Source organism: Campylobacter sp., assembly GCF_052169515.1.
In the GTDB taxonomy this organism is placed as follows: Bacteria; Campylobacterota; Campylobacteria; order Campylobacterales; family Campylobacteraceae; genus Campylobacter_A.
In genome coordinates, this window is record NZ_JBQNCH010000019.1 from 1 (window position 1) to 43,361 (window position 43,361).

Sequence of the window (43,361 nt, forward strand, 5' to 3'; positions counted from 1 at the left end):
ATGAAGCTAATTCTTATAGAGATAGGATTTTACGCAGATTAGATATATTAGAGGAGATTATTGAATTATATGAGGCTAATAAATTTAATGATTTTTTACGAATAACAAAGTTTTCTATTCATAATAGGAATGATAAGATTTGCCTTAAGCAAGCCATTGATTATCTTGTAAGTGAAGATAATAAAACGATAGAAGATGTTTTAAAATTTGCGGAAGTAAAAGGGTTGCTCAAAGAAGATGAATTATTCAGTGATTATATTTTAAATAAAGGGTTTTATTTATGGGAGAGAATAAAAAAGATAACATTTAATCAATATAGAAAAAGTGTTTTATATTTAAAAGAATTTTCACCAATTTGTACTCAACATAGTGTTAAGGGTAGTGAATATGACAATGTACTTCTTGTATTAGAATCTGATTGGAATAAATATGATTTTAATACATTATTTGGAAAGGGATCTTCAAATTCCAATGTTCAGCTAAGAACTAAAAAATTATTTTATGTATGTATAACGAGAGCAAAAAAGGATTTAATAATATATATGTCTACTAATGATTCTGACATATTAGGGAAAGCAAAAGAGTTTTTTGGAGAAGAAAATGTTATGGATATTTCTTCCGTTGATTAAGAGGAGCCTCATTATGCTAAACCCAAAACAAAAGGATATAAGAAATTCGAAGACATTAAGTATATTATAGAAGATGGAATCGAATATTGAAAGGTAAAACTCGTTGCACCATTTGATTATTCTCAGTGGAGCAAAATTTTCAAAAGATAATTGATGGAGCGATGATTGCTTGTGAGAATAATGGTTGTGAAATAACATACGATTTTGCCGTGGTTAGAAAAATGGTTGAATAAAAATTGATATAAGTGTCTGTTAAAGCAAACTGTTTTATTGATAGAAGATTATAAACTTGAAGTAGTTTGAAGTATTTTACTTAAAAAGTACCTATAAAACGATGGAAATATATAATGGATACAAATAAAAGCCTTGGAAATACTCATTCTGCAATAAGTAAATTTATATGAAGAGTGGAAATAAACACAAAATCCTTTTATAGAGTTTTTTATAAAGGGGACTTCTCTTATGCTCTTAATTTTTAATTGGGATATTTTTTCTCTTTTATTAACATTGGTCAATGAAATTTAGCTCTTAATCTTTTATAATTTTGCAAAAAAGGATATCAAATGAGTCAAATTTATAATCTAGACAAAGATACAAAGATAGTAGAAAAAAGCGTCGTTAGCAAAAGGCTCTTTCAAAATAAAAATGCAAGCGTTGATATATACGCATTTGACGAGGGTGAGGAGCTAGATCACGAGATGCTTTTTATAGACAGCCTTGCCTGGGTGATAGATGGTGAAGCGCAGCTTGAATACGGCGAAAAGCAGATGAAGCTTGGGCGCGACGAAGCCTGCCTTATCGAGGCAAAAACCTGGAGAAAACTCACATTTACAAAGAAAACAAAATATTTACTAATAGATTTTAAGGAGAATGTTATGATAGACCATTTAGACAAAGCGAGTATTTTTTGCCTCGCAGATGCTGTTAGCTACGAGAGTGGCAAGATAGTTAGCAAGACGCTAGTTAAAAATGAGAATGGCTCGATGTCACTGCTTAGTTTTGACAAAGACCAAGAGCTCTCGACCCACGCAGCACCAGGCGATGCGCTACTTATCGCGCTTGATGGTGAGCTTGATTTGAAAATAGCTGATGAGAGCTTTCATCTAGTAAAGGGCGATAGTATTGTGCTTCCAGGCAAGATCCCACACGGTCTAAAAGTGAAAGATAAATTTAAAATGCTTCTTATCGTCACAAAAGACAAAATGTAAAAATAAGCCCTATTTTAGGGCTTTTTATCTATCAAAAACTACAAATTTAACTTTAAATTTACCTTTAATAATCAAAAAAGCAAAGCCATAATATAATCGTTTTTAAAAAAGAAGAGCGATGAGAAAAGAAAATTCGAAGATATTTTTGCTGTTATTTTTGGGTGCGCTTTCAGCTTTTGGCCCATTTGTGACGGACCTTTATCTACCGGCACTCCCAGCTATAACTGAGTGGTTTAGCACAAGTGTTTCAGCCACACAGTTAACGATAACTACTTCGATGGCAGGACTTGCGATCGGACAGCTCATCATTGGACCAATAAGTGATAAATTTGGCCGAAAACTGCCACTTACCATCTCGCTCATCGTCTATACGATAAGCACAGTTTTTATATTTTTTGCACAAAATATCCAGTTTTTTATCTTTATGCGTATCATACAAGGGTTAGCAAGTGCGGGTAGTCTTGTCATCTCAAGAGCCGTCGTGAGCGACCTTTATAAGGGCCATGAGATGACTAAATTTTTTAGTCTGATGATGGTTATAAACGGCCTTGCTCCGATACTTTCGCCAATAGGCGGTAGTTTGCTGCTTAAATTTACCGACTGGCGTGGCATTTTCTTGGCGCTAACTCTCATTGGCATTGTGCTATTTATCGCAAATTTCTACTTCAAAGAGAGTCTAAGCCAGCGAGATCGCCTAAAAGTGCCTTTGCTTCAGACTTACAGCGTCTTTGGCAAAATTTTAAGAAAAAAGAAATTTATGCTTTTTATCGCAATCCAGACATTTACTATGGGCGCGATGTTTGCCTATATTGCGGCATCGTCATTTATATTTCAGGATTTTTACTCGCTAAGCCCAGTAAGTTATAGTTTCTGTTTTGCGGCAAATGGTCTAGGCATAGTCATAGGAGCTAGGCTTGCGAGCCTTCTAAACGAGCGAAAAGCCTTAAAAACAGGCGTATTTGGTATTTTGTTTGCAAGTATTTTTATAGCATTCATGCTTTGCTTTAAATTTGAAGTGGTCGGCGTTATCATTGCATTTTTCTTGCTGCTGCTTTTTATGGGATTTATCCTGCCAACAGCCTCCTCACTAGCGATGAATGAGGGAAGAGAATACGCGGGCTCGGCTTCGGCGGTGCTTGGATTTTGCCCATTTTTCTTAGGCGGCGTCGTCTCGCCACTGGTTGGGCTTGGAGATATATTTTACTCGACATCTATTGTCATTTTGGCCTGCACGTTGCTTGCTTTTACATCATTTATGAGGTTAAAAAGAGTTGCGTAAAATTTATCTTGTCTCAAACACAAAAACGGCTGATGAGAGCGTTGTAAATTTAAGTGTTAGTAGGATTGAGTTTTTAAAATTTGATGTAAATTTAGATGATTTTGACCTGCTTGTAGCAACCTCTAAAAATGCCTTTAACGCTTTAGAATTTAATGGGATCAGCGCTCTAAAAATTTTACCAGTTTTTGCCATAGCAAGTGGCTGTGCGGCAGCTGCAAAAGGGCTTGGCTTTACTCAAATTTACACTGGGCAAAATGCTCACGGTGATGACTTTGCAAGAGAAATTTTGCCGCTTTTAAAAGGCAAAAAGGTGCTTTATCTAAAAGGTAAAGACAGTGCTTCAAATTTCTTAGAAATTTTGCAAGATGGCGGAGTAAATATAAAGGCTATCATCGCTTATGAAAATGTCTTAAACCCTTGCAAAATGGAGCTAAAACCACCAAAGGGCAGTATTTTAATATTTGCATCTCCTATAAACGTGAGAAATTTTCTTAGTAATTTTGGCTGGGATGAGAGCTATCAGACGATAAGCATCGGAAAGGTAACTGCAAAAGCTCTAAATTTTACTAAGCCGATAGTAAGCCAAAACCAAGATATAAACGCTTGTATCGCACTTGCCAAAACGTTACTTTAAGCAAAAAATTTATATAATTTCTAAGCCTGAGTGAAGCGAGTCAGCATTTTACGGGGTCCAACACTTTTTTGTTAGCGAAAAGGTATGGGTGCCTTGTGATGTGGCTTCGTTTGAGCCTTAACCAGCGAGAAGTTGCAACCTTTTGGCATCCATCTATTTGCAAGATTGGCTTTGTTTATGGGCCACTCTTCTATGCGACGCCCACTCGGGTTTTTAAAATTCTGGAGATAATATGAATATTCTCATAATAGGAAGTGGCGGCCGCGAATACGCCATTGCTCTTAAGCTAAAAAGTGAAAAAAATGATATAAATTTATACTTTGCACCTGGAAATGGTGCTACTTCACGTCTTGGCGAAAATTTAGATATAAAAGATTTTCGTGAGCTAGCTATATTTGCCAAGAAAAACGATATTGCACTAACGATCGTGGGACCTGAAGCGCCGCTTAGCGAGGGAGTGGTGGATATCTTTAAAGAAGAGGGCTTGCTCATCTTTGGACCAAGCAAAGCAGCAGCCAGGCTAGAGGCTAGTAAGGCTTATATGAAGGACTTTTTAGCTAGAAATAATATAAAAACTGCAAAATATTTAAACACAGATGACAAAGAAAAAGCATTTAAATTTATCGATACTCTAAGCGTGCCAATGGTTGTAAAAGCTGATGGACTCTGCGCTGGAAAAGGCGTGATCATCGCAAATTCTAAAGAAGAGGCCAAAGAGGCAGTTAGTGACATGCTAAGTGGGGCTAGCTTTGGTGATGCTGGTAAATTTTTGGTGGTTGAAGAGTTTTTAGATGGCTTTGAGCTTAGCTTTTTCGCTATTTGCGATGGCGAAAATTTCGTAAGCTTACCAGTGGCACAAGACCACAAACGCTTGCTTGATAACGACGAGGGCCCAAATACTGGCGGCATGGGTGCGTATGCTCCAAGTCCATTAGCTTCAAAAGAACTGATAAAAAGGGTCGAAGAAGAGGTGGTAAAACCTACACTAAAAGGGATGAAAAACGAGGGAAATCCGTTTTGTGGAGTGCTTTTTGTGGGGCTGATGATCGTGAAAAATGAGCCTTATGTGCTTGAGTTTAACGTGAGATTTGGCGATCCTGAGTGCGAGGTCTTGATGCCGTTAATAGACGGGGATCTGAGTGAAATTTTACTAAATGCTGCAAAAGGTGAGCTAAAGCCCATAAGATTAAAAGATGAATTTGCAGTTGGAGTGGTGATGTCTAGCAAAGACTATCCGTATAAAAGCAGTCCAAAGGCTAGAATTTCAGTTTTAAATGATGTAAAAGATGCTCATATAGCTTACGCAGGAGTTAGCAAAGAGAGCGGAGAAATTTACGCAGATGGTGGTAGAATACTGGTCTGCGTAGCGACTGCAAAGAGTATAAAAGAGGCGCGTGATAAGGCCTATGAGCTTTGCGAAAATGTAAAATTTGATGGAGCACACTATAGAAAAGATATCGCGTGGCAGGCTTTAAAATGAGCATGCAGATATTTGAAAAGCTTGAAAAAGAAGAAATTTCACTAGCACCGTTTACAAAAAGAGTGCTAGCCTATTCAATTGATGAAATTATCGTTACTTTTTTGTTTTTGATCATTTACTGGAATGCTTTCCTGTCAATTACAACCTATGATGAGGCTAGAAATTTAACTTTAAATTTCTTTTGGCAAATAATTACACTAAAGGTTGTTTATCATACATTTTTTGTTTGGTATTATGGTGCGAGTCCTGGACAGATGATAACAAAAATAACATGTATTAATATAGATATTTTAGATAAGCCAAATTTAGTTTCAAGTCTAGTAAGGGCGGTTTTTAGATCGGCTAGTGAAGCTTGCATGTATCTTGGCTTTGCATGGGCTTTAGCAAATCCAGCAAGGCAAACTTGGCAAGACAAAATAGCAAGAACAGTGGTGGTAAATGCGTAAAATTTTATTTTTAATTCCAATTTTTGTTTTGAGCTTAAGTGCAGGTGTGCAAGATGTGCAGCTTTTGGCTGATGATGTGAAGCAAGATAAAGGCATCGTTACAGCTAATAAAAATGTTGTTGTCTACTCTCAAGATTATCTTGTGACAGCTGATTGTGCTGTGTATGATCAAAATAACTCAGTTATAGAGCTTTTTGGAAATGTCAATATGATGAAGGGTAAGAGTGAAGTCTCTCGCTCGAACTATGCAAAGCTAAATTTAAAAAATAACGACAGCACCTTTGAATCGCTTTTTATGATGAACAAGGATATGGAAGTGTGGATGAGAAGCGATGAGAGCAGCTCTGATAGTGAGTATTATAGAGTTAAAAAAGCGATGGTTTCAAGCTGCAATGTTCAAGATCCAGATTGGAGCATTACTTCAAGTACTGCCATGTTAAACAAAGAGAGCAAATTTTTACATCTTTTTAACCCAGTCTTTTACATAGCAAATGTGCCGGTTTTTTACTTACCATATTTTGGTTTTTCTACCGATACTACAAGAAGAACAGGTCTTTTACCACCTGATCTAGGATATAGTAAATCAGAGGGCTTTTATTATAGACAGCCAGTGTATTTTGCTCCTTATAATGAGTGGGACTTTGAGCTTGATCCGCAGATCAGAACGAGTAGGGGAGCTGGAATTTACGGATCGTTTAGATTTACTGAGTCACCAGATTCTAGAGGCCAGATCAGTTTTGGTACTTTTAGTGATAAGCAAAGATATCGTGACAAGCAGACAAGCAAGACTTCAAATAGTGCTGAGCTAAAAAATAAAGCTCATAAAGGTGTTGAACTAAAATACGAAAGAGATAAACTTATCAAATATCTAAGTGAGGCTGATTTGCAGGAGGGTCTGTGGATCGATGCTACAAAGCTAAATGATATAGATTATTTAAATTTAAAAGGCAGGGATGATGATTATGATTCGCTTGTCACTTCTAAATTTAACTACTTTATCGCAAATGACGATCACTACTTTGGTGCTTATGCAAAATATTACATAGACACCGAAAAGATTGGTTCAAAAAACGAGAACAAAGATACGCTTCAAGAGCTTCCATCGCTTCAGTATCATAAATTTACAAACGATCTATTTTTGCCAAATATTTTGTATTCGCTTGACCTTCAGTCACATAGATATGATAGAAAGATCGGCGTAAGAGCGACGCAGTACGAGTTTATATTACCAGCTTCGGTGCATGTGCCACTTTTTGATGATAGTTTGACATTTTCATTTTATGAGTATCTTTATGCATCAAGGATAAATTACGAAAATAAGATCAATGCCTTTGATGATAAAAGAGAAGATAAACATGCAAATTTTATAAATAACTATCACAGATTTACTCTTCACACTGATCTTGCAAAAGCTTATGAGAGTTTTTATCACACTCTAAATTTTGGTGCTGAATACTTGCTACCAGGATATAGAAAAGGGAATTTAGATGATGAGTTTATCTATGATAAAGATCTAAATGAGTATGAAAATTTCTTAGCTCAAGAGCAAAGCAAAGAGGAAGTTTCTGGTTATTTGACTCAGTATTTCTTCAATGCCAGTGGAAGAAAGATTATAAAACATACCATCTCTCAGGGTTACTATACAAAAGACGATACATATTCAAATTTAAAGAATGCAATCTATCTTTACCCGTTTGAAAATTTAACTTTTTATAATAAGCTCGAGTATTCGCACGAAAGCAAGGAACTTAAAAAGATACAAAGCGGACTTTCATACACAAATGATCTATTTTGGTTAAATATGCTTCACACGATGAAAAAAAGTGATAGCAAAGCAAAAAATAGTGGAACAAAAGATAGTTACTTTACAAGTAGTACCGGCATTAAACTACCACGCCAATATAGTTTGATTGGCGGTTGGCAATATGATATCGAACGAAGCTATACAAAAAGCTGGAGAGTGGGCTTGCTTCATCAAAGAAAATGCTGGAATTATGGGGTAATTTATCAACAAGATGTTGAGCCAACAACAACGACAAATGGATCGGCTTCAACTAGGAAAAACGGTATTTATTTTACAATCAATTTTTACCCAATGGGTGGTCTACACTATGACTTTTCGCAAAGCAGCACTACTTCAACAAGTAGTAAATAAAATGGCTAAGTAAATGACAATAGTTAAATTTAAAGATCAATTAGATGCTGCTAGTAAGCTAATTGAAATTTTGCCAAAAAAAGAGCTTGTAGATAAAAAAACTATAGTTGTCTGTATGTCGCTTGATTCAGTTATACTTACAGATGCAGTTTGTAGAAGTTTAAATTTAAGTTATGAGATGCTCTTTAGCGAGCCAATACCTGCACCAAATAACAGCGAGTGTGACGTTGCGATAGTCAGCGAAACTGAAGATATAGTTTTAAACGATGAACTTATAAAAGCTTTTGGTATAAGCTACGACTATATCTATGGTGAAGCACACAGAAAATATGAAGAGAAAATTTTAAAAAACGTTTATAAATACAGAAAAGGAAATTTGATAGGAGAGCTAAAAGATAAAAATATTTTACTAATCGATGAGGGGTGTGAGACTGGCATGACAGCACTCATTTGTATAAAGACATTGCTTGATGTGAAGGTGAAATCCATCTCATACGCAACACCAGTGATAGCCACTGATGTCTTTACAAATTTAAATGATATGGTTGATGAAATTTATACAATAAACAAGATTGTTGATTTTATCGATGTGGATTCGTATTACGAAAAAAAGATCGAAGCCGCTAGTGAGCGTATCATGTCAATATTAGAAGATAGCCCTTATTATTTACCGTTACAAAAACAACAAGGAGATAAAAATAATGCAATATAGTATAGAAGTCAATAATCAGGTTGAAATTTTCGACCTTAATAAAGTAGCAAAACAAGCTAGTGGATCGGTACTTTTAAGGGTAAAAAATACCGTCGTTTTAGCAACTGTAGCCAGAGAGGACACACAAGTTGAGGAGGATTTTTTACCTCTAACGGTGCAATACATCGAAAAAGCTTACGCGGCTGGTAAAATTCCAGGTGGATATGTTAAGCGTGAGACAAAGCCAGGTGACTTTGAAACGCTAACAGCTCGCATCATCGATAGATCTCTTAGGCCACTCTTTCCAAAAGGTTACGCATATCCAACTCAAATTGTTGTGATGGTGCTTTCGGCTGATCCTGAGGTTGATTTGCAAGTTGTTGGACTAAACGCGGCTTCAGTTGCTCTTTACCTTAGTGACATCCCAGTAAATCGTCCAGTTTGCGGCGTGAGAGTTGGCTACATAGATGAAAAATTTGTGATCAATCCAAGCAACTCTGAACTAAAACAAAGCGCGATAGATCTATACGTTGCTGGAACAAAAGATGAGCTTTTGATGATAGAAATGAGAAGCTTGCCTCAGCAAACCACACAGCTTATTCCAATGGTCGCGATTGAGCCGATGATAGATCCTAGCCTAAGTGATAGCATGGCTCAAAAACAACTAATGAACGAATTTAGTGAAGATATGATGGTTGAGGCGATTGATTTCGCTGGTAAGGCGATATTAAGAGCTAGCAACGCTTACGAGGAAGCATTTAAAGAGCATAAAAAAGAAGATGCTGCACTTGAGCTAAAACCAGAGATAGAAAATGAAAATATTGCTATCTATATAGATAAATTTTATAAAGCTGAAGTCAAAAATGCTATCAATCAAATGGCAAAAAGCGAGCGAGCGAGCGAACTTAGCAAAATCGCGAAACAAATTTCAAGCGATGAGGTCGCTCAAAAAGAGGGCTGGGATGAGGCTGTCATCACAAATGTCCTTGGCAAATATAAAAAGAAAATCGTAAGAGAGCAGATAATAAATGAAGGCGTTAGAGCCGATGGACGTGGTCTTGAAGAGGTTAGACCTATTAGTATCGAAACAAATGTGCTTCCAAATGCACATGGCTCATGCCTCTTTACAAGAGGACAGACTCAAGCTCTAGTCGTAGCTACCCTTGGTACTGACAGCGACGCTCAAATGTATGACATCCTCACTGAAAAAGTGCCTTTTGTGGAGAAGTTTATGTTTAACTACAATTTCCCAGGCTTTAGCGTGGGTGAGGCAAGTCCACTAAAAGCTCCCGGCAGACGTGAGCTAGGACATGGAAATTTAGCCAAACGTGCCCTTGCTCCAAGTATCGATTTGGCTTCTCCATATACGATAAGGGTTGTTTCGGAAATTTTAGAAAGCAACGGTTCAAGCTCTATGGCTAGCGTTTGCGGCGGCTCTCTCGCACTTAGAGCTGCTGGTGTAAATACGCAAAAACTTGTTGCTGGCGTGGCTATGGGACTAATATTTGAAGGCGATAAGCATGCGGTATTAACAGACATCATGGGTCTTGAAGATCACGATGGCGATATGGATTTTAAAGTAGCAGGTACAAGCGATGGTATAACAGCACTTCAGATGGATATTAAACTTGGCGGCATTAGTCTTGTGGTGCTAAAAGAGGCACTTTATCAAGCAAAACGCGGTAGAGAGCATATCTTATCTTTGATGACAGAAGCTGATAAAAATATAGAAATAAATGAGGATGTACTTCCAAAGCTTGAGCTATTTAGTGTTGATCCAAGCAAGATCGTAGATATCATCGGCCAAGCTGGAAAAACTATAAAAGAGATTATAGAAAAATTTGAAGTCTCAATCGATCTTGATAGAGAAAAAGGCGAAGTTAAAATTGCAGGCGGAGCTAAGAAAAATGTTGATGCTGCAAAAGACTATATCATCTCTATAACCTCAAGAGATAGTGGGCGTTCATTTGGTAAAAAGCCATTTAAACATGATAAGGAGCGAGCAAAGCCAAATTTCAATATCGGAGATGAGTTTGTAGGAACTGTAAAAAGTGTTGTTGATTTTGGCGTGTTTATTGAGCTAAAAGATGGCATTGACGGTCTTTTACATATCTCAAAGATCAAAAGCCCATTAAACGTAGGCGATCAGGTAAAAGTGTGTGTGAGCGAGCAAAAAGGTAACAAAATTTCGCTCTCTTTGGTTGAATAAATTTTTAAAGGATAGATGATGAAATATAAAAAGTTGCTTTTCCCAATAGGAGCAGGAGAAGATATAGAGCCAAGAATTTACGGTGCTTTGAAGGTTGCTCAATGGTTTAATACGCACATGGAAATTTTGACTTGTCAACTTGATCCAAGCGTAGTTTATAACATGAAAATGACGCTTCGTGGAGGAGTGCTTTTTGAAGAATTTCTAAAATCAGCCAAATCTGAGCTAGCTGTTGAACACGAAGAAAATGAGAAAATTTTTAATAAAATTTGTGCGGATCTTGGCATAAAGGTGACTAATGAGATCATTGAAGATGTCTGCACTGCAAATTTTACGATCCATAGCGGCAAAAGAAGTGTTATAGTGGAGCAAGAAAGTAAATTTTGCGATCTTGTTGTGGCTGCTGTACCACTTGATGGCAAGATCACTGGTACATTCGAGGCTGCTGTTTTAAAAAGTGGTAAAAATGCGATCGTAATCCCTAGAAAGATGCGTGACTTTAAGGCTGATAACATCCTTGTGAGCTGGACAGGTACTACTCAAAACGCAAGGGCTCTAACAGGAGCTATTGATCTTTTGAAAAAGGCAAAAAGTGTTCAGTGCATCACTTCAAAAGCGAGCCTTGGTGAAAATACCGAGATAAATTTTAGAAAGCTTGAAGAGTACTTTAAAATCCATGGTATATCTGCGACATTTGATGTCATAGCAACCACAACGATACCGGGTGAGGCACTATTAAAGGCGGCAAATGATAGAAATGCCGATCTAATCGTAGCTGGTAGATACGGCGAAAATGGTCTTATGGAGATGGTGCTTGGCGGTACATCTAGATTTTTCTTGGAACACACAAACATTCCAGTATTTTTATAAAAGATTGCGGCTTGGCCCGCGATCTTTCTCTTTTTAATCTTATAAATTTAATCCCTTAAATTTTGTCTCTTGCCCTTCTGATTCTTTTGCTTATTAAATCCTGCAAATTTATCAGTTATCTTATTAGTCGTTGTGCAGTTACTTTATATCATGATAGAGATATTTTTAAAGCTCGCGTTAAGTTTTCATCAAGCACCTTATTAGCCAAAATTTTGTAAAATCCTCTCATTAAAAAGGATAAAAAATGAGTGAAAATTCTGACTTTACACATCTTCATTTACACACCGAATACTCACTACTTGATGGAGCAAACAAGATAAAAGAGCTTGCTCACATGCTTCATGAGCGCGGAGATAAAGCAGCGGCGATTACCGATCACGGCAATATGTTTGGAGCGATTGATTTTTACAAAACGATGAAAAAAGAGGGTGTAAAGCCTCTAATTGGCATTGAAGCCTATGTGCATAATGGCGAAGAGCTTGATGACAAAAGCACCAAACAACGCTTTCACCTTATCTTGATTGCTAAAAATGAAATTGGCTATAAAAATTTGATGTATCTTAGCTCTATGAGTTACATCGAGGGTTTTTACTACTATCCTCGCATTAATAAAAAGATATTAAAAGAGCACAGCGAGGGACTAGTTTGTAGCTCTGCTTGCTTGCAGGGTGAGGTTAGCTGGCATTTAAATTTAAGCGATCGCAACGTGAAATTTGGGGCAAAGGGCTACGAGAGAGCAAAAGAGGTCGCACTTGAGTATAAAGAAATTTTTGGAGATGACTTTTATCTTGAGATCATGCGTCATGGTATCGGCGATCAAAGACGCATTGATGATGATATATTGCGGATCGCTAAAGAAACTGGCATAAAAGTCATAGCCACAAACGACACTCACTATACTTTTAAAGAAAGGGCTGACGCACACGAGGTTTTCATGTGTATCGCGATGAACAAAACACTTGATGATCCAAACCGCCTTCGCCACAGCGTCCATGAATTTTTTGTAAAGAGCAAAGAGCAGATGAATGAGCTCTTTTTAGATATCCCAGAAGTGATAGAAAATACCCAAGAGATCGTAAATAAGTGCAACCTTGAGATCAAGCTTGGCAATCCAACACCGCCAAATTTTAAATTCACGCTAGAGTACGCTAAGGAGAGAAATTTAACACTTCCAGAGCCAGAAAACAGATATAGCTTTAAAAATGACGCGTACTTTTTTGAGTATGAGTGTAGAAAAGGGCTTGATGAGAGGCTAAAATTTGTACCCGAAAATTTGCATGAAGAGTACAAAAAGCGCCTAGATATAGAGATAGATATCATAAATAGGATGAACTTTCCAGGCTATATGATGATAGTTTGGGATTTTATAAACGAAGCTAAGAGTAGGGGTGTGCCTGTTGGTCCAGGGCGTGGATCCGCGGCTGGTAGTTTGGTTGCATACTCACTAAAGATCACCGATCTTGATCCTATACCATACAACCTGCTTTTTGAGAGGTTTCTAAACCCAGAGCGTGTTAGCATGCCAGATATAGACGTGGACTTTTGCCAGAGTAGGCGCGGTGAGATCATCGACTATGTTACGCAAAAATACGGCAAATTTAACGTTGCTGGCGTTATTACATTTGGTAAATTACTTGCAAAAGGTGTCATTAGAGATGTTGCTAGGGTCTGCGATATGCCTTATGCTGAGGCTGATGCGATGGCAAAGCTTATCCCAGAAGAGCTTGGTATAACGCTAAAAGATGCTTATGAAAAAGAGCCAAAGATAGCTGAGCTCATCAATCAAAATCCAAAGGCAGCTAAAATTTGGAAATTTGCGCTTGATCTTGAGGGATTAAATAGAAACGCTGGTCAGCACGCAGCAGGTGTTGTTATCTCAAACGAAGAGCTTTGGAACAAAACTCCGCTATTTCGCCAACCAAATAGCCCAGAAGATCGCTACGTCACACAGTATAACCTAAAACACCTTGAGGACGTGGACCTTATAAAATTTGACTTCCTCGGCCTAAAAACGCTAACAGTTATCGACAATGCGATCAAGCTCGTAAAACAACGCACTGGCAAAGATATCATTTGGGAGCAGATCGACAAGAACGACTCTGGCGTTTATAAGATGATACAAAGCGGTCAAGCGATAGGAATTTTCCAGATAGAGGGTGAGGGCATGAGAAAGCTAGGAACTAGCTTGCGTCCAGACTGCTTCGAGGATATCGTAGCGATGCTAGCACTCTACCGCCCAGGACCGATGGAAAGTGGTATGCTTGATGACTTTGTTAAGAGAAAACATGGCGAAGCGGCGATCACATATGCATTTAAGGAGCTTGAGCCGATCCTTGCACCAACATATGGTGTCATCGTCTATCAAGAACAGGTTATGCAGATCGTGCAGGCTGTGGGTGGCTTTAGCCTAGGTGGTGCTGACCTTGTGCGCCGTGCGATGGGTAAAAAGATCAAAGAGGAGATGGATAGGCTAAAGGGCGAATTTGTAAAGGGTGCTGAAGCAAAGGGACTAGATGGACAAAAAGCAGATGATCTTTTCGAACTAATCGTTAAATTTGCAGGATATGGCTTTAACAAATCGCACTCCGCAGCATACGCCTATGTCACATTTCAGACGGCATATTTAAAGGCTTATTATCCAGCCGAATTTATGGCAGCACTTCTAACGAGCGAAGAGGGCAATGTCGATAAGATCGTTCGCTACATCGATGAGATAAAACGCATAAATATCGATATCTTGCCGCCATCTATCAATAAATCAAGCAAGGAATTTAGCGTCGTGAAAAATGAGGATCATGACGGCATTATTTTTGGTCTTGGTGCTATTAAAGGCGTTGGTGGAGCAGCGATCGAAAATATTATTGCCGAGAGAGAGGCAAAGGGCGATTTTAAAGATATGGATGACTTTGTTTCTAGAACTGATCCATTTAAAGTAAATAAAAAGGTCTTTGAAAGCCTTATAAAGGCCGGTTGCTTCGATGAATTTGGCCATAGCCGCAAGATGCTTATGCAAAATGTTGAAAACATCGTAGAAGCTTGCAAAAGTGCAGCTCAGATCCGCAAAAATGCGGTTGAGAGCCTGTTTGGCGAAGATGAGAGTATGAATGATGTGAAGATAAATTTTGTTGCGATAAATGATGAATTTGACGTCAAACAGATATTGAAATTTGAACAAGAGAGCGTTGGTATATATCTTTCAGGGCATCCGCTTGATGATTATAAAGAGGAGATAAATAAGATCAAATATACGATCAGTTCAGAGTTTGAGAGTTTGCCACAGAGTGCAGAAATTTTAGTTGTTGGTAAGATCGAAGACTTTATTACTAGGATAACAAAAAGTGGTAAGAAAATGGGTACGATAAACGTGCTTGACTTTCATGGAAATATTGAAATAGCCGTCTTTGAAAGGGAGCTTGGCAACATCGAAGATATCGTAAAAGATGAGGTAAAACGAGACTTGCCTTACGCATTTAGGATAAATATCTCTCGTGACGATCAATTTGTAAGGACAAATTTAAACGAAGTTTATACTCTGGAAGATGCCGGCAATCTAGACTTTAAGACCAGAAAACTAAAACAAAACTCTAAATTTAGTAAAAATGAAGAGACGAGTGCGCCTCAAAAAGTAAGAGAATACGCCGAGCTTGAAGTACTTTTGAGCCTTAGTGAGCTTAGCAGGCAAAAGCTTGAGAAAATTTATATGCTTGTCCACACTAAAAATGCTCCAAATAATCAAAAAAGGCTCATTTTGAAGATAAAAAATGATACAACAGGACAAATTTTCATCTACAAGACGGAGTTTATTGTCACTGATGAGGTTGGCGAGGAGATAGAAAAGCTGGCAGCTTCGGCTTAAATTTAAGGATGATATATGGTCGATTTTTTAGATGAACTAGGCATTGACAAAGGCAATTGGCACGAGCTTTTAAGCGCTTGCATCGGTAGATCAATGCTACTTCAAAAGAGAATATTAAGGCTTTTGGTGCAAGATAGCAAGTGGGATGCCGACTTTGATAGTGGTAAAATTTACTTTGATGGGCGTGCTTTTGACATGCAGTTTATCGGATCTGAAAGTTTTTCGTCAAACACTTGGCTTTGGGGTTATGAAAATATAAATGGCTTTGATGATCGGTTGCTCGAGCTTGCAAATAAAGCACGTGAGTTTGGCGAGAAATTTGGACTTAGTGCATTTGGCACGCCACAATTTGAGCTAGATGAAAATTTTAATGGCCACACGATTAGCATGGTTGCTTGCGCCGCTTTTGATGAGCAAAATTATTATAGGATAGAGTACGAGGGCGGAGCTGCGTATGTGGCTTTTAGATCAGACGCAGTCTTTGAAGAGCCAGTGCTAGCAAATGAGCTTTTGAGCGTAGTAAATGAGTGTTTAAGCACTTACGAACTAGATCACAAAATCCTTGTAAAAGGACTTTTGCTAAGCTGTGATATGAAATTTAGCGAAAGTCCTAATGAGATCGTAGCGAATAAAAACGAGCTTAGCTTTAAATTTGACGAGCTAAATAGGCTCATAAATATTTCAAGTAAGCTTTAAAATTTAATGCTCTTTACCACATCAGCACCTAGTGCTAGCTTCATATGAAGAGAGAACATCTCATGGTAAAAGTCGCCGTTATGTCCTGGTATATCGTATGTTTGTGTTAGATCAAATGGTACGATAACCCTTGCTTTTTTGTTGTATTCATTTGCTCGCAGCTTAAGATAGCTAACACATTGATAAACGCACATATCGGTGCAGTCTCCAGTGACTATAAATGTGTCTAGCTCCGGATGCTCTTCTAAAAATTTCTCAAATTCTTTATTGAACGCAATACTTAAAGAGTTTTTATAAAATGCTTTGATTTCTTTAAAAAAGCTTAGACTTTCTATCTCTTTTACGGTTTTTATCTCGTTTGTATCAAGCATTGCGTGTGGCAAAAAGGTCTCAAATTCTTTTGAATCACTGGTGTGCCTATCTTCTATAAGGATAAAATTTCTAAAGCCAAAATCTTTCCATGCTTTATCAAAAAGTGCCGCGATCCCTTTTGATAAGGCAGCTACCCTTTGACTAGAGAGTGCGCCGCTACCAGCAAAAGCCTCTATCATATCTATGCAAATAAATGCAACGTTTTTTGCTCCATCATTTGAAATTTCTCTCAGATCAAGTGTCTGAAGAGAATTTTTAAATGTCTCAAGCTCGTTTTGTATATCCATTTTCACTCCTTAATTGGTAAATTTATGCAAAATGTTTTTGGGTTTAGTGTGATCTCGATGCTGCCTTTGTGAGCCTGCACGATCTGCAAGCAAAGGTGCAAACCAAGGCCATTGCCTTTTAGTTTGCTACTTTTAAATGGCTCAAAAACTATGGCTTTGTCTTTGATGGGCTCACCGCTATCATAGACAATAAATTTATGCTCACTTAGTGTTTTTTCATAGCTTAAAATGATCTCTCCTTCGTCGTCTTCACTATCTTCGATGGCATCAATGGCGTTAAATAAAATATTTTGAAAGACAATGGCTAGTAGATCAAGGTCGCCCATATATTTGCCGTCTGGAAATTCTAGGTTAAATTTTATATCCTTTGAATAGTCGTAAAAATTTATAGCCTCTTCGCACTCTTTTTTAAGCTGCGAAAAGTCAAAAATTTGCGCATTTATATTAAGACCTTTTGTAAAAAGCAGTGTAGCTTTTATTATGCGTTCGACTCGCCATGTAGCTTTTTGTATTTGATTTACGATAGGCTGTATGCGCTCATCAGCTCTTTTAAGCAGTGTCGAAGCTAAAAGCGAGATAGAGCCTACTGGATTTCTGATCTCATGGGCTAAGTGAGCTGCTACTTGACCCATCGAGGCAAGACGCTCGGTGCGTTTTTCTACTGTTATGTTTGTTGCAGAGATTATTAGTTTATTGTCTTTAGAGCTTGTTTTAAAAAGATAAATCTGCCCATCTACATTTATCTCGCCCTCTTTTTTTGGTATCTCTTTAAAAATTTTACTAAGTCTTACTGCTTCTGAGTTTTGTAAAAAAATCTCATCATTTTCATCTAATACCCAGATAGCATTAGGCAAAATTTCTACAATATCTTTAATGAAATTTTGCAAGTTTGCGTAAGATGATGTTAAATTTTTATATTCGTTTTCTATAAGATAAGTCTGCTCTATCAGGCTTTTTAAGCCAGCTTGGATATCGTGTTCGTTCATTTTAAAAGTTCCTCAAAATCGCTAATTTCATAAAGCCTTAGTCTCTCATCCTTTAGATTTCTTAGCTCGCTACTAAATCCACTCTTTGAAAAAAGAGCAATAATATCTGGCCTAATGTTTAGTTTTTCACATTTTTTCAATAGTAAATTTAGCACGTTTTTACAAACTTTTCTCTCTTTGTATTTTGCCTCTCCGACTATTATTTTGCCACCTATATTTAATAGCATATCAAGCTCTATATTTTTGCTCCAAAAGCTACTTAAAAATATGCCATTAATCAGAAATTTTTTTGCCATAAGCTCACCGCATAAAATTTCAAATCCAAGGCTTGCATATTCGTCAAATTCTTTTTTTATGATGGCTAAAATTTCATCATTTTTGCCAGCTTTTAGTAAATTTAAATTTGGCTCAATAAATCTAAACCAAAACCTTGAAAAATGGCTATTAAAATGTATTTTATCCTCAACTTTATAGCCCCTTTCTTCTTTTTTTAGCATTTGATTTTTTGATCTTTTTGGAAGTACTTCTCTACTTTTTTCAACCAGTAAAAAATTCTTTTCAAAAAGTTTTGCATAGACTTTGCTAGCTAGGCTTTGAGGTAAAATTTTATGTACGTTGAATTTTTTTCTATCGCTTCGTGTAAGTTTTATGAGGGCAGATTTTATAGCATCGTTTGTGTCGGATTCGAAGTAAAATTTTGGCATCAAGGCTAAGAAGTTGTTTAAAATTTCAGCCTCAATTGCTTCAAAAACATCATAATATGAGTACTTTAAATCAAACTCATCAAAGACGAGATGAAATTTAATAAGTTCATTTATATCAAGGTGTTTCATTCGCTCAAATGTTGATTTTAAAGCTTTTATATTGGCTCCTTTATTTGGGCATTGTAGTATATTTTAGCTAAAGTAATCTATAATGATGCGCAAAAAACAAGGGTTGTGGTTTGGTAAATTTAGAGCATATTAGAGAAAATATAATTTTAAAAAATGGCATTTATTATTTTGACTTTACAGCTTCAGGGTTAGCTTATAGGCCTATCGAAGATGAGATGGCAAAAATACTTCAAACATATGCAAATACGCACTCTATAAGCTCGTCAAATGCTTATAAAACCGCTCAAATTTATGAAGATTCAAGACGTGAATTAAAAAGCCTGTTAGGACTTGATGAGAGCTTTTATCTTTTTACTTGTGGCAATGGAGCTACCGGTGCGATAAAGAAATTTCAAGAAATTTTGGGAATTTATGCACCGCCAGCATTAAAAAAAAGATATGCGTTAAAGCCAAATGAAAATTCTCCACTTGTAGTGCTTGGGCCTTATGAGCACCATTCAAATGAGATAAGCTTTAGGCAAGCACTTTGTGAGGTTGAACGTATCAGGCTTGATAAAAATGGAGGGATAGATTTTAATCACTTGGAGCAAATTTTAAGGATAAATGCCGGTCGTGAGATCATCGCAACTTTTAGTGTGGCTTCAAATGTGACAGGGGTTTTGAGTGATTATAGAAAAATTTATACTCTTATAAAATCTTATGGTGGCATTGTGGCATTTGATGCGGCAAGCTTTAGTGCTTATGGAAATATTGATTGCGACTATTTTGATGCTCTTTTTTTATCGCCACATAAATTACTGGGTGGAGTAGGAAGCTGTGGGCTTCTTGCTATAAAAAAGATACTTGCAAGCTCAGATGAGCCAACATTTGCTGGTGGTGGAACGGTAAGCTATGTCAGCAAAAACTATGCTATATTTGTAAAAGATAGCGAACAGCTAGAAGAGGCTGGCACACCGCCTATTTTAGGACTCATAAGAGCAAATTTGGCTTATAGACTCAGAAATGAGATAGGATTTGGGACAATATATGAAAATGAGAGCGAGCTTGGAGAGTATTTAGAGCAAAGACTAGCAGAAATTCCTGAGCTTACTTGCTATCATCCAAATAATGCAAAGCGTTTGCCAATATTTTCTTTTAACGTGACTGGTGTTTCGCCTTATGAACTAGCAAAAGTTTTAAGCAAAGAATATGGCATTCAAACGCGTGCAGGATGTTCTTGTGCTGGGCCATATGGACATGATTTGCTTCATTTAAAGGAAGACGCACTCTTTACTCGCAAGCCAGGCTGGGTCAGAGCTGGACTCCACTATACGCATACGTTAGAAGATGTGAATTATCTAGTGGACGCATTAAAAAATAGCATTAAGAAGTATTCAAGTAGTTGGAAGGTCGATGATCCTTTTAGCGTTGATAAAATTTCAGGTTGTATGGGAGATAGATGAAAAATATATTAATCATTGCAGGAAGTGACAGTGTCGGCGGTGCTGGCGTGCAGGCTGATATTAAGACATGCGAGGCATTTTCTTGCTACGTAGCGACGGCTACTACGGCTTTTACGGCACAAAATACAAATGGCGTTAGCAATATCTTTGCTACAAATGTTACAAATCTAAATGAGCAAATCAAAATGGTAGACGAGGAGCTAAATATAGATGCTATCAAGGTCGGTATGCTTTTTAATAAAGAGCTTATATCTTGCGTTGGTTCTTGGCTTGAAAAATTTCATAAGCAAGGCATTAAAATAGTAATAGACCCAGTTTGTGTAGCAAAATCAGGCTCAAAGCTACTTGAAGATGACGCGATAGCAAGCTTAAAAGAGCTTTTTAAATTTGCAGACATTATTACACCAAATATCGATGAAGCCAAAGTTTTGGAGCTTGATATTAAAAATTTGCCTTGCGATATGATCTTAAAGCGAAGCATGGTTGCAGAAATTTGCGAAGATACGCTTTTTAAAAAAAATGGTGATGTGCTGAAATTTAACGAACCTTTGATAAAGCCAGAGATCATGCATGGAGCTGGATGTAGCTTTGCAAGTGCGCTGGCCTGCTTACTGGCAAATGGACATACCAAAGAAGAGGCCATAAAACTAGCCAAAAAATACATTTTAAATGCTATTAAAAATGCAATTACGACAAAATTTGGCAAACGCCTACTAAATCATAAAGTCAGTATAAATGGCTGAAATTTATGCGATTAGTGACGATGTGCTGATGCCTGAAAATTTAGCCTTGCAATATACTAAAGAAATTTTAGAGTGTGGGGTTAAATTTTTCCAATTTCGCTCCAAAAAAATACCTAAAAATGAGAGACTGGCTAGTGAAATTTTAAATCTATGTGAGAAATTTGGGGCTAGATTTATCGTAAATGACGATGTTTTGTTTGCATCTCGTATAGGGGCGAAGTCTGTGCATTTAGGAAAAGATGATGCAGGTATAAAAGAGGCGTTTGAAATTTTAGGGGATGATGCTTACGTGGGCGTTAGCTGCTATGATAGCTTGGAGCTTGCCCTTAGGGCAAAACAAAATGGTGCTAGCTATGTGGCCTTTGGAGCGATGTTTAAAAGCCCTACAAAGCCAAATGCACCGCTTTGCAAGATCGAAACTATATTACAAGCAAAAAAAATGGGAATGAATGTTTGCGTAATAGGCGGCATAAACTCTAGCAACATTGCAAGTGTCGCTAGAGTAAAACCAGACATGATCGCCTTAATATCTACTATCTATAAAGATGGCACGATAAAGAAAAATATAGAAAATTTACAAAGAAATTTATTGCTTTAAGAAATATGCCTACTTTGCATATCAAATATTAACTCTAGCAACGTCTATTTCGTTTCTGATTACGTTTAAGCTTTTGCTTTATTTAAGCAATTTTTTATTACAATCCAAAATTAAATTTAGCTTTTTGGGCTATCATTTGTGAAAACTTCAAGGAACAAGATGGAACCAATTTACAAAACGCAAATTATAAAATTTAAAGGCGATCAAAAAGCTTTGGTCGATGATATTTTGGTGCGTGAGATAAAGCTTGAAATTTACATAAATGATAAGAAATTTGGTGCTGTTATGGCAACACCAACCGATCAAAAGGCTCTTGCAATTGGCTATTTAATCAGCGAAAATGTCATCACAAAGCCAGAAGATATAGCTGATGTGAGGCTCTCAAGCGACGAGCTAAGCGTCTATATAAACTCTAAAGTGAACGAAAAACGCCTAGAGCAGTTTGACGAGGAAAAGGTCATAATAAGTGGCTGCGGTAGAAGCTCCACAGCAAATATTGATCCGCAAGCGATGGCAGCAAGAGCTGTAAAAAGTGAGACTAAATTTAACAAAGATATGATCCTTGCTCAAATGAAAGAATTTTACACGCAGTGCGAGCTTTACGAGATGACTGGCTGCGTGCATACGGCAAAGCTTTTTGTGAGTGAAGATAAATTTTACATCGGCGAGGATATCGCTCAGCACAACACGATCGACAAAGCCGTTGGTAAGGCTGTGTTGGACGGAGCTGATCTTTCAAAGTCATTTTTGATGGTGAGTGGCAGACTAAGCTCAGAAATGGTCGCAAAGGCTGTCATGCACGGCGTGCCAGCACTCATTTCAAGGACGGCGCCAACGAGTCTTGGTGTGGTGATCGCTCGTAAATTTGAGCTAACGCTTTGTGGATTTGCAAGGGGTGAAAATATCAACGTTTATAGCGGCGAAGAGAGAATTTATGAGTAAAAATTTAGAAGAGTTGATAAAACAGACACTAAATAAAAGTGGCAAGCTTGACTGCGGAACGGCTTTTAAGATTGCGAGTAAGCTTGGCATCGAGGTTAGCGAAGTGAGCGACGAGGCCACTAGGCTCGGGATCAAGATAGACAACTGCGATCTTGGGCAGTTTGGTGGATTAGATAAAGACCGTGGAAAATTTACATTGTCGCTCAAACTAAAAGAAGTGAGCGACGAAAAGGGCAGAGTCTTTTGCAAAGATGCAAGGGATATGGCGGCAACTAGCGGCGGACTAAAGACGATGCGCTCTACGCTTAGAGATTACGGTTTTGATGTGAAGTATTGCCAGCTGGGCTGTTTTAAGGAAAAGAAAGGCAAAAAGATGAAAGTAAAGACAAAAACTTGGATAGAAAATGACGAGGGCGAGCTTATATTTGGTAAGGGTAAAACCGAGGTTTTAGACGTGATAGCCGAGGTTGGCTCGATATCAAAAGCCGCTGAAATTTTAGGTATGAACTATAAAAAATGCTGGACACATTTACAAATTTTGCAAAAAAATTTAAAAGAAGATCTTTTTACAACTAAGCAAGGTGGGGGAGATAGTGCTGGCACTACGCTAAATGATAGAGCCTATGAGCTCATAAACGCATATAAACAGCTTCAAAACGACATCGAAGACTATGCAAATAAGCGTTTTAAAGAGCTGTTTTTAAAACAAGACGAGAAGAAAAACGATAAAAAATAAACCAAATTTTTAAGGGAGAAAAACTATGTATGTAAAACTAAATGACAGGACTTATCTAAACAAAGATAAGATAACAAGAGTGAAGATTGATAGCGTTCAAGACGGTATTCGTATTCGTTTCTATGAGGGTGCAAACCAAGTTGCTAAGAGCCAAAGATTTGAGAGTGAAGCAAAAGCTAACGAGTGGTTGGAAAAACACTTCTTAAATAAATAACACGCACGAGTGGGCTCTTTGCCCGCTTGTAACCTCACTTTATACAAAATTTCACTATAATCGCGCTTTTAACCAAAGGGAAAAATCGTGCCAACCATAGATGAAGCAAGAAAAAATATCATTTTAAAAGACAAACTTTACTACTTTGACTACACGGCCTCTGGGCTTGCCTATGCACCTATTGAGGATGAAATTTTAAAATTTTTAAAAACCTACGCAAATACCCATTCTGATAGCAGCTCAAGTGCGGTGCTAACGCAAAAAAGATATGAAAACGCAAGAGCCGAGTTAAAAGAGCTTTTGGGGCTTGATGAGAGCTTTTATCTAATTGCAACAGGCCAGGGTGCAACGGCTGCGATAAAAAAATTTCAGGAGATAATGGGGATTTATCTACCTCCAGCTACGAGAAATTTGATCGGTGAAGGAAATTTAAGAAATTTAAACTTGCCATTGGTGATCGTGGGACCTTATGAGCATCACTCTGTTGAAGTTAGTTTAAGAGAAGGGCTTTGTGATTTGGTTCGCATTGGGCTTGATGAAAATGGCGAGATAGACTATGTAATGCTTGAGAGAGTATTGAAACTAAATGCAAAAAGAAAGATAATAGCTAGCTTTAGTGCTGCCTCAAACGTCACTGGTATAAAAACAGACTATAAAAAAATTTATTCACTAATCAAAAAATATAATGGTATTTTGGCTCTTGATGCAGCCGCTCTCAGTGCTTATGAAAATGTTGATTGCAGATATTTTGACGCACTGTTTCTCTCGCCTCACAAGCTACTTGGGGGAGTGGGGAGCTGTGGGCTTTTGGCTATTAAAAAAGAGCTTTGTAAAGATGTGCCTACTTTTGCAGCTGGTGGCACGGTGAAATATGTAAGCAGGACATCACACCTTTTTGTGAATGAATTTGAACATTTAGAAGAAGGCGGAACACCACCTATAATGCAGCTAATGCGTGCAAATTTGGCCTATAAACTAAGAAACGAGATCGGACTTAATAAGATAAAAGAGACTGAATGTGAGCTTGGTGCTCTCTTTTGCGAAGAGTTAAAAAATATAGATGAAGTGATAAATTACTGTCCTAAAAATTTAGATAGACTGCCTATCTTTGCTTTTAATATAAAAGATGTTTCGCCTTATGATTTTGCAGCTAGTCTAAGCAATGATTTTGGCATACAAACACGTGCAGGCTGTGACTGTGCTGGTCCATACGGACATGATCTACTTCATTTAAAAGACAATGCTATTTTTGAGACAAAACCCGGCTGGGTACGCGTCAGTATTCACTATACACACACTAAAGAAGATATCAAATACCTTGTAAATGCCATAAGATCTTGCATTAAGAAACACAAAGAGATTTGGGGCGAAGAAAAAGCGATGTATTCGATGTTTGGAGATAAATTTTAAATATTGATTTAGAAGCGAAATTTTACCAGACTATATGTTCTATCAAATCTAAATGTTAATAAATTTTGCAGTATCCCAAAAAGCACCATAAATGTAACAAAGCTACTTCCACCATAGCTAAAAAATGGTAGCGGCACACCAACAACTGGTGCAAAGCCGATCGTCATCGAGACATTTACCCCTACGTAAACAAAAATGAGTGCTGCTATGCCAGTGGCGGTCACCTGTGTGAAATAATCATTTTTAAGGCTATAATTTAGGCTAAGAAGATGCGTAATAAGCGTGCCATAAAGCCCAAGCAAAAGAAGAGCACCATAAAAGCCAAAACGCTCGATATTGTAGGCAAATATGAAGTCACTCGTGGCGATTGGCAAAAATTTAAAGTGCGTCTGAGTTGCCTCGTCTTTTGGCTTGCCCTTAAGCCCACCACTACCTATGGTAATGATGCTTTGTTTGACGTGATAGCTTGGCTCTTCAGCGATAAAATCGTGGATCCTTTTCTTTTGATAGTCATGTAAATTTTCATACAAAACCGGCGCCAAAAAGCCTATGGCAAGGATGATGGTGATCCAAATTTTCTTATTTACACCGATAACAAAAAGTATTGTGTAGCCAACTATTAAAAGTATGAGTGCGGTGCCAAGATCAGGCTCTTTCATAATGAGTGCAAATGGCAAAAGTATGTAAAAACTAAGTTTTAAAAAATCTTTTAATCCGTATCCATTAGCCTCTGGAGGACGCTGTTTGATGAGATAGGCTAGCATTAGTAAAAAGGCTGGCTTCATCAGTTCTGATGGTTGAAGTGTGAAGTGAACGAAAGGAATTTCTAACCAGCGTTTGGCTCCAAGCTTGCTAACGCCAAAGAGATCGACGCTTAAAAGTAGCACGATGCAGACCCAGTAAAACATCGGAATAATCCAATCTATACGCCTAATAGGCAACAAAAATGCGACACAAAATGAAATAAAACCAATGCCAAAATATACAAGCTGTTTGTTTGCTAAGACGTCGTTTGCTTCGGAAACTAGGATGTATGAGATGGCTATGATTGGGATTATTAAAGACGGCTGAATAAAATCAAAATGTGTTAAAATACGCCGATCTAGTTTTATCAAGAAGCAAACCTTAATTTTTGGGCTAGATTATATCACAAACAAGGCTTTGATTTTGGTTAAATTTAATGTTTTAAATAGCTCAAGACTCGACGTTGCAGTGGCACAAGAGCTTCAAATTTCACGCAATCAAGCTTTAAATTTGATAAAAGACTCTCTTGTAAGCGTAAATTTAAAACCAGTCTTAAAACCAAGCTTTGCTCTAAGCGAAAATGATGAAGTTTGCGTAAATTTTGCCCCAAAAAAAGAGGCGCAAAACGAGTACGAAGTAAATTTTGATATACCAATAATCTACGAAGATGATGATCTAATAGTGCTTAATAAACCACCTCAAATCGTCGTTCATCAAGCCCCAAGCGTCAAAGAGGCGACGCTCGTTGAGTGGCTAAATAAAAAAGGTTTTATGCTCTCAAATTTAAATGGCGACGTAAGAGCTGGCATAGTTCACCGCCTAGATAAAGGCACGAGTGGTGCTATAGTTGTTGCAAAAAATAACTTCGCCCACGCAAAACTTAGCGAGCAGCTAAGTGATAAAAGCATGGGACGAATTTATCTAGCGCTTACAGATCTTCCCTTAAAAGAGGACGTCATCATCGACAAGCCAATTGGTAGAAACCCAAACAATCGCCTAAAAAAAGCGATCGTCGCAGATGCTAAATTTGCAAAAAGTGCCTTTGTAAATTTACTAAGTGAAAATGGCATAAATTTAATAGCAGCAAAACTTTTTACAGGCAGGACTCATCAGATAAGAGTGCACCTATCTAGCATAAACCGCCATATTTTAGGCGATGATTTATACGGATTTAAGAGCCAAGGCGATAAAATAAGCAGAGTTATGCTTCACGCTTATATGCTTTATTTTATCCATCCACGAACTGGCAAAAGGGTGGAATTTATTGCAAAAACGTATGATGATTTTAACCAGATAATTTACAAAAAAATTCCCAAGGAGATTTTTGATGAAAAAATTTGCCCTACGCATATTGACACCGTTTTTAGCAGCTTTCTTAGCGGGATGCGGCTCTAGCGTACCGACTCAGCAAAGTATGTCATTGCCTACAATCACAAGTTTAAAAACTATTTCAGACATGACAGAAGTTGGTTTTGAATGGAATCCAGTGACTGATGAAAGTGTTGTTGGATACTATCTCTACCGCTCAAATCCAAATGATGCCAACTCAAAAATGCAGCTAGTTGCAGACATCAAAGACCGCTTTGCAACGCACTATGTAGACCGCAACCTAGCACCGGAGACCACATACTCATACCAGATGAGGACCTACTCAAGCAACGCCATCTCTCAACCAGGCACAATCGCAACTGCAACTACAAGGCCATTGCTTGACTCTGTACCGTTTTCGCAAGCCATCACAGGACTTCCTGGACGTGTAAAAATAGTGTGGAGGCCACATCCTGACAATACTGTAGCAAGCTATATCATCCAAAGAAGCGATGCAGGACGTAATAAATTTAGCCAAATAGCAGAGATAAGTGGCAGGCTAAATGCAGAGTATATCGATACTGACGTAAAAGCTGGAAGTTCTTATGAGTATAGAATTTTAGTAAAAACATCTTCAGGCGTTGTCTCAAAACCAAGTCAAAACATAAGTGCAACGACAAAGGAGTTACCCTAAATCAGTAACGAATCTTCAGGCAACAAAGAATGCACCAAAAAAGATAATCCTAACGTGGGATTATATGCCGGCTGAGGATTTTTCGTACTATAAAGTTTACAGAACGACAAGTAAATTTTTACCTTATACGTATCTAGCAAAAACTACTAGCAATACCTATGAAGATCTCATAAATACAAATGCGGCAACAAGGTATTATAGAGTTACAGCTGTCGATAAAGACGGCCTTGAGAGCTTAAAACAAGAAGAGCCAATCGTCGGTAGCACGCTTGGTGCACCAAAGACTCCAAATATTAGTGCGAAATATGATGGAAGTGGCGTAAATGTAAGCTGGAGCACAGTAGATCGAGCTAGTTCGTACACGGTTTATAGAAGCGGTGCAAGTGAGAAAATTTTTAGCGGTATAAGCGAAAATAGTTTACGTGATAATAGCGTGCAAGCAGGGGCAAACTACTCTTATAGCGTCATAGCCATCGATGAATACGGTATCGCTTCCGATAAGTCATCAAAAGCAGAAGTTAGCATAAAATAATGCCAAATTTTATAACTTCATCTTTAAAAGATATCTCATTTCCTTCTGGAAATGACAAGGTCAAATTTCTTTGGCAGGCAAATGGACGAAACGAGAGGCTTATCTATACAAAAAATGAAGAAGAGAGTTTTTTTCTAGTTGTAAAGCCTGGCAAAAATGGCATCGTCGTAAAGGGAGAAAAGCTTACAAAGCCAGCTAAAGTTGGCCTTTTACAAGAAGCGTTAGAACTTTTTAAGGAGCAAAATTGCAATGATGTAATCAGCCAAGCATTTGCCGTGAAAAAGACAAATTTGACTAAAAAAGTGAATGAAATTTTAAGTCTTGAAGAATTTGTCCCAGCATTTTGCGAGCTAAAAGATAAATTTGATCAAATTTTTATAGAGATCGGCTTTGGTTCCGGCAGACACTTGCTCTATCAAGCCAAAAATAATCCAAACGCCTTGGTTATAGGCATTGAAGTCTATAAACCAAGTATCGAGCAAGTAGCAAAGCTAGCCAAGGCAAATGACCTAGAAAACGTTCGTCTAATCAATACAGACGCAAGGCTTTTACTCTCTCTCGTTGGCTCAAATTTAGTTGATAGAGTCTTTTTGCATTTTCCAGTGCCATGGGATAAAGCAGAGCATAGACGTGTGGTCTCATCGGCATTTGCACTTGAGTGTGAGAGGATACTAAAAGTGGGCAGTAAATTTGAGCTAAGGACTGATAGCAAGGAGTATTGCGATTTTACTCTGAGTAAATTTTTAGAACCTAAAAACTCAAAAATAGAAGCCTATAAAAATAGAAATTTAGAAATTACTAGTAAATACGAAGATCGTTGGAGACGCCAAGATAAAGACATTTATGATGTTATTTATACTTGCGAAGTTGAAAGTGATGAAAGTGTTTTGGCTGGGGATTTTAGTTTTAAAGAAAAGACAAGCGTAAAAAATATTATTAAAAATTTTAAAAATTTTATCATCAAAAAAGAAGATTATTTTTTACACTTCGAAGAAATTTACATCATAAATGAAGATGAAATTTTGCTAAAAGTTGCTTTTGGAGCTTTTAATAAACCTGAGCAATGTTTTATTAAAATAAACGATGACAAAAGTGAATATTTTATAAAAAAACCAATCTTAATCCGTGAGAATTTGGCTGCACACGAGCTTTTGAAGGAGTATTTGGCTGATGCAAGAGATAATTAGTGCAAGAAATTTGAGCCTAGCTTATGAACGCGATGAAATCGTAATTAATAGCGTCAATTTAGATATTTATGCAAATGATTTTGTTTTTATAACAGGCAAGAGTGGAAGCGGAAAAAGCACGCTTTTAAAATCATTTTACGGAGAAATTTCACCCCTTGCTGGAGAGCTGAATGTCTGCATGACACAAATGGACGACATTGACGATAAAAGACTTTGTGAGCTTAGGCAGCGAGTTGGCATTATATTTCAAAATTATCGTTTGATAAATGAATGGAATGTTGAAAGAAACGTGATGTTACCCCTTATCATCAAAGGCATCAATCAAAATGTGAGTAAAAAGCAAGTGGCAAAGCTTTTAAAGCATGTAAATATGCTTCATAAAGCTGACAAATATCCAATGGAGCTAAGCGGCGGTGAACAGCAAAGAGTTGCGATGGCAAGGGCTCTAGCGCACAATCCAAATTTGCTTTTATGTGATGAACCAACAGGAAATTTAGACGAATACTCAAGTGATGTTATCTGGTCACTTTTAAAATCAGCTAGGGAATTTTTAGGCACAAGCGTCGTTGTGGTGACGCATCATATCCCATCAACGCTTCGTATCCCGTACCGTCACTTCGTCATAGAAAATGGAGGCGTGCATGAGATCGCTTAAGAATCATCTTGGATTCATCTTGCCGCTGATCGCGCTTTTGTTTTCCGTGCAGTTTAGCCTAACTGCTGATAAGGTTGTGAGAGATTATGAAAGACTCATGGGAAATGACTATAACATCGTCATAGTTTCAAGCAAAGAGTTAAGCGAGCCCGTGCTGAAGCCGATCGTGAGTAATCTAGCTAGCCTCGAGCCACTAAGTCCGCAAAAGATCATTGACCGCCTTTCAAATGACATCTCTGCTAAAAATTTATCCATACTGCAAAATGCACTACCTAAATTTTACTCACTAAAACTTAGCGAATTTCCGACACCGCAGTACATGGATGAGCTAAAGCAAAAACTTTTAAAATTTGATGGGATCACAAAGGTTGAGACATTTTCAAAGACACACGATAAGGTCTTTAAAATACTAAATTTAGCCAAAAGTATATCGTATGCTTTTATGGCGATACTTTGCGTAATAGGGCTTATGCTTATGCTAAAGCAGGCTAAAATTTGGCTATTTGAGCATAGAGAGCGTATTGAGATTATGACGCTTTTTGGAGCACCTTTTTGGTTAAAGTCAGCCATGCTTTATAAATCAGCCATGGTTGATAGTTTAGTTGCAACCATTGCCGTTAGTGCATTTTTCTTTTTCTTGCCGGGCATTGAAATTTTTAGAGAAAATGCCGCAAGTATTGATGTGGTATTGCCTAGTCTTGATCTTTCAATGGACATTTTTATACTATTTGGCGTGGCTATGTTTTTAAGCATTTTTGCTGTTAGTTTAGTGATGAGTAAGGCTAGAAAAAGCACGATATGAGAAAAGGAATTTTTATATTTTTGCTAGCTTTTAGTCTAGCTTTTGCGTCAAATACTAAAGAGAAGATCAAAGACTCTAAAAACTCATTAAGATCAAGTCAAGCGATGAGTGAGCAGCTTAGTAAAAAGCTTGATGATTTGGCTGGTGATATCGTAAGTGGCGAGAAAAAACTTCGAGGTATAAGTGGTGATATCACAAATTTAAAAGGTCAAATTTCTGTGCTTGAGACAAATGCTTCAAAGGCACTTATTGAGCTTGATGATCTGACTAAGCAAAACAAAGAGCTAGAACGCACGCAAAAAGAGCTTGAGCAAAACATGATAAGGATCATCGCAGAAGATTTGTCATTTGATCTTTTGATGTCTGCAACTGAGGGCAAGCAAAGCGAGGAGAGCATTATCTCGTCTCAAATTTTAACTAAGCTAAATGCCATCGCAAAAGAGGATTTTAAAAGACTTAGCCAAAACTATGAAGATACAATCGAGAAGATAAAAAGTAAATCAAATAAAATAAACGAGATAAACTCGAGCATAAAAAATTATAGACGCAAGCAAAGCGACTTGCAAAATTTAGAAAGTACACAAAAAAATACTATAAATGGGCTCAAGCGAGATAAGGAAATTTATAGTAAAAAGCTAGCCAAACTTCAAGCTCAGCAAGATGAGCTAAGAAAGACGCTAGAGCAGCTTGCTATCATGCAAAAGCAAGAAGATGAAGCTGCACGCGCTGCTAGAGAAAAACAAGAAAAAGCAGCTGCAAGCAAAGGTGGTAAAAAAGGCGCAAAAAGCCAACCAATGGGTGGAGGCTATCAAACAAGCTCGGTTAAAAAATATTCAGGTGCAAAGACAATCGCTCCTCTTGATAGCTACACTGTAAAGCAAAAATTTGGAAATTACGTAGATCCAATATATAACATAAAAATTTTTAACGAGTCAGTCACGCTTCGATCAACTACGCCAGATGCGAAGGTTAAAAGCGTATTAAACGGCAAAGTAGTCTTTGCAAAAGCGACACCAGTGCTTGAAAATGTAGTCATTATAGAAAATGAAAATGGTATACACACGATCTATGCTCACTTAAGCCAAATCGCACCAACTGTCAAAGTAGGCTCAGTCGTACAAAAAGGCTACGTCATAGGTAGAGTAAGAAACGATTTAACGTTTGAAGTAACGCAAAGAAACTACCACATCGATCCACTTGAAATGATCTCAAAATAGCCACTTTGTAAGCGTTATTAGCTAAATTTAAAGCCTTTTTGGCTAGAATGCGTGAATTTCAAGGAGCATGACAATGAGTAAAAGAAAACGCGTACTGGTTAAATTTTCAGGCGAGGCCTTGGCTGGGGAAAATGGTTTTGGTATAGATACGGCGGTGCTTAAATTTATAGCAAATGAGATAAAAGAGCTCATCGAAAATGGGATCGAGGTCGGTATCGTTATCGGCGGTGGTAATATAGTGCGCGGTGTGAGTGCTGCAAAAGACGGCATCATAAAACGAACGAGCGGCGATCACATGGGCATGCTCGCAACTGTAATAAACTCAATCGCGATGCGTGAAGCTTTAGAGCGAACTGGATTAGAAGTAAGAGTACAAAGTGCTATAAAAATGGAAGCGATCTGCGAAACTTTTATCGTTGGACGTGCTCAGCGTCATTTGGAAAAGGGCAGAGTTGTTATATTTGCTGCAGGTACTGGCAATCCTTTCTTTACAACCGATACAGCTGCAACTCTAAGAGCTATCGAGATTGGCTCAGATATGATCATAAAAGCTACAAAAGTTGATGGAGTTTATGATAAAGATCCTAAAAAATTCAAAGATGCAAAACTCTTAAAATCACTAAACTACGAAAAGGCGATGAGTGACGATATCAAGGTTATGGATGACACTGCCATAGCCTTGGCAAAAGACAACTCACTGCCGATTTTGGTTTGTAATATGTTTAAGGCTGGAAATTTATTAAAAATAATAAATGAAGAAGAAGCAGCCCTATACTCAGTAGTAAAATAAATTTTAAAAAGGATAAAAATGAGAACAGAACAAATAACAGCAAGAGCGTTAAAACAAGTTGGCGACGATAGGTATAAGCTTTCGCTTATAGTTGCAAAGCGCGCAGAAGCACTAGCAAATGGTGCCCAAACTCTTGTTAATGCTGATACTTCAAAGATGAAATTTGCAGACATCGCACTACTTGAAGTGGCTGAGGGTAAAATAGGCTTAGAGGCAATAGTTGAAGGAAAATAGTCTTTTTTTAGAGCAGCTGATCGAGCAAATTTTAGCTTGCAAAAATGTTTCAGAAGCTATAACGTTGCTCTTTTCTCTTTGTGAAAGAAGTGAAATTTTAGACAAAGCCGTAGATAGCTGTGTCACATCTCACGCTGGGCAATACCGAAAAAGTGGCGAACCATACGCTATCCATCCTATCTTAGTTGCGTCGATAGTAGCAAATATGGGCGGAGATGAAAGTATGGTCATAGCTGCACTTCTTCACGATGTGGTGGAGGATACCAACGTCACACTGAGTGAACTTCAAGCTGAATTTGGCGATGAGGTGGCAAAACTGGTTGAAGGGCTTACAAAGATAGTTGCCATTAGAGAAAATAAGCTAGCAAGTTCAGATAGTAATGAAAAGTTAGCAAGCTCGGCTTTAACATTTAGAAAGATGCTCTTAATCTCCATAGAAGACGTGAGAGTTCTTGTTGTAAAGCTTTGTGATAGACTTCATAATATGCTAACACTAGAAGCATTAAAACCAGAAAAGCAAAAACGTATCGCTGAAGAGACACTTATGGTCTATGCTCCGATCGCTCATAGGCTAGGAATTTCATCTATCAAAAATATGCTTGAAGATCTAAGTTTTAAGTATGCGATGCCAGAAGAGTATGCCAAGATAGATAGCTATCTAAATAAAAACAAGCAGCAGCTTAGTCTTAAACTAAATGCCTTTAATGAAAAAGTAAATCAAATTTTGCTCGAAAATGGCTTTATTGAAGGTACTTTTGAGATACAAAAACGTATAAAACACTATTACTCGATATATTTAAAGATGCAAAGAAAAGGTATTTCTATTGAAGAAGTACTTGATCTGCTCGCGATAAGAATTCTTGTAGAAAAACCACTTGATTGCTATCTTGCGCTTGGAAATTTGCATATAAATTTTAATCCCTTGATATCAAGATTTAAAGATTATATCGCTCTTCCAAAACAAAATGGCTATCAAACGATACATACAACCATCTTTGATAATAAAAGTATTTTTGAAGCACAAGTTCGTACTTATGATATGCATATGACTGCTGAGTACGGTGTTGCGGCCCACTGGAAATATAAAAATGGCGAGGGTAGCCTTTTAAATCCTAAGCTTGACTGGCTAAATGATATCACTATGCAAAACAATGAGGTCGAAAGCAATGTCGAGGAGCTTTATGAGTATGCAAAAGATAGCCTATACATCGAGGATATCGCTGTTTATTCACCAAAGGGTGAGGTATTTACGCTTCCACGCGGTGCTACAGCATTAGACTATGCTTATGAGATTCACACAGAGATTGGGCTTTACGCAAAAGAAGCTTATATAAATCGTGTTAGGATGTCACTTTTAACCGAGCTAAAAAATGGCGATATTGTAAGGATCGTAACTGGGGAAGAGGCTAAATTTCGCTGTTCGTGGATAAATAGTGTCCGAACTGGAAAAGCAAGAGCTACGATAAGATCATTTTGCAAGCAAAAGATAAAAGATATAAATTATAAGATTGCGATTGATATCCTAAAATCAGTTTTTGGCGTCTCAAAAGATAGAATTTTAGATTGGATAGAACGTGAAAATTTAAGCAAAAAAGTCTTCCGTGCCGCAACTGAGAGTGAGTATTTGCAGGAAGTTGCAAATATGCTTAAAAAATATATAAGAAAAGAGCGTCCTTTTATGATCGCTTTGGGTGACAAATATCAGATCAAAAAACAAAAATTTGAGAACATAGTCATTTACTCAAATCATAAAATTTCAAACGTTGAGTTTGATTATTGCTGTAATCCAAAAAGAGGCGATAGTATAGTTGGTTTTAAAAACGGACATACCGTGACAGTGCACCATAAGCTATGCGAGCGTGCTGGCAAACTAATGGACAATGGCGAAGAGATCATCTTTGTCAAATGGACCAGAAATGCTCCGCACAGATATAAAATTTTATTAAATTTAGAAAATAGAAAAGGTGCATTAGCTGAATTTTTAACATACCTTGCTAGGCTGGATGTAAATTTAGCTACAATCTCGCTTAATGAAGCGAATGATCTTAGTGGCGATACCTTTGAGATAAGTGTCGAGATAGCTGAAAATATCGACGTAAATGAGCTAAAAGAGAAGATTAAAGATAGATATAAGATTATTGATTTTGTTTCGCAAAGCGATCCATATCACAATTAGGAGAAAAAATAGTGCAAGAGATAGATAAAATTTTACAAGAGATAAAACGTGGTGTTGCCGAGATAATCGACTTTGAAAGAGTTGAGACTTTAGTAAAAAATTATTATGAAAAAGGTGAAAATTTCTATGTAAAGGCTGGCTTTGACCCAACTGCTCCAGATCTTCATTTAGGGCACACAGTCGTTTTAAGCAAGATGGCACTGCTTCAAAAGCATGGTGCGATTGTACAGTTTTTGATAGGTGATTTTACTGCTCAAATAGGCGATCCAACCGGTAAATCAGTAACTAGAAAAAAGTTAGATCAAGAGATAGTTTTAAAAAACGCAAAAACTTACGAGGAGCAAGTTTTTAAAATTTTAGATCCAAAAAAAACCGTGATCATGTTTAACTCAAAATGGTCAAATGAGCTAGGAGCTGCTGGAATGATAGAGCTAACTAGCACATTTTCAGTCGCTAGAATGCTAGAGCGCGACGACTTTGAAAAAAGGATAAAAGCCGGCAGTCCTATATCAATTTGTGAATTTATGTATCCACTTCTTCAAGGCTATGATAGTGTTGCGATGAAGTGCGACATCGAGATGGGCGGTACGGATCAGAAATTTAACCTTCTAATGGGCAGAACCTTGCAGCGAACATATAATATCGGCAAAGAGCAAGCTGTCATCATGATGCCACTTCTTGAGGGGCTTGATGGCGTAAATAAGATGAGTAAGAGCCTTGGCAACTACATCGGCGTTACTGAAAATGCAAATGATATGTTTGCAAAAACGCTTAGCATAAGTGATGAGCTTATGTGGCGCTGGTATGAGCTACTAAGTACAAAAAATCTTGGCGAGATAGAAGAGCTGATGAATGATGTAAATAGTGGTAAATATCATCCAAAAAAGGCAAAAGAGGATCTTGCATACGAGATAACAGCGAGGTATCACGGCGAGGAGGCGGCAAAGGCTGCTATGGCTGAATTTAACAGCGTGCACTCTCAAAATCAGCTTCCAACTGATATGAAAGAATTTAGCTTAAAAGCACCGATTTGGATAGTTGAAGCCTTGTCACAGTGTGGGCTAAGTGAGTCAAATTCTCAAGCAAGGCGAGATATAAAAGCAAACGCAGTTAGCGTCAATCAAGAAAAAATTAGTGATGAGCAGTTAAAATTAGGAGCAGGCGAGTATATCTTGCAGGTTGGAAAGCGTAAATTTGCAAAGATAAAGGTTGAATAAATGGAGTTAAAGCCGTTAAAAATAGGTAAATACGAGATAAAATACCCGATATTTCAAGGCGGTATGGGACTTGGCATCAGCTGGGATAAACTAGCTGGCAATGTGAGCTTAGAAGGCGGTCTTGGCATAATTAGCTCAGTTGGCACAGGCTACTATGAAAACCGCAAATTTATAGATAAAGAGCTAAACGCAAAGCCTTTTGGAAGTGAGAATTTCTACTCTACAAGAGGCCTTCGAGCTGTAATAGAAAATGCACGTAAAATTTGTGGCGACTTGCCACTTGGCGTAAATATAATGTATGCTGCAAACGACTACGCAAGAGTGGTTAAGGATGCTTGCGAGGCTGGTATAAACATCATTGTCTCAGGTGCAGGTTTGCCTACAAATTTACCTGAATTTACACAAAATTTTAAAGAGATAGCACTTGTGCCGATCGTCTCAAGCGCAAAAGCACTAAAGATCATCTGTAAGCGCTGGCTACAAAGATATGAGCGCTTGCCAGATGCTGTCGTGCTTGAAGGACCGCTAAGCGGTGGACACCAGGGATTTACATACGAGCAGTGCCTTGATCCTGAGTATTCACTATTTAATCTAATCCCACAAGTAAAAGCCGAGATAAAAGAATGGGGCGATTTTCCACTCATTGCAGCTGGTGGAATTTGGGATAAAAATGACATTGAAAAGGCTATATCCTTAGGTGCAGACGGCGTTCAAATGGGCACACGTTTCATAGGAACTCACGAGTGCGATGCAGAAATTGGCTTTAAAGAGGTCTTGTTGGCGGCCGAGGAAAAAGACATAGAGCTTATAAAAAGCCCAGTTGGCTATCCAGCTCGTGGCATAAGAACAAATTTGATAAATTTAGTCGATAAAAAGATGGGTCCAAAGATCCAGTGTATAAGCAACTGTGTGAGTCCTTGCCAAAGAGGCAAAGAGGCAAAACAGGTCGGATACTGCATAGCTGATAGACTATTTGACGCATATAGCGGCAAAAAAGAGAGCGGGCTATTTTTTACAGGAGCAAACGGCTACAAGCTAAAAGAGCTAATAAGCGTAAAAGAGCTAATGCACAAACTGGTACACGGTGAATGAAACGGGCGGTAATCCTCTTTTTCCTTACTATTAATTTTCTTTTTGCTACGACAAATTCGGAGATATTTGCAAAATTTGATAAAAATTTTGCCAGCTCAAGCAGAAGTGCAAAGATTAAATTTCACAACGATATAAAAGATATTTATGTCGATGCGATCATCAAAAATGACAAAAATATAAAAAAACAAGCACTCACAAGACTCATAACCAGCTCAAAATCGCTTGGTTTTGACTCAAGTGGGTATGTAAAAGATCTAAATGCACTAAATGGCGTAAAGAGTGTAGACACGCCTAGTGCTGCTACTTTGACACTACTTAGTGCTACAAAGGTAAATGACACTTTAGTGCTTAAGTTTAATACAAAAATTGATACTGCAAAATTAAAAACATCCTTTTTAAAGCAGCAAAATACACATAAAAACATTATGGACATTGATGGTAGATTAAATGGCAATCCGCTAACTTATAAAAATTTTATATCTGATTATATTCATATCTCACAGTATGATAAAAATACTGTTAGAGTTATTTTTTCTGATAAGATCCAAAAGACTATAAAAGCAAATGCAACAGGCGATCTGCTAATAATAAGTACACAAAATTTTATCTCAAACGAAAATGTAAAAGCACCACTTCATAAAACTAAAAATAAAAATGAAGAAGTGCCACACAAAGAGCCTGAGCCAAATTTAAAGCCACAATCAGCTAAAAGTGAGCCAGTGGCAGCACCTTTGCCACCAGTTGCAGCTAGTAAATTTTCACGCAACAAAACTATCGTCATCGATCCAGGTCATGGCGGTACTGATCCAGGTGCAGTAAATGGCAAGCTTCAAGAAAAAACCGCGGTTCTAGGCGTAGCCAAAAAACTTGGCGACATACTAAAAGCGCGTGGTTACAAGGTCTTTTTTACCAGGTCAACCGATGTCTTTATAAATTTAAGAACAAGAACAAAATTTGCAAATGATAAGATGGCTGATCTTTTTGTCTCTATCCATGCAAATGCCGCTCCAAACGCAGAAAAAGCAAAGAGCATGCACGGCATTGAGACATTTTTCTTATCGCCTGCAAGAAGCGAACGTAGTAAAAACGCAGCTGCGCTTGAGAATAAATCAGATATCGAAGAGATGAATTACTTTTCACAGCAGACATTTCTAAATGTACTAAATCGCGAGAAGATTATCGCGTCAAATAAGCTTGGCATCGATATCCAAAAAGAAATTTTAGCAAGTGCCAGAAAGGTCTATGCTGCAAGTGACGGCAGTGTGAGAGAGGCGCCGTTTTGGGTGCTTGTTGGTGCTCTTATGCCAGCAGTTCTTGTTGAGATCGGCTATATCACGCATCCAGTTGAGGGTGAAAAACTCTTTAATGATGCCTATCAAAATGCCCTTGCAAACGGCATAGCAAACGGAATAGACGGATATTTCGTAAAAAATAGATGAAAAACGCAAATTTAAGCTTTAAAGGGCAAATCCCATTTAACGAAGAGTTTGGTGACATCTACTTTAATACCGATAAACCTTGGCTTGAAAGTGAATTTGTCTTTGCAAGTGCGATTGATGAAATTTGGCAGAGTAAAGACAGCTTCATCGTCGCTGAGACTGGCTTTGGTGCTGGGCTAAATTTTTTCACACTTTGTAAGAAATTTAAAAATAGCTCTAAAAAACTTCACTTTGTTAGTATCGAAAAAACCCCTATTAAAAAAGATGATCTTTTAAAAATTTATGAAAATTTAGGCATTTTTAAAGCTTATGCCAAAAAGTTGGTTTCGCTCTATCCGCCACTTATTTCTGGCATACACCGTATAAATTTTGCTCCAAATATCACCCTTGATCTTTGCTACGGAGAGGCTAAAGAAATTTTACCTGAGCTTGATTTTAACGCTGACATCTGGTTTTTAGACGGCTTTGCTCCAAGTAAAAATGGCTCAATCTGGAGCGAAGAAATTTTTAGAGAGATTGCAAGACTAAGCATGGTTGGCACTATTGCTAGAACCTATTCATGCGCAAAAATAGTAAAAGACGGTCTAAAGGGTGCTGGCTTTTTGCTGAGCCTAAAAGAGGGCTATGCTAGAAAACGTCAGATGAGTAGTGCCGTGCTAGAAAAAAAGGATGAAAAATTAAAGGATGCTTGGTTTGCAAGATGTGAGCCACTTGCTGAGCCAAAAGGCAAAACAGCACTTATCATAGGGGCTGGCGTGGCTGGACTTGCAACAGCTGGCGAGCTAGCTAAAAACGGCTTTAAGGTTGTGATCGCTGAGGCAAAGAGCGAGGTGGCTACAAATGGCTCAGGCAATCACTGTGGTGCTTTGATGCCTTTAGTGACAAAGCCTGGTGTAAATTTAGGCCGCATGCACTTAAACGCATTTTTGCAAGCAGTGAGATTTTATAAGGCAACTTTGTTAAAAAGCCTTATCAAATTTAATGGCTGCATCGACTACGCATTTGATGATGAGTTAGTTAAGAGATATGGCTCGTGGCAGGATCAAGGCGCGGAGGAAATTTTTAAATTTGACAGTAGCCTAAAGCCATATCCTGGCATTTTTATAAAAGATGGTGCATATGCTAGACCAAGAGAAATTTGTAAATTTTTATCAGGCGGTTTTGAAATTTTATTAAATCACGAGTATGAGAGCAGAACACACCTGCAAAACGGCAAAATCGGCGTTAAATTTAAAAACGGTAAAAATTTAGAGACTGATATCTTAGTCTTTTGCACTGGCAGCAAGAGCAGTGAAATTTTTAATGGCTACGACATGCAAATAAGCAGTGTCAGGGGTCAAGTAACTCATTTAAAACCAGTGCTTAAAAATACTATGCCACTAAGTGCAAAAGGCTACATCTGCCCAGTCATTAAAGGTGTGCAAGTTATTGGAGCAACTTACGCTAGAAACGAAATTTGTGACACGCCTAAAGTTGAGGATAATACTAAAAATTTAAACGACGTAAGTGAGTTTTTTGATATCAAAAAGGCAACTATTATCGGTGCAAAAGTAGGCTACCGAAGTTATAGTGGAGATAGGTTTCCGATAATTGGCGCCTTGCATGACGAAGAATTTTACAAGCAAAACTACAAAGGGCTATTTTGGAGTAAAAATAAAGATAACAATCCAAAAGCAAGCTACGAAAAAAACATCTTTGTAAATTTTGCCCACGGCTCGCGAGGTCTTGGCACAGCGATACTTGGAGCAAATTTGGTAGCCGATCTTGTGCTTGATCGTCCGCTTTGCATAGAAAGGTCGCTATTTCACGAGCTTCATCCAGCTAGATTTTTGATAAGAAAACTGAAAAAGGGGTTAAAATTTTAAGGAGCAATGGGTAGAAATTCCCAGTGTAAAATACTAGGAATTTCTTATAAGTTTAGGCCTAAAGCCTTGTTTTCATCTTTTCAAATTCTTCTTGTATCACTTGCTCGTGTGGCTCACTTGTCATTTTATTTATCGCATCGCCCCAGATACTGACCATTATGATAGCTAGGCTTGAAGTCAAGATGCCTGGTAAAATTTCATAAACATAGGCATTTAGCCCTGATGTTATCCAAAATATTACAGTCGCACCTCCAGCTATCATACCAGCTAAAGCTCCAAGTGCACTCATGCGTTTCCAGTAAAGGCTAAATAGTAGCACCGGTCCAAAGCTGGCACCAAATCCAGCCCAAGCATTTCCAACGACGTTTAGGACGCTATCTGTAGAGATAAAAGCAAGTACTGTTGCTATTAATGCTACGACCACTACGGCATAGCGACTGATCGCTGTTTGTGTGCTTTGGCTCACCTCTTTTTTATAAAATGCAAATATAAAGTCTTTTGTGACTGAGCTAGATGTGACTAAAAGCTGGCTTGAGATGGTACTCATTATCGCTGAAAGCACGGCTGAGATGATGATACCTATAAAAAATGGTGGGAAAAGTAGCTCACCAAGCTTTAAAAATACGGTCTCAGGATCGCCTAGCCCACCTCTTTGGCTAAAGTAGACAAAGCCGATAAGTCCGCTCATGATAGCACCTAGCAAGCCAATCGTCATCCAGCCAATACCGATCCTTCTTGCCTTTGCAAGCTCTTTTGAATCGCGTATCGCCATAAATCTAACAATGATGTGTGGCTGACCAAAGTAGCCAAAGCCCCAAGCTAGAAGACCCAAAATGCCCCAGAAAGTCTGATCTCTAAATGGATTTAGGTGATTTGCATCAAGTCTGCTTATCTCTTTTATTAAATTTGTATCGCTTGGCAGGTCTAAATTTAGATATGCTACGACTGGGATCGAGACTAGGACACAAAACATCAAAAGACCCTGAAATGCGTCAGTTATGCTAACTGCCTTAAATCCGCCAAAAAATGTGTAAAAGACCACGATACAAAGCGTAAATATTGCGCCATATCTAAAGCCTATACCAAAAAAACTCTCAAATGTCTTGCCACCAGCGATGATGCCGCTACTCACGTAAAGCGTGAAAAATATCAAAATGATAAGGCCAGATACGATCCTTAAAATTTTCGTTCTATCTTTAAAGCGGTTTTCTAAAAAGTCTGGTATCGTGATACTATCGCTTGCAACCTCAGTATAGACTCTAAGTCTTTTTGCTAGAAATAGGTAATTACAGTAAGCACCTACAATAAGACCAGCTATCATCCAGATATTTGCTACACCAATTGCATACAATGCTCCGGGCACGCCAAGTAGCATCCAACCACTCATATCAGAAGCGCCAGCGCTAAGTGCTGTGACAACTGGACCCATTTGACGATTATCCAGTAGATATTGGTTCATGCTTGCATTTTTATCGTAAAAATATCGTCCGATAAAGAGCAAAAAGCCAAAATAGATGGCTATGGCTAAATAAGACCCAAAGCTCATAAAATTCCTTTCAAATAAAGTAGAGTGCTTATGTTATTACAAAAAAATTTAAATTTCAATGAGCAGACTTGTTCCTTAAAAAATTTTAAGCAAAATGATATATATTTTTTCGTATCATTTAAGGCTATATTTTAAAGAAAAGGACGAAGTTGAAGGCTCAAAATTTAGCTAAATTTCTGTTTTTTATAACAATCGTCTCATTGGGTGCATATTTTTTCTATCCAAGAGAGCTTAGCGAGGCTCAAGAGCTCGCATATATCAAGAGCTACGGAGTGACATTGGGACTTACTATCGGCGGCGTCGCCATAGGCATAACGCTTGGATTTATCTTGGCGTTTATTAAATTTTTAAACATCAAAGTGATAAATTTTATAATAGACGAATACATCGACATCTTGCGTGGAACGCCTGTAATACTTCAACTTCTTATATTTTCAGTGGTCATTTTCGCCACTTGGAGTGACAACTTCTACGTCGCTGTGATCGCACTTGGACTAAATAGCTCTGCATATGTTGCTGAGATTGTAAGAAGTGGTATAAATAGTGTTGATAAAGGTCAGATGGAGGCAGCTCGTGCGATGGGCCTAAACTACTACGTTTCGATGCGTGAGGTGGTTTTTCCGCAGGCTACTAAAAATATCTTGCCAGCACTTGCAAACGAATTTATCTCGCTTTTTAAAGAAACTTCGGTTGTTGGTTATATAAGTGTCGTTGATATCACGATGCAAAGTAAGAGCTTGCAGGCGGTGTTTTATAGCCCAGAGCCAGTCATTTTTACAGGTATCGTTTACTATGTGAGTGTTAAATTTTTCACCTTTTTGGTGAAGCTACTTGAGAGGAGACTAAATCGCCATGATTGAGATTAAAAATTTAAATAAAAGCTATGGCGACCTACTCGTTTTAAACGATATCAGCGTAAATATCAAAAAAGGTGAAGTTATAGCAATAATTGGCCCAAGTGGCGGCGGCAAAAGTACATTTTTGCGCTGCATAAACCGCCTAGAAGAGCCAGATAGCGGACATATCAAGATAAATGGCGAAGATATCTTGGATAAAAAATCAGACATAAATAAAATTCGCCAAAAAGTGAGTATGGTTTTTCAGCACTTTAACCTTTTTGCAAACAAAAACGTCTTGCAAAATTTAA

40 protein-coding genes are annotated in these 43,361 nt (G+C 37.8%); 35 read left to right on the forward strand and 5 right to left on the reverse strand.

The annotated features are described in order from the left end of the window. From ACTTKV_RS07570 to ACTTKV_RS07625, 12 genes are all read left to right on the forward strand, one after another. Positions 1-629, forward strand: a 629-nt coding sequence (locus ACTTKV_RS07570; RefSeq protein ID WP_442549976.1) for a 3'-5' exonuclease, incomplete at its 5' end; no start/stop codon positions are given. 563 nt (positions 630-1,192) lie between these two features. Next, entirely contained in the window at positions 1,193-1,837 is a 645-nt protein-coding gene (locus tag ACTTKV_RS07575; RefSeq protein WP_442549977.1) for a cupin domain-containing protein, read from the forward strand. Positions 1,838-1,955: 118 nt separating this feature from the next. After that, positions 1,956-3,116, forward strand: a complete 1,161-nt coding sequence (locus ACTTKV_RS07580; RefSeq protein ID WP_442549978.1) for a multidrug effflux MFS transporter — start codon at positions 1,956-1,958, stop codon at positions 3,114-3,116. Then, positions 3,109-3,750, forward strand: a complete 642-nt coding sequence (locus ACTTKV_RS07585) for a uroporphyrinogen-III synthase (protein ID WP_442549979.1) — start codon at positions 3,109-3,111, stop codon at positions 3,748-3,750. Before ACTTKV_RS07580 ends, ACTTKV_RS07585 begins: the two co-directional genes overlap by 8 nt. Positions 3,751-3,982: 232 nt before the next feature. Next, the gene (purD, locus tag ACTTKV_RS07590; protein WP_442549980.1) at positions 3,983-5,230 is read left to right on the forward strand and encodes a phosphoribosylamine--glycine ligase; all 1,248 of its coding nucleotides are present in this window, start codon (positions 3,983-3,985) and stop codon (positions 5,228-5,230) included. Then, complete coding sequence (locus tag ACTTKV_RS07595) at positions 5,212-5,676, forward strand: RDD family protein (RefSeq protein ID WP_442549981.1); 465 nt, start codon at positions 5,212-5,214, stop codon at positions 5,674-5,676. The genes purD and ACTTKV_RS07595 overlap by 19 nt, the downstream gene beginning before the upstream one ends. Beyond that, complete coding sequence (locus tag ACTTKV_RS07600) at positions 5,669-7,831, forward strand: LPS-assembly protein LptD (RefSeq protein WP_442549982.1); 2,163 nt, start codon at positions 5,669-5,671, stop codon at positions 7,829-7,831. Before ACTTKV_RS07595 ends, ACTTKV_RS07600 begins: the two co-directional genes overlap by 8 nt. A gap of 13 nt (positions 7,832-7,844) precedes the next feature. After that, positions 7,845-8,543, forward strand: a complete 699-nt coding sequence (locus ACTTKV_RS07605) for a sodium:proton antiporter (RefSeq protein WP_442549983.1) — start codon at positions 7,845-7,847, stop codon at positions 8,541-8,543. Next, positions 8,533-10,731 carry a polyribonucleotide nucleotidyltransferase gene (locus ACTTKV_RS07610; RefSeq protein WP_442549984.1) on the forward strand — a complete coding sequence of 733 codons (2,199 nt, stop codon included), beginning with the start codon at positions 8,533-8,535 and terminating at the stop codon, positions 10,729-10,731. Before ACTTKV_RS07605 ends, ACTTKV_RS07610 begins: the two co-directional genes overlap by 11 nt. Positions 10,732-10,749: 18 nt before the next feature. Continuing rightward, positions 10,750-11,601, forward strand: coding sequence for a universal stress protein (locus ACTTKV_RS07615; protein ID WP_442549985.1), 852 nt, complete (start codon positions 10,750-10,752; stop codon positions 11,599-11,601). A 244-nt stretch (positions 11,602-11,845) separates the two neighbouring features. Then, positions 11,846-15,457, forward strand: coding sequence for a DNA polymerase III subunit alpha (dnaE, locus tag ACTTKV_RS07620; protein WP_442549986.1), 3,612 nt, complete (start codon positions 11,846-11,848; stop codon positions 15,455-15,457). A 15-nt stretch (positions 15,458-15,472) separates the two neighbouring features. Beyond that, positions 15,473-16,153: a DUF6882 domain-containing protein gene (locus ACTTKV_RS07625; RefSeq protein ID WP_442549987.1), complete on the forward strand. Its 681-nt coding sequence runs from the start codon at positions 15,473-15,475 to the stop codon at positions 16,151-16,153. Here ACTTKV_RS07625 and ACTTKV_RS07630 read toward each other — a convergent pair. The 3 genes from ACTTKV_RS07630 to ACTTKV_RS07640 are packed head-to-tail and all read right to left on the reverse strand — an operon-like array spanning position 16,150 to position 18,631. Next, entirely contained in the window at positions 16,150-16,812 is a 663-nt protein-coding gene (locus ACTTKV_RS07630) for a cysteine hydrolase family protein (RefSeq protein ID WP_442549988.1), read from the reverse strand. The two genes, ACTTKV_RS07625 and ACTTKV_RS07630, sit on opposite strands and share 4 nt — an antisense overlap. 2 nt (positions 16,813-16,814) lie before the next feature. Then, positions 16,815-17,798: a sensor histidine kinase gene (locus tag ACTTKV_RS07635; protein ID WP_442549989.1), complete on the reverse strand. Its 984-nt coding sequence runs from the start codon at positions 17,796-17,798 to the stop codon at positions 16,815-16,817. Next, positions 17,795-18,631, reverse strand: a complete 837-nt coding sequence (locus tag ACTTKV_RS07640; RefSeq protein WP_442549990.1) for a DUF234 domain-containing protein — start codon at positions 18,629-18,631, stop codon at positions 17,795-17,797. The genes ACTTKV_RS07635 and ACTTKV_RS07640 overlap by 4 nt, the downstream gene beginning before the upstream one ends. A 110-nt stretch (positions 18,632-18,741) precedes the next feature. Between ACTTKV_RS07640 and ACTTKV_RS07645 the strand changes: the two genes are divergently transcribed. From ACTTKV_RS07645 to ACTTKV_RS07675, 7 genes are all read left to right on the forward strand, one after another. Next, positions 18,742-20,073 (forward strand): aminotransferase class V-fold PLP-dependent enzyme, encoded by a 1,332-nt coding sequence (locus ACTTKV_RS07645; RefSeq protein ID WP_442549991.1) that lies wholly within the window; start codon positions 18,742-18,744, stop codon positions 20,071-20,073. Further along, the gene (locus ACTTKV_RS07650; protein ID WP_442549992.1) at positions 20,070-20,816 is read left to right on the forward strand and encodes a hydroxymethylpyrimidine/phosphomethylpyrimidine kinase; all 747 of its coding nucleotides are present in this window, start codon (positions 20,070-20,072) and stop codon (positions 20,814-20,816) included. Before ACTTKV_RS07645 ends, ACTTKV_RS07650 begins: the two co-directional genes overlap by 4 nt. Next, positions 20,809-21,414: a thiamine phosphate synthase gene (gene thiE, locus ACTTKV_RS07655; RefSeq protein WP_442549993.1), complete on the forward strand. Its 606-nt coding sequence runs from the start codon at positions 20,809-20,811 to the stop codon at positions 21,412-21,414. Before ACTTKV_RS07650 ends, thiE begins: the two co-directional genes overlap by 8 nt. A 159-nt stretch (positions 21,415-21,573) precedes the next feature. Beyond that, on the forward strand, positions 21,574-22,356 hold the full coding sequence (gene fdhD, locus ACTTKV_RS07660) for a formate dehydrogenase accessory sulfurtransferase FdhD (RefSeq protein WP_442549994.1): 783 nt from the start codon (positions 21,574-21,576) through the stop codon (positions 22,354-22,356). Continuing rightward, on the forward strand, positions 22,349-23,092 hold the full coding sequence (locus tag ACTTKV_RS07665; RefSeq protein WP_442549995.1) for a winged helix-turn-helix domain-containing protein: 744 nt from the start codon (positions 22,349-22,351) through the stop codon (positions 23,090-23,092). The genes fdhD and ACTTKV_RS07665 overlap by 8 nt, the downstream gene beginning before the upstream one ends. A gap of 25 nt (positions 23,093-23,117) precedes the next feature. Next, positions 23,118-23,306 (forward strand): sodium-dependent tyrosine transporter, encoded by a 189-nt coding sequence (locus tag ACTTKV_RS07670; RefSeq protein WP_442549996.1) that lies wholly within the window; start codon positions 23,118-23,120, stop codon positions 23,304-23,306. An 87-nt stretch (positions 23,307-23,393) separates the two neighbouring features. Further along, positions 23,394-24,716, forward strand: coding sequence for an aminotransferase class V-fold PLP-dependent enzyme (locus ACTTKV_RS07675; protein WP_442549997.1), 1,323 nt, complete (start codon positions 23,394-23,396; stop codon positions 24,714-24,716). Positions 24,717-24,724: 8 nt separating this feature from the next. On the opposite strand, the gene ACTTKV_RS07680 is transcribed toward ACTTKV_RS07675, so the two are convergent. Then, a complete protein-coding gene (locus ACTTKV_RS07680) occupies positions 24,725-25,831 on the reverse strand; it encodes an FtsW/RodA/SpoVE family cell cycle protein (RefSeq protein WP_442549998.1) in 1,107 nt (368 codons plus the stop codon). A 52-nt stretch (positions 25,832-25,883) separates the two neighbouring features. On the opposite strand from ACTTKV_RS07680, the gene ACTTKV_RS07685 reads away from it, so the two are divergent. The 14 genes from ACTTKV_RS07685 to mnmC all read left to right on the forward strand — a co-directional run bounded on the left by ACTTKV_RS07685 (position 25,884) and on the right by mnmC (position 40,668). Then, the gene (locus ACTTKV_RS07685) at positions 25,884-26,855 is read left to right on the forward strand and encodes an RluA family pseudouridine synthase (RefSeq protein WP_442549999.1); all 972 of its coding nucleotides are present in this window, start codon (positions 25,884-25,886) and stop codon (positions 26,853-26,855) included. Continuing rightward, entirely contained in the window at positions 26,788-27,462 is a 675-nt protein-coding gene (locus ACTTKV_RS07690) for a fibronectin type III domain-containing protein (RefSeq protein WP_442550000.1), read from the forward strand. Before ACTTKV_RS07685 ends, ACTTKV_RS07690 begins: the two co-directional genes overlap by 68 nt. Before the next feature lie 64 nt (positions 27,463-27,526). Beyond that, on the forward strand, positions 27,527-27,994 hold the full coding sequence (locus ACTTKV_RS07695; protein WP_442550001.1) for a hypothetical protein: 468 nt from the start codon (positions 27,527-27,529) through the stop codon (positions 27,992-27,994). Then, positions 27,994-29,181 carry a tRNA (guanosine(46)-N7)-methyltransferase TrmB gene (trmB, locus tag ACTTKV_RS07700; protein ID WP_442550002.1) on the forward strand — a complete coding sequence of 396 codons (1,188 nt, stop codon included), beginning with the start codon at positions 27,994-27,996 and terminating at the stop codon, positions 29,179-29,181. The genes ACTTKV_RS07695 and trmB overlap by 1 nt, the downstream gene beginning before the upstream one ends. After that, positions 29,165-29,836, forward strand: coding sequence for a cell division ATP-binding protein FtsE (locus tag ACTTKV_RS07705; protein WP_084109431.1), 672 nt, complete (start codon positions 29,165-29,167; stop codon positions 29,834-29,836). Before trmB ends, ACTTKV_RS07705 begins: the two co-directional genes overlap by 17 nt. After that, positions 29,823-30,638 carry an FtsX-like permease family protein gene (locus ACTTKV_RS07710; RefSeq protein ID WP_442550003.1) on the forward strand — a complete coding sequence of 272 codons (816 nt, stop codon included), beginning with the start codon at positions 29,823-29,825 and terminating at the stop codon, positions 30,636-30,638. The genes ACTTKV_RS07705 and ACTTKV_RS07710 overlap by 14 nt, the downstream gene beginning before the upstream one ends. Beyond that, positions 30,635-31,855, forward strand: a complete 1,221-nt coding sequence (locus tag ACTTKV_RS07715; RefSeq protein WP_442550004.1) for a murein hydrolase activator EnvC family protein — start codon at positions 30,635-30,637, stop codon at positions 31,853-31,855. The genes ACTTKV_RS07710 and ACTTKV_RS07715 overlap by 4 nt, the downstream gene beginning before the upstream one ends. A gap of 73 nt (positions 31,856-31,928) precedes the next feature. Next, on the forward strand, positions 31,929-32,645 hold the full coding sequence (gene pyrH / locus ACTTKV_RS07720; protein ID WP_442550005.1) for a UMP kinase: 717 nt from the start codon (positions 31,929-31,931) through the stop codon (positions 32,643-32,645). An 18-nt stretch (positions 32,646-32,663) separates the two neighbouring features. Then, positions 32,664-32,879 carry a DNA-directed RNA polymerase subunit omega gene (locus ACTTKV_RS07725; RefSeq protein WP_084041541.1) on the forward strand — a complete coding sequence of 72 codons (216 nt, stop codon included), beginning with the start codon at positions 32,664-32,666 and terminating at the stop codon, positions 32,877-32,879. After that, positions 32,866-35,055 carry a RelA/SpoT family protein gene (locus ACTTKV_RS07730; RefSeq protein ID WP_442550006.1) on the forward strand — a complete coding sequence of 730 codons (2,190 nt, stop codon included), beginning with the start codon at positions 32,866-32,868 and terminating at the stop codon, positions 35,053-35,055. Before ACTTKV_RS07725 ends, ACTTKV_RS07730 begins: the two co-directional genes overlap by 14 nt. 8 nt (positions 35,056-35,063) lie before the next feature. Continuing rightward, entirely contained in the window at positions 35,064-36,272 is a 1,209-nt protein-coding gene (gene tyrS, locus ACTTKV_RS07735; RefSeq protein WP_442550013.1) for a tyrosine--tRNA ligase, read from the forward strand. After that, positions 36,273-37,364 carry a nitronate monooxygenase gene (locus tag ACTTKV_RS07740; protein WP_442550007.1) on the forward strand — a complete coding sequence of 364 codons (1,092 nt, stop codon included), beginning with the start codon at positions 36,273-36,275 and terminating at the stop codon, positions 37,362-37,364. Next, a complete protein-coding gene (locus ACTTKV_RS07745) occupies positions 37,361-38,803 on the forward strand; it encodes an N-acetylmuramoyl-L-alanine amidase family protein (RefSeq protein ID WP_442550008.1) in 1,443 nt (480 codons plus the stop codon). Before ACTTKV_RS07740 ends, ACTTKV_RS07745 begins: the two co-directional genes overlap by 4 nt. After that, positions 38,800-40,668, forward strand: a complete 1,869-nt coding sequence (gene mnmC, locus ACTTKV_RS07750) for a bifunctional tRNA (5-methylaminomethyl-2-thiouridine)(34)-methyltransferase MnmD/FAD-dependent 5-carboxymethylaminomethyl-2-thiouridine(34) oxidoreductase MnmC (protein ID WP_442550009.1) — start codon at positions 38,800-38,802, stop codon at positions 40,666-40,668. The genes ACTTKV_RS07745 and mnmC overlap by 4 nt, the downstream gene beginning before the upstream one ends. Before the next feature lie 58 nt (positions 40,669-40,726). Here the strand turns inward: mnmC and putP are convergent, their stop codons facing one another. Then, on the reverse strand, positions 40,727-42,214 hold the full coding sequence (gene putP, locus ACTTKV_RS07755) for a sodium/proline symporter PutP (protein ID WP_442550010.1): 1,488 nt from the start codon (positions 42,212-42,214) through the stop codon (positions 40,727-40,729). A 149-nt stretch (positions 42,215-42,363) separates the two neighbouring features. Between putP and ACTTKV_RS07760 the strand changes: the two genes are divergently transcribed. Both ACTTKV_RS07760 and ACTTKV_RS07765 read left to right on the forward strand, forming a co-directional pair. Further along, complete coding sequence (locus ACTTKV_RS07760; protein WP_442550011.1) at positions 42,364-43,074, forward strand: amino acid ABC transporter permease; 711 nt, start codon at positions 42,364-42,366, stop codon at positions 43,072-43,074. Continuing rightward, positions 43,067-43,361: ATP-binding cassette domain-containing protein (locus ACTTKV_RS07765; protein WP_442550012.1), on the forward strand; the 295-nt coding region annotated here is incomplete at its 3' end. The genes ACTTKV_RS07760 and ACTTKV_RS07765, both read left to right, overlap by 8 nt.

Excerpts from the sequence above, each read along its gene's own strand:
- ACTTKV_RS07600 (WP_442549982.1), top strand. The coding sequence starts at position 5,669 with ATGCGTAAAATTTTATTTTTAATTCCAATTTTTGTTTTGAGCTTAAGT.
- mnmC (WP_442550009.1), top strand. The coding sequence starts at position 38,800 with ATGAAAAACGCAAATTTAAGCTTTAAAGGGCAAATCCCATTTAACGAA.
- purD (WP_442549980.1), top strand. The coding sequence starts at position 3,983 with ATGAATATTCTCATAATAGGAAGTGGCGGCCGCGAATACGCCATTGCT.
- ACTTKV_RS07690 (WP_442550000.1), top strand. The coding sequence starts at position 26,788 with ATGAAAAAATTTGCCCTACGCATATTGACACCGTTTTTAGCAGCTTTC.
- ACTTKV_RS07580 (WP_442549978.1), top strand. The coding sequence starts at position 1,956 with ATGAGAAAAGAAAATTCGAAGATATTTTTGCTGTTATTTTTGGGTGCG.
- fdhD (WP_442549994.1), top strand. The coding sequence starts at position 21,574 with ATGGAACCAATTTACAAAACGCAAATTATAAAATTTAAAGGCGATCAA.
- ACTTKV_RS07625 (WP_442549987.1), top strand. The coding sequence starts at position 15,473 with ATGGTCGATTTTTTAGATGAACTAGGCATTGACAAAGGCAATTGGCAC.
- ACTTKV_RS07575 (WP_442549977.1), top strand. The coding sequence starts at position 1,193 with ATGAGTCAAATTTATAATCTAGACAAAGATACAAAGATAGTAGAAAAA.
- ACTTKV_RS07630 (WP_442549988.1), bottom strand. The coding sequence starts at position 16,812 with ATGGATATACAAAACGAGCTTGAGACATTTAAAAATTCTCTTCAGACA.
- ACTTKV_RS07640 (WP_442549990.1), bottom strand. The coding sequence starts at position 18,631 with ATGAAACACCTTGATATAAATGAACTTATTAAATTTCATCTCGTCTTT.
- putP (WP_442550010.1), bottom strand. The coding sequence starts at position 42,214 with ATGAGCTTTGGGTCTTATTTAGCCATAGCCATCTATTTTGGCTTTTTG.
- ACTTKV_RS07610 (WP_442549984.1), top strand. The coding sequence starts at position 8,533 with ATGCAATATAGTATAGAAGTCAATAATCAGGTTGAAATTTTCGACCTT.
- ACTTKV_RS07615 (WP_442549985.1), top strand. The coding sequence starts at position 10,750 with ATGAAATATAAAAAGTTGCTTTTCCCAATAGGAGCAGGAGAAGATATA.
- thiE (WP_442549993.1), top strand. The coding sequence starts at position 20,809 with ATGGCTGAAATTTATGCGATTAGTGACGATGTGCTGATGCCTGAAAAT.
- pyrH (WP_442550005.1), top strand. The coding sequence starts at position 31,929 with ATGAGTAAAAGAAAACGCGTACTGGTTAAATTTTCAGGCGAGGCCTTG.
- ACTTKV_RS07715 (WP_442550004.1), top strand. The coding sequence starts at position 30,635 with ATGAGAAAAGGAATTTTTATATTTTTGCTAGCTTTTAGTCTAGCTTTT.
- ACTTKV_RS07635 (WP_442549989.1), bottom strand. The coding sequence starts at position 17,798 with ATGAACGAACACGATATCCAAGCTGGCTTAAAAAGCCTGATAGAGCAG.
- ACTTKV_RS07650 (WP_442549992.1), top strand. The coding sequence starts at position 20,070 with ATGAAAAATATATTAATCATTGCAGGAAGTGACAGTGTCGGCGGTGCT.
- ACTTKV_RS07605 (WP_442549983.1), top strand. The coding sequence starts at position 7,845 with ATGACAATAGTTAAATTTAAAGATCAATTAGATGCTGCTAGTAAGCTA.
- ACTTKV_RS07665 (WP_442549995.1), top strand. The coding sequence starts at position 22,349 with ATGAGTAAAAATTTAGAAGAGTTGATAAAACAGACACTAAATAAAAGT.
- trmB (WP_442550002.1), top strand. The coding sequence starts at position 27,994 with ATGCCAAATTTTATAACTTCATCTTTAAAAGATATCTCATTTCCTTCT.
- ACTTKV_RS07710 (WP_442550003.1), top strand. The coding sequence starts at position 29,823 with ATGAGATCGCTTAAGAATCATCTTGGATTCATCTTGCCGCTGATCGCG.
- ACTTKV_RS07725 (WP_084041541.1), top strand. The coding sequence starts at position 32,664 with ATGAGAACAGAACAAATAACAGCAAGAGCGTTAAAACAAGTTGGCGAC.
- ACTTKV_RS07670 (WP_442549996.1), top strand. The coding sequence starts at position 23,118 with ATGTATGTAAAACTAAATGACAGGACTTATCTAAACAAAGATAAGATA.
- ACTTKV_RS07740 (WP_442550007.1), top strand. The coding sequence starts at position 36,273 with ATGGAGTTAAAGCCGTTAAAAATAGGTAAATACGAGATAAAATACCCG.
- dnaE (WP_442549986.1), top strand. The coding sequence starts at position 11,846 with ATGAGTGAAAATTCTGACTTTACACATCTTCATTTACACACCGAATAC.
- ACTTKV_RS07745 (WP_442550008.1), top strand. The coding sequence starts at position 37,361 with ATGAAACGGGCGGTAATCCTCTTTTTCCTTACTATTAATTTTCTTTTT.
- ACTTKV_RS07705 (WP_084109431.1), top strand. The coding sequence starts at position 29,165 with ATGCAAGAGATAATTAGTGCAAGAAATTTGAGCCTAGCTTATGAACGC.
- ACTTKV_RS07695 (WP_442550001.1), top strand. The coding sequence starts at position 27,527 with ATGCCGGCTGAGGATTTTTCGTACTATAAAGTTTACAGAACGACAAGT.